Here is a 55,225-nt window from a genome sequence, read left to right as displayed (position 1 = left end):
GGATCCCATAGAACTCACTGATCCAGAAGCCGACGTAACCCAGTCCGATCATCAGCGCGATGATCAGCGGCGGCAGGAACAATTGGCGAATCAGACGAGGCTTCACGGCAAGTGATGGCGGCGCGGCGCGAAAGAGGTTGGGGTCGCATTTCATCACAGATGCCTTGGGTCAGCTATCGCTCACTTGCCAACTGTAGGAGCGAGCTTGCTCGCGAAAAACTCAAGGGCACCGCGCTCATCCAGGATGATCGCGTTATCGTTGACGTCTTTCGCGAGCAAGCTCGCTCCTCCAGAAGAGCAGCGAGCTGCGGCTTTTTAGTGCTGCAGGATTTTCTCAAGGAAGTGCTGCGCACGCTCGGAGCGGGCGCTGATGTCGCCGAAGAATTCCTCTTTCGGGCAGTCTTCGATGATCTTGCCGGCGTCCATGAAGATCACACGGTCGGCGACCTTGCGGGCGAAACCCATTTCGTGGGTCACGCACATCATGGTCATGCCTTCCTGGGCCAGCTGCACCATCACGTCGAGTACTTCGTTGACCATTTCCGGGTCGAGGGCCGAGGTCGGTTCGTCGAACAGCATGACGATCGGGTCCATCGCCAGCGCACGGGCAATCGCCACACGCTGTTGCTGGCCGCCGGAAAGCTGGCCCGGGTGCTTGTGGGCGTGAGCCGACAGACCGACGCGCTCCAGCAGTTGCAGGCCCTTCTTGGTGGCTTCTTCCTTGCTGCGACCCAATACCTTGATCTGCGCGATGGTCAGGTTTTCGGTGATGGTCAGGTGTGGAAACAGCTCGAAGTGCTGGAACACCATGCCGACGCGCGAGCGTAGTTTTGGCAGGTTGGTCTTCGGGTCGGCGATGGAGGTGCCGTCCACGACCACGTCGCCTTTCTGGAACGGTTCCAGGGCGTTGACGCACTTGATCAAGGTGGATTTACCGGAGCCGGACGGCCCGCACACCACGATCACTTCGCCTTTTTTAACCTCGGTGCTGCAATCGGTCAGCACCTGGAAGTCGCCATACCACTTGTTGATATTCTTGATAGAGATCATACGGCAAACCTTTTTTGCAGACGCTTGACCAGCAGCGAGGCGGAAAAGCTGATGATGAAGTAGACGACACCGGCGAAGATCAGGAACTCATTGGAGCGGCCGATGATGTCGCCGTTGGAGCGGGCGGAGTTGAGGAAGTCCACCAGGCCCACGGTGTAGACCAGCGAGGTGTCCTGGAACAGGATGATCGACTGTTGCAGCAGCAACGGGGTCATCTTGCGGAACGCCTGGGGCAGGATGATCAGGCGCATGGTCTGGCCGTAGGTCATGCCCATGGCCTGCGCGGCGGCCATCTGGCCCTTGGGGATCGACTGCACGCCGGCCCGCACGATTTCGCAGAAGTACGCCGCCTCGAACATCATGAAGGCCACGACGCAGGAGGTGAACGCACCGATCGGGGTGTCTTCGCCGGTGATCCAGCGCAGCACGAACGGCACCGCCAGGTAGAACCAGGTGATCACCAACAGCAGCGGGATCGAGCGGAAGTAGTTCACGTAGGCGCCGGCCAGGCGCGACATCAGCTTGTTGGACGACAAGCGCATCAGCGCCAGGATGGTGCCGATGATGATGCCACCGACCACGCCCATGACCATCAACTGCAAGGTCATGACCATGCCGTTCCACAGGCCCGGGATGGCGGGGATGATGCCACTGAAATCGAATTCCATTATTTACCCCCCACGGAGATCAGGCCGGGCACGGCAACTTTCTTCTCGACCACGCGCATCAGCAGCATCAGGCTCATGTTCAGGGTGAAGTAAATCAGCGTGGCCAGGGTGAAGGCCTCAAACAGGTTGGCCGAGAACTCGGCGGTCTGTTTGGTTTGCGCCAGCAGTTCCATCAAGCCGATCAGGGACGCCACGGAGGAGTTCTTGAAGACGTTGAGGAATTCCGAGGTAAGCGGCGGAATGATGATCCGGTAGGCCTGGGGCAGCAGCACGTTCCAGTAGATCTGTGGCAGCTTGAAGCCCATGGCGCGTGCGGCGGATTCCTGGCCGCGTGGCAACGCCTGGATGCCGGTGCGCACTTGTTCGCACACACGTGCGGCAGTGAACAGGCCCAGGCACACGACAACACTCAGGTAAGCCGAGGTGGTCGGGTTGAGGTCTTGTTTGTACCAGTCCTGCAGGTTCTGCGGCAGCATGTCAGGTATGAGGAAGTACCAGATAAACAGCTGAACCAGCAGCGGCACGTTACGAAACAGTTCCACGTAGCAGGTCGCAATGCCCGATACGATGCGGTTTGGCACGGTGCGCATGACGCCGAGTACGGAGCCCAGCAGCAAGGCGATAATCCAGGCCACGATGGCGATGGCGATGGTCCAGCCCAGTCCGGAGATGTACCAGTCGAGATAAGTCTCGCTGCCAACGCCGGTGGACTTGAAGAATACGCCCCAGTCCCAGTTGTAGTTCATTAGGGTCTCCCCTCGAGATCGATCGATGTACAAGCACCCGCTTGGGGAAGATCCTTTCCCGCCCGACGGTGAACGCCAGGCACACACGATCGGCTCGGAAACCGCCAGGTCGAGTGTTCCAAAATTAAAGCCAGCAGGTAGTAACAGACGCCTGAGGGAGGGTTGGCTCCCTCAGGAGATAAGCTTAGTCAGGTATCAGATTTTTACGTCAGGCGCTGGTTTGTCGCTTGGGTTTGCGATCAGCTCCTTCACCTTTTCGCTCATCGGGAAGTTCAGGTTCAGGCCTTTTGGTGGGATCGGGCTTTCGAACCACTTGCTGTAGATCTTGTTGATTTCGCCGGATTTGAACAGGGCAACGATGGCGTCATCGACAGCCTTCTTGAAGGCCGGGTCGTCTTTACGAACCATGCAGGCGTAGGCTTCGAAGGACTGCGGAGTACCGGTGATGACCCAGTCGTCCGGCTTCTTGGCCTTGGCTTCTTCACCGGCCAGCAGGGCGTCGTCCATCATGAAGGCTACGGCGCGGCCGCTTTCCAGCATCTGGAAGGATTCGCCGTGGTCTTTGGCGGAGATGACGTTCATGCCCATCTGCTTGTCGGCGTTCATCGCTTTGATGATGCGCTCGGACGTGGTGCCAGCGGTGGTCACGACGTTCTTGCCTTTCAGGTCAGCGAAATCGCTATAGGACGGCTTGCCATCCTTGTCTTTCTTGACCAGCAAACGGGTGCCGATTTCGAAGATGTTGACGGTGAAGTCGACTTGCTGGGCGCGTTCGGCGTTGTTGGTGGTGGAGCCGCACTCAAGGTCCGCGGTGCCGTTCTGGATCAACGGGATACGGGTTTGCGAGGTGACCAGGTTGTACTTGGCCTTCAGATCGGGTTTGTTCAGGTCTTTTTTCAGTTGCTCGACGACGGCCAACTGAATGTCGTGGGAGTAGCCCACTGGCTTGCCCGAACCATCCGCGATATAGGAAAACGGAATGGAGCTGTCGCGGTGAGCGAGAGTGATCGTGCCGGAGTCGTTGATTTTCTTCAGTGTGCCGGTGAGTTCGGCGGCGAAAACTGGAGTGCTGATCAGAGCAGCAGCGATAGCTGCGCCCAAAATATGGGGAACGATACGCATCAATACTTCCTCGACATTTGTTTTTTTTATGAGACCGGTTGGTACGGCCACGTTTTTATATAAACAGTACTGCGAATGCCCATGACGGCTCCTGAGGCGCCTCAGGCAATCGCCTACGAGTGTAGAGCATGAGTCGTGCCATACCAGTGGTAAAAGGATAAGAGCATGATTTATATAGAGATTAACTTTGTGTGACGAACGTTTGTCGCAAGGTTGATCCGGCAAACCGAATAGGCTGGGGTATAGCGTTCGGAAATCCGAATGCCTGGATACGTTTATATCGCCCATGAAAAAGCCCCGGGGCCGTGGCTCTGCGGGGCGTCTTAGTGTGGATTTTTCGTCAGAACGTGTAGTCGGCCGAGACAACCGCTGCGCGACCATCGCCGGGTACCGCCCAACCGTTGTTACGGATGCGGGTGAGGTAGTCCTTGTTGAACAGGTTGTTGACGTTCAGTTGCAGGTTCAGCTGTTTGTTGACCTTGTAGCCGAGCATCGCTCGCTGCACCGCGTAGCCAGGCGAAGTCGGTGCTCCTGCGGCGCTGGCCAAGTACTGCTTGGTTTGCGCCGTGATGCCATAGCCCACCTGGAAGTCGTGGGGCAGGTCGTACACCGTCCAAAGGCTGGCCGCATGTTTGGGGGTGAAGGTCAGCGGCTCACCTTTCTGCACGTCGAGGCCGGTGGTCGCCAGGGTGTAATCGCTGGCGCTGCGCAGCACACGGGTGTTCAGGTAGGTGTAGTTGGCGAAGACCTTCCAGCGGTCAGTAAGCTGGCCGCTCAAGCCCAGGGCCACACCATCGGCACGCGCCTTGCCGTCGAGGGTTTGCGTGCCGCTGAGGTTGCTCGGGTCGTTATCGGCGACTTTGTAGTTGGTGCGGTCATTGCGGAAGATCGCGCCCGTCAGCGACAGGGCATTGTCGAGCAGGTCCCACTTGGTGCCGATCTCATAGCTGACGGCGGTTTCAGGGTCTACGTTGCAGTTGTTGGTGGCCACGCTGGAGCTTTTGGCCGGGGTGTAGCAACTCCCATTGACGCTGGCTTGGGACGGCGTCTTGCTGTTGCCGTAGGCGATATAGAAGCTGCCGTTTTCCGCCGGTTTGTAGACCAGGGCCAGGCGGTAGGACGTCAGGTCGTCCGCTTGGCCGTAGCGCACGCCCGGCGTTTCCACACCGCTGGTGGAGTAGGCGTTGGTCACCGAACTGCCCACGTTGTGCTCGTAGCGCAGGCCGCCATTGATTTCCCATTGCGGGTTGAGTTTGAGCGTGTCGAAGGCATAGGCGGCGCGGTTGTTCAGCGCGCCATCGACGTGGGCCGCCCGGGTGAAATTGACCGGGCCGGTCCATTCGGAGTTCGGATCGCTGTAGCTGACCGGTGGCGGCACTATCGTGCTGCCGTTGCTGTTGGTCAGCCATTTTCCGGTATCCGCCTCGTATTCCTCGCGGCTGATGGCGATACCGGTCACCAGCGTGTGGTCGATGAAACCGGTGCTGAAGTGGCTGGTGACGTCGGTCTGGTTGGTGAACATTTTGTTCTGGGTGTTGCGCTCGTTACCCAGTGAGCCGCCGCTTGGCTGGAAATAGCCCGGCTTGAGGCCTGCGGCGCAAGGCGCGCCCGTGATCTGGGTGCCGCTGGCGAGGCAGCCGGCCTGCGCACCTTCGGGGCCCGAGGCGCGCAGGTCCTGGCGAACGCGCTCGACGCGGGTGAAGTTACGCACGGACACCGCGTCGTTGAAATCATGCTCAAGCTTCAGGCTGAACGCGTCCGAGGTGGTTTGTTGCTCATTGATGTTGTGGTAACCGTAGAAATCGCTCCAGCCCACGCCTGGCATCGGTTTGCCGTTGTAGATCGGAATCCCGTATTGCGGCGTGTTGTTGTCTTTCTGATGCTCGTAACTGACCGTGACGCGCGTCGGAGTGCCCAGGCCAAACGCGATAGAGGGTGCGATGCCCCAGCGTTCGTAATCTTCATAATCGCGCCCCGGCACATCGTTACCATGGGCCATCAGGTTCAGGCGGAACGCCGTGGTGTCGTTGAGCATCTGGTTGGTGTCGAGGGTGGTGCGCTTGTAGTTATCGGTGCCGATGCCTGCACTGATAGTGGTTTTGTCGCGCAACTCTGGCTGTTTACTCACCAGATTGATGGTGCCGCCGACCGCACCTGAACCGGAATACACCGAACTCGCGCCGCTGACGACTTCGACCTGTTCCAGGTTGAAGGGGTCGGTGCGGCTGTATTGCGCGCTGTCGCGCACGCCGTCCACGTAGATGTCGCCGCTGGCGGAAAACCCGCGCAGGTTGATGCTGTCGCCATACCCACTGCCGCCCTCACCGGCACCGAAGGTGATGCCTGGCACGGTGCTCAGCACATCGCGCAAGGTCAGCAGGTTTTGGTCATGGATGACTTCCTTGGGCACCACCGTGATGGTCTGCGGCGTGTCGCGCAATGGCTCGGTGTACTTGGGGGAAGAAGGAGCCACAGGGTTGTAGACGCTCTGGCTTGGGGCCTGACCTTCGATGCTGGTCGCGCCGAGTTGGATGACCCCTGTGTTGTCTTCTGGTGCGGGTTCCGCCGCGTAACTGAATCCTCCTTGCGCAGCCACTGCCAGGCCCACTGCCGACGCGAGCAAATGCCGCGATGAGAGGGGGGCAGAACTGATGCCGGTAGCCATTGAGTAATCTCTTGTTAGTGTTAGTGAGATGCGATCGTAATTGATAAGCGATCTCAAATGTAATACTTTGTAACCAAATAAATCATGAAACTTTTTGCGGTCCTTGATCGCTACTCGGGGCAGTAATGCAGAGCGCACAGCCAGGCAGCGAGCCCTCGGATATCGGTGATAACCCGCGTGCCTATGTGCGCTGGGTGATGCATGCGGCACAGCTGGGAGATGCCGACGCACAGGCGACCCTGGCCCAGCTGCTGCTCGACGGTCGCGGCGTGCAGAAGGATGAGGCGCTGGGGTTGAGCTGGTTTCGCATCGCTGCGCGGCAGCGTCACCCCATGGCGATCAACATGATCGGGCGCTGCCTGGAGAATGGGTGGGGCTGCAAGGTCGATTTGGAAGACAGTGCGCGGCATTACCGCAAGGCCGCCGATCTGGGGCTGGATTGGGGTTTGTATAACTACGGCCAGTTGCTGACCCGCGGCCGAGGTGTGGCGCATGACCTTGCTGCCGCGTATGAGCTGTTCCGCCTGGCTGCGGCCAAGGGACACGCCAAATCGATGAACCTGTTGGGGCGGTTCCACCATGAAGGCGTTGTGGTGCCCAAGGACGTTCAACTGGCGCGGCAGTGGTATCAGCGTTCAGCCGAGGCCGGGGATTTCCGTGGGCAGTACAACCACGCCTCGGAGCTGGCGGAGGATGGCGACGAGGTGCAGGCCTGTTTATGGCTGGAGCGGGCACTGGCGACGGCTACACCGGGTTTTCTGCAGGCGGCTTATCCGGTATTGATGGGCTCCACTTCTTCCGGCATTCGTGAAATGGGCCTGCTCTATCAGCGCCAGGCCCTCGACACATGAAAAAGCCCCTGGACCTTTCGGTGCAGGGGCTTTTTTACGTCGGGTCGATCAGGCTGCTTCGATCTTGCCGCGATTGTGCTCGACCTTGGACAGGTAGCGCTGCACCTTTTCCTGTTCTTCCGGCGTGGTGAACAGGCCCAGCTTGCTGCGGCGCCACAGGATGTCCTGGGGCTGTGTGGCCCATTCTTCAGCGCACAGGTAGTCGACTTCGCGGGTGTAAAGGCCGCCACCGAGGTGGTCGCCCATGTCTGCCAGCGACTGCACGCCTTCCAGCAGGCGCCAGGTGCGGCTGCCATAAGTGGTGGACCAGCGACGGGCAATCTCGCTCGGCACCCAGTCGTACTTGCTGCGAATCGCATCGGCCAGGGCTTCTGGCGTGCTCATGTTTTCGCCGCCGGGCAGGGTGGCCGTGGCCGTCCAGCTTGGGCGCATCTGCGTGAAGTACGGCGCCAGTTGCGCCATCGCCGATTCGGCCAGCTTGCGGTAGGTGGTCAGCTTCCCGCCGAACACCGACAGCAACGGCGCCTCGCCCGAGGTGCCCGACAGCGCCAGGGTGTAGTCGCGGGTCACGGCCGACGGGTTGTCGGATTCGTCATTGCACAGCGGGCGCACGCCGGAATAGGTGTGCACGATGTCATCGCGGCTCAGCTGTTTCTTGAAGTGCGCGTTGACCACGTTGAGCATGTAGTCGGTTTCACCTTCGGTAATCGCAACTTTCGCCGGGTCGCCGGTGTATTCGCGGTCGGTGGTGCCGATGATGGTCAGGTGATTCAAATACGGAATGGTGAAGACGATGCGCTGGTCTTCGTTCTGCAGGATGTGCGCGTGGGCGCCTTCATACAGCTTCGGCACGATCAGGTGGCTGCCCTGGATCAGGCGAATGCCGTACGGCGAATCCAGCTTCAAGTCATCCTTGATGAACTTGGCGACCCACGGGCCGGCTGCGTTCACCAATGCCCGTGCGCGGATCGAGAACAGGCTACCGTCGGCGCGTTCCATGTTCATTTCCCACAGGCCTTTGCTGCGGTGCGCGCTGACGCAACGGGTCTGGGTGTGAATATGCGCACCCTTTTCCCGCGCAGCCATGGCGTTGAGTACTACAAGGCGGGCGTCATCGACCCAGCAATCGGAGTATTCGAAACCTTTGGTGATTTCGCTTTTCAGCGGGCTGTCGGGGCCGAACTTGAGGCTCTTGGAGCCCTCGAGTTTTTCCCGCTTGCCGAGGTGGTCATACAGGAACAGGCCGGCGCGAATCATCCATGCCGGACGCAGGTGCGGGCGGTGGGGCAATACAAAGCGCATCTGCTTGACGATGTGCGGGGCCTTGGCCAACAGCACCTCACGTTCAGCCAGGGCTTCGCGCACCAGGCGGAATTCGTAATGCTCCAGGTAGCGCAGGCCACCGTGGATCAGCTTGCTGCTGGCGGAGGAGGTGTGGCTGGCCAGGTCGTCCTTTTCGCAAAGGAATACCGACAAACCGCGACCGGCTGCGTCTGCTGCAATCCCGACGCCATTGATCCCGCCACCGATAACGGCGACGTCATAGACTTCGGCAAGCGGTGGGGCAGGCAAGGTAGAAGGGTTCATCGGCTGGCCTCGCAATCTTTTTCGTATTGGAATTCGAACATAAATGTTCATTTGCGAAAATGGTAGCTCATAAACGTGGGCGCAGCCAGTCCGCTTCGATTGAAAATACTGATCGAAGGGCGAAGAAAGGAAAATTTGTGAACATCAGGGGGCAGGACACCCCCTGTTTTGGGTTACACGACTTCCAGCCGAATCTTGTGCTGATTCAACAGTTGCACCAGCGCCGGGACTGGCTGCTGATCGGTGACCAGGCAATCAATCAAACTGATGGGTCCCAGGCGAATCATGGCGTTACGCCCGAATTTGCTGGAGTCCGCCGCCAGGATCACCTTGCGCGCATTGGCAATGATCGCCTGGGAAACCCGCACTTCCTGGTAATCGAAGTCCAACAGGCTGCCGTCTTCATCGATACCGCTGATGCCCACCAGGGCAAAATCGACCTTGAACTGGTTGATAAAGTCGACGCTGGCCTGGCCCACCACGCCGCCGTCACGGCGCACGTTGCCGCCGGTCAGGAGTACGTCGAAGTCGTCTTTGGCACTCAGCATCATGGCGACGTTGAGGTTATTGGTGATGATTTTCAGGTGGCTGTGGTTAAGCAGCGCGCGGGCAATCGATTCGGTGGTGGTACCGATGTTGATAAACAGCGAGGCGTGATCGGGGATTTGCGCGGCAATGGCTTCGGCGATGCGCTGTTTCTCGTCGCGCATCTGGTCGGCCCGCATGGCGTAGGCGGTGTTTTCAACGCTGGAGTCATAGGCTGCGCCGCCGTGGTAGCGGCGCAACAGATTGGCTTCCGCCAGTTGATTGATATCACGGCGGATGGTTTGCGGGGTGACAACGAAGAGCTGCGCCATTTCCTCGATACTCACATAGCCGCGTTCGCGAACCAGTTCGAGGATTTGTTGCTGGCGGGGAGGCAGATTCATGGTGCGTCCTTTGGGCTGCCGTAAAAAGTGGCCCATGATGACGCAGGAATCTGCTCCCTGCCAGTTACAACCCTAAGTGGGTCCGGCGCTTGGCTTATTCAGCGCCTTCGTGGGGTTCCCAGTCGCGGGTGCGGCTGACTGCTTTTTGCCAGCCGGCGTAGAGTTTTTCCTTCGCGGCTTCTTCCAGTTGCGGTTCGAATTGGCGCTCGATCACGGCCTTGCCGCGCAATTCGTCCAGGCTGCCCCAGAAGCCGCACGCCAGGCCGGCCAGGTAAGCGGCGCCCAACGCGGTGGTTTCGCGCATTTGCGGGCGCTCAACCTGGGTACCGAGGATGTCGGCCTGGAATTGCATCAGGAAGTTGTTGGCGACTGCGCCACCGTCTACCCGCAGGGATTTGAGGCGTTCGCCGGAATCCTGCTGCATCGCGTCGAGTACGTCGCGGGTCTGGTAGGCAATCGACTCCAGGGCGGCACGAATGATGTGGTCCACGCGTACGCCGCGGGTCAGGCCGAACAGCGCGCCACGGGCATACGGGTCCCAGTAGGGAGCGCCCAGGCCGGTGAAGGCCGGTACCAGGTACACGCCGTTGCTGTCCTTGACCTTGCCGGCGAAGTATTCGGTGTCGGTGGCATCGGCGATGATCTTCAGCTCGTCACGCAGCCATTGCACGGTGGAACCGCCGTTGAACACGGCGCCTTCCAGGGCGTAGGCCACTTCGCCACGGGGGCCGCACGCGATGGTGGTGAGCATGCCGTGCTTGGATTTCACCGCTTTGTCGCCGGTGTTCATCAGCAGGAAGCAGCCGGTGCCGTAGGTGTTTTTCGCCTGGCCCGGTTCTACACACATTTGGCCAAACAGCGCTGCCTGCTGGTCACCGGCGATACCGCCGATGGCGATGCCGCTTTTGGTGCGACCGTAGATTTCCGAGGAGGACTTCACTTCCGGCAGCATTTCGCGCGGCACGTCGAGAATCTCCAGCATCTTCGAATCCCACTCCAGCGTGTGGATGTTGAAGAGCATGGTGCGCGAGGCGTTGGTGTAGTCGGTGACGTGGGTCTTGCCGCCGGTAAATTTCCAGATCAGCCAGCTGTCGATGGTGCCGAACAGCAGCTCGCCGTTACGCGCACGTTCGCGGCTGCCTTCAACGTTGTCGAGGATCCACTTGAGCTTGGTGCCGGAGAAGTACGGGTCGGTGACCAGGCCGGTGGTGTCGTTGATGTATTGTTCGTGGCCGTCGCGCTTGAGCTGCTGGCAGATCTCGGTGCTGCGGCGGCATTGCCACACGATGGCGTTATAGATCGGGCGGCCGGTGATTTTGTCCCAGACCACGGTGGTTTCACGCTGGTTGGTGATACCGATGGCGGCGACCTGGTCGTGGTGCAGGCCGGCTTGTGCCAGGGCCTCGACCATCACCGCGCTCTGGGTGGCGAAAATTTCCATCGGGTCATGTTCGACCCAGCCGGCTTGCGGGTAATGCTGTGTGAATTCACGCTGGGCGGTGCAGACCACGTTGGCGTCACGGTCAAAGATGATCGCCCGGGAACTGGTGGTGCCCTGATCGAGGGCAATGATGTAGTTCTTATTCTGAATGTCGGTCATGTCGATTGCCTTGGACGGAGAATAGGGGAGTCAAGTAAACAACCTGGGCCGCAAAAGGGCAGTGCGGCCCAGGCTATCGCGTCAGGAAGTACGGGTTTTGCCGCTGGCGGCCGCTTCGGTTGCATCAGTTGTAGCAGGTGCGGCGCTGGGCAGGTGGCGGGCAATCAGCCCGCGATACGCGGCAGCACCGAGGCAGGCACCGACAATCGGTGCAAAAATCGGAATCAGGAAGTAAGGAATGTCGCGCCCGCCGGTGAAGGCCATTTCACCCCAACCGGCGAAAAAGGTCATCAGCTTGGGACCGAAGTCACGGGCCGGGTTCATCGCAAAGCCGGTCAGCGGGCCCATGGCACTGCCGATCACGGCGATCAGCAAACCAATCAGCAGCGGTGCCAACGGGCCACGGGGCAGGCCGTTGTTGTCGTCGGTCAGGGCCATGATCACGCCCATCAGGATCGCGGTAATGACCATTTCCACCAGGAACGCCTGGGCCGTGCCCAGCAGCGGATGCGGGTAGGTGGAGAACACCGACGCCAATTCCAGGCTGGCCTGGGTGCCGCGAATCATATGGTGGGTTTGTTCGTAATCGAAAAACAGGTTGCTGTAGAGCGTGTAAACCAACGCAGCCGAGCAGAAGGCGCCGGCGACTTGGGCGATGATGTAGAACGGCAGTTTGCGCTTGTCGAAATCGGCAAAAATGCACAGGGCGATACTGACCGCCGGATTGAGGTGAGCCCCGGAAATACCGGCGCTCAGGTAGATCGCCATGCTGACGCCGATCCCCCAGATGATACTGATTTCCCACAAGCCAAAGCTGGCACCCGCGACCTTGAGCGCAGCAACACATCCGGTACCGAAGAAGATCAGCAACGCAGTGCCCAGGAACTCGGCCATGCATTGACTTGAGAGTGAAGGCTGTTGAAGAGCAGTTGTCATGGAAAACCTCTGTTTTTGTTGTTGTCTGGCGTTTTGCCGCAACGGGCAATCGGCGATTTTCACCGTGGCGAGGATCCCCATCCTCTTCGCGGCTTACTGCTGTGAATCCGCAGGTCTATTCCTACAGTATTCGTAAACGAAAAAATATAGACAAGAATGACGGCTGTCAAAGGTCGAAAGTGAACGATTGGTCATTTTGTAATTATTGGTGCGGTGAATGATCGTGGCGTGAGCGCCGGGAGTTGCAGAAAAGGAGTGCGCGAGGTCGTGGCAGAGGGCTTGGGACTAGAGCCTTTTGCCACGTGTTGGCCTAGAATTGGCTGTCTGCTTTTTCACCGTTTTGCCAAGCCTGGAGCCCGCATGACGCCCGCATTGGACCTGTTGAAAAAAGTTCGCGCCGAACATCGAATCCACAGTTACGAACATGACCCCAAGGCGGCGTCCTATGGTCTGGAGGCCGCAGAGAAATTGGGGCTTGATCCGGCGCAGGTGTTCAAGACCCTGCTGGCCAGCAGTGAAAAAGCTGAACTGCTGGTGGCCGTTGTGCCGGTCGTCGGAAGTTTGGATTTAAAAGCCTTGGCGCAGGCTGCGGGGGTGAAAAAAGTCGAGATGGCGGACCCGGCTGCGGCGCAACGGGCCACCGGTTACCTGCTGGGCGGCATCAGCCCGTTGGGACAGAAGAAGCGCCTGCGCACCTTTGTCGATGTGACGGCACAGTCGTTTCCGACAATTTTTATCAGTGCGGGAAGAAGGGGGCTTGAGGTGGAGTTGGCAGCAGCGGTGCTGGCCGAGCACACCCAGGCCAAGTTCGCGGAAATTGGCCGGGCGTGATGGTCTCTGCAGGATCGAGGGGGACGCCTGGTTCTTGCTTGCGAAAACTTGAGAACGCTGTGTTCATCCAGAATGCCAGCGTCATCGTTAACGACCTTCGCGAGCAAGCTCGCTCCTACACGGCCTGGAACAACACCAGGTGTTCTGCTGCCACGCGAATGCCCACATCGGCACCGACCAGATGATCGGCGTGGCTGGGGAAAATCGATTCCAGCTGCGCACCCGTAGGCAACTGCAAGCGATACAGGGTCGAAGCTCCGAGGAATGTCTTGCCAACAATCCGCGCTGTTAGGGCGCTGTCCGGTGCATAAACGATGTCGTCCGGGCGCAGTAATACATCCACCGCACCCCCGGTGGGCCAGGTGTAGGCACGATTACCGCGCAACTCGCCCAGTTCGGTGGTGACCGATTCCGGCGTGTTCAACTGCCCGCGAATGAAGTAACCCTGGCCAATGAAGCTGGCGACAAAGGGTGTCAGCGGTTCGTGATAGAGATTGTAGGGCGTATCCCACTGCTCCAGGCGACCTTCCTTGAACACGCCGACATGGTCACTCACTGCGAAGGCTTCCTCCTGGTCGTGGGTCACCAGAATCGCACTGGTGCCTCGGGCCTTGAGGATGTCGCGGACCTCATGGCTGAGCTTGCGCCGCAGTTCGCCATCGAGGTTGGAGAAGGGTTCGTCCAACAGCAGCAGTTGCGGTTCCGGCGCCAACGCGCGGGCCAGGGCGACGCGCTGTTGCTGGCCGCCGGAAAGCTCATGGGGGAAGCGCTTGCCGAGGTTTTTCAGGTTCACCAGTTCCAGCAATTCAGCGACCACCCGCTCTTTTTGCGGGTGCTTGCGAATGCCGAAGGCGATGTTGTCGGCCACGCTGAGGTGTGGAAACAGCGCGTAGTCCTGGAACACCATGCCGATCCGACGTTTCTCCGGGGCCAGTGTGAAACCGGAGCTGGAGATGACTTCGCCCGCCAGGCTGATCTCGCCTTCGTGCACCGGCTCAAACCCGGCAATCGCTCGCAGGGTGGTGGTCTTGCCGCAGCCCGAGGAACCCAGCAAGCAACCGATGTCACCGGCGTTGAGGTGCAGGTTGAGGTTCTGCACCACCCGTTGATCCTGATAACCGCATGCCAGATTGCGTAGGTTCAGCAGTAATGGCTGGCTCATGCAGGGCGGTACGCCGGCGCAACCAGAAATTCGAGCAGGGCTTTTTGCGCGTGCAAGCGGTTTTCTGCCTGGGCCCAGGCCACTGAACGTTGATCATCCAGCAGGTCGAGGCTGATTTCTTCGCCACGGTGGGCGGGCAGGCAGTGCATGAACAGCACGTCCGGCGCGGCCAGGTCGAGCAGGGCGCGGTTTACCTGGAATGGAGCGAACAGCTTGAGGCGCTTGGCGGTTTCCTCTTCCTGGCCCATGGAGGTCCAGACGTCAGTGCTCACAAGGTGCGCGCCGATGACCGCGTCACGCGGGTCGCGAACGATGGTCACGCGGTCGCCGGCCTGGGCCAGGAACTTGGCGTCCGGCTCATAGCCTTCAGGGCAGGCAACGCGCAATTGGAAGTCGAACTGGATCGCCGCTTCTATATAGCTGTTGCACATGTTGTTGCCGTCACCGATCCAGGCCACGGTCTTGCCCTGGATCGAACCGCGCTGTTCGAGGAAGGTTTGCATGTCGGCCAGCAGTTGGCACGGGTGCAGGTCATCGGACAGGCCGTTGATCACGGACACGCGGGAGTTGGCGGCAAATTCGGTCAGGGTGCTGTGGGCGAAGGTACGGATCATCACCGCATCCAGCATGCTCGACATCACGATCGCGCAATCGCTGATTGGTTCGCCACGGCCCAGTTGGGTATCCCGAGGCGAAAGGAAGATGGCCTGGCCGCCGAGCTGGATCATGCCTGCTTCGAAAGATACGCGGGTGCGGGTGGACGACTTCTCGAAAATCATCCCGAGCACGCGGTTTTTCAAAGGCTCGAACAGTACGCCGCGGTTACGCAGGTCTTTAAGCTCAATGCCTCGACGGAGCACGCTGACCAGCTCTTCGGGCGTGCAATCCATCAGGGAGAGAAAGTGCCTTGCGCTCATCATTAACTACCTTTTTGCAACAGACCGCAGATACTCAAAGCCTTGTTTATTTTGAAAACGGGCGAGACCTGCGGCGAAAGCCGCACGGGGCGACGAAATAGGGGAAGGCGCGATCTTATAATTAAATGTCGCGTCTTACCAATAGGGCTACAGTTTTTAGGGGAGTTCAAGGACGCGGGGAGGGCGCTTTTGAAGCCTGTTTCCTGACAGCAGCGGGTCATTTGTACACTGGCGCTGCGCCACATTGCAATGCGCGAAGGCGGGCGCGGGCCGGGCTGCGTCGGTTTCAGCGGGTTGTCGGAGGCTTCTGAAACATTTCCTGATGTTTCCTCATGGCCCGGCCTGATGCCGTTGGATTCACGCGACGAACGTTGCTGGCGCTGCTGCCGGCGGCGGGCCATAGTTTTCGTCCGAAGCGCTCAGCCCACAATAAAGAGACTGGCCATGACCAAGACTCTCCACCACCGTGCCTGCCATCTGTGCGAAGCCATCTGCGGCCTGACACTGGAAACTACCCAGGGTGAAGACGGGAGCCTGGCAATCACCTCAATCAAGGGCGACCCGCTGGACACGTTCAGCCGTGGCCATATCTGCCCCAAGGCCGTGGCCCTGCAGGACATCCAGAACGACCCGGACCGCCTGCACCAGCCCATGTTGCGGGTGGGCAGTGAATGGCAGCCTATCCCGTGGGACGACGCCTTTGCGCTTGTAGCCGAGCGCCTCGCGGGCATCCAGGCGCGTCACGGGCAGAATGCGGTGGCGGTGTATCAGGGCAACCCGAGCGTGCACAATTATGGCCTGATGACCCACAGCAATTACTTCCTGGGCCAACTCAAGACCCGCAACCGCTTTTCCGCCACATCGGTGGATCAGTTGCCCCACCACCTCACCAGCCACCTGATGTACGGCCACGGTCTGTTGCTGCCGATTCCGGACATCGACCATACCGATTTCATGCTGATCCTCGGCGGCAACCCGCTGGCGTCCAACGGCAGCATCATGACCGTGCCGGATGTGGAAAAGCGCCTGAAGGCCATCCAGGCCCGGGGCGGCAAAGTCGTGGTGGTTGACCCGCGGCGCAGCGAGACGGCAGCCATAGCCGATCAGCACTTGTTTGTACGCCCGGGCGGCGATGCCGCGTTGTTGTTCGGTTTGCTTAATACGCTGTTCGCCGAGAACCTGACCCGTGACAGTCACCTGCCGATCGACGGCCTGGATGAAGTGCGCCACGCCGTGGCCGGATTCACCGCCGAGGCCATGAGCCGTCAATGCGCGGTACCCGCCGAGCAGATCCGCCAGTTGGCGCGGGACTTCGCAGCGGCTGATACCGCTGTGTGTTATGGCCGCATGGGCGTGTCGACCCAGGCGTTCGGCACGCTGTGTCATTGGCTGGTGCAGTTGATCAACCTGGTCACTGGCAATCTGGATCGAGTGGGCGGTGCCTTATGCACCACGCCGGCAGTCGACCTGGTGGCTTCCACCTCCGGTGGGCACTTCAATCGCTGGCAGAGCCGGGTTTCCGGGCGACCGGAGTACGGTGGCGAGCTGCCGGTGTCGGCACTGGCTGAAGAAATGCTCACCGAGGGTGAAGGACAAATCCGCGCGTTGGTGACGGTGGCGGGCAATCCTGTGCTGTCCACGCCTAACGGCCGGCAGTTGGAGCAGGCGCTGGATGGCCTGGAGTTCATGGTCAGCGTCGACCTGTATATCAACGAAACCACGCGTTATGCCGACTTGATCCTGCCGTCCACCTCGGCGCTGGAAAACGATCACTACGACACCACGTTCAACATGTTCGCGGTGCGCAATGTCACCCGCTTCAATCGCGCCATCCTGCCAAAGCCTGAAGGCGCGTTGCATGACTGGGAAATCTTCGTCGGCCTGGCCCAGGCGTTTGCCGCGAAGACGGGGAATACGCTCAAACCGACCATGCCGCCGGCGCAGATGATCGATTTCGGGCTGCGGGCCGGGCCTTATGGCGATACCTTGTCCATTGCCGCGCTGGCTGATCACCCCCACGGACTGGACCTCGGGCCACTGAAGCCTAACCTGGCGGGCCGCATGAAAACCGCCAATGGTCATTTGCAGGCCGCACCGCCCGTGATCCTCGCTGACCTGGTGCGCTTTGCCGCGCAGCCAGTGCCTGAGGTGAATGAGTTGCTGCTGATCGGCCGCCGCCATGTGCGCAGCAACAACTCCTGGATGCATAACTACCACCGGTTGGTGAAGGGCAAACCCCGTCATCAATTGTTGATGCACCCGGACGACCTGGCCTATCGCCAGTTGAGTGACGGGCAACGGGTGCGGGTCAGTTCGCGGATCGGCATGATCGAAGTAGAAGTGATGGCCAGCCTCGACATGATGCCCGGCGTGGTTAGCCTGCCCCACGGTTGGGGCCACGGCCGCCCGGGCGTGCAGATGACCATCGCCAGCGGGCAGCCGGGGGCGAGCGCGAATGACCTGACGGATGAGCGGCAATTGGATGAACTGTCGGGCAACGCGGCGTTGAACGGCGTGCCCGTGCAGGTGGCGGCGGCGTAAGGATTGTCTGTCGGGGAGTCCGAGCGTCACGCTAGGCTTTGCGTTACAATGCGCCACCGTGCCGACCCATGAGTCGGAAAGTTCCAGCCGAGGTGTTCCATGGATATCATCGAAACGATCAAAGAGCAGATTGCCAACAACACTATTCTGCTTTACATGAAGGGCGCACCTAACGCGCCTCAGTGTGGCTTCTCCGCAAAGGCTTCCCAGGCAATCATGCAATGTGGCGAGAAGTTCGCCTACGTGGATATCCTGCAGAACCCGGAAATCCGCGCCAACCTGCCGAAGTACGCCAACTGGCCAACTTTCCCGCAGCTGTGGGTTGCCGGTGAGCTGGTCGGCGGTAGCGACATCATCACCGAAATGGCGGCTGATGGTTCGTTGCAGGCACTGATCAAAGACGCAGCAGAAAAAGCCGCTGCGAAGACCGAAGCCTGATTTGTTTTAGGCTGCGGCAATAAAAAGCCCCGCTTCTCGAAAGAGAGCGGGGCTTTTTAGTGGCCGGGAATTAAGGGTTATTCACCCATCTGCGATTGCAGATAATTCTCGATAGTCACTTTGTCGATCAGGCCGATCTGGGTTTCCAGCCAGTCGATGTGTTCTTCCTGGTCTTCAAGGATATCTTCCAGCAGTTCACGGCTGCCGAAGTCGCCCTTGGTTTCGCAATGAGCAATGGCGGCCTTGAGGTCGGTGTGGCTCTTGCGCTCGAAGTTCAGGTCGCAGTTGATCATTTCCTGGGAATGCTCGCCGATGCTCAGCTTGCCCAGGTCCTGCACGTTCGGCAGGCCTTCCAGGAACAGGATGCGCTTGATCAGCGCGTCGGCGTCCTTCATGGCCTTGATGGATTCTTTGTATTCACGCTTGCCGAGCTTTTCCAGGCCCCAATCGTCATACATGCGTGCATGCAGGAAGTACTGATTGATCGCGACCAGTTCATTGGCAAGGATTTTGTTGAGTTGCTGGATGACTGTGATGTCGCCTTTCATGATTGGGGTCCTGCCCTGTATTCGCTGTATATAAGGCGGAGTTTGAGCTGCACATTTACTACTGTCAAACCTAAGTTATTGAATAATAAATGAAAATTAATCGGAATAAGAATGTTTGTGTTCCGCGTCTTGGCGCTAACTGTTTGAATTTCGGGCATAAAAAAACCGGACACTAAGTCCGGTTCTTTAAAACACATCAATTAAGCGTGTGTAAATTCTGCTGAGTAGGGGATCGCAGCCTGGGCAGTTTGCAGCTGCGTCAGGGTTTCCCGTACCACTTGCTTGGCGAGGCAGGCGCATTTGCCGCATTGGCTGGCAACGCCGGTGGTTTCACGTACTTCCTTGTAGCTGCAGCAACCTTCGTAGATTGCTTCGCGGATTTGTCCGTCGGTGACGCCAGTGCAGAGGCAGACATACATAAGGGAGAACCATCGCGGGTAAGGCTTAAGTGCGATGGATCTTAATGTTAACGAGAATGATTGTCAAAGTAGTTTCATGGGTGTTTGAAACAGATTGGTTACCCACTGACGAACGGTTTTTTCCCGAGCCGTGTATGATGGTCGGTCTTCACGAAGCGTGATCCCGTCACAGGGCTGTCGTTTACCTGCGGCACACTGGAAGGGATCCTTTTACTTCAAGTCACCACCATCAGGAGATACCCTATGAGCGTACTCGTCGGCAAACAAGCCCCGGATTTCGACGTACCAGCCGTCCTCGGCAATGGCGAAATCGTAGACAGCTTCAAACTGTCTGAAGCCATCAAAGGCAAATACGGCCTGGTGTTCTTCTACCCGCTGGACTTCACCTTCGTCTGCCCATCGGAGCTGATCGCTCTGGATCACCGCATGGACGATTTCAAGGCCCGTAACGTTGAAGTGGTAGCCGTTTCCATCGACTCCCATTTCACCCACAACGCCTGGCGCAACACCGCCATCAATGATGGCGGCATCGGCAAAGTCAAATACACCATGGCTGCCGACATGAAGCACGACATCGCCAAGGCCTACGACGTTGAGTCCGAAGGCGGCGTTGCTTTCCGTGGCGCGTTCCTGATCGACGACAAGGGCGTTGTGCGCTCGCAGATCATCAACGACCTGCCGTTGGGTCGTAACATGGAAGAGCTGATCCGCCTGGTCGACGCTCTGCAATTCCACGAAGAGCACGGCGAAGTTTGCCCTGCCAACTGGAAAAAAGGCGACAAAGGCATGAACGCTTCGCCAGAAGGCGTTGCGGCTTACCTGACCGAGAACGCTGGCAAGCTGTAAGCCAGATTCGCGGGACAAAAAAACCGGCCTGAGAAGGCCGGTTTTTTTATGCGCGGGATTTGGCTTCAGTCGCCGAAGTCTTCCCAGCCGCCCATCTGTTTCCAGCGGTTGACGATGCCGCAGAACAGTTCGGCCGTCTTCTCGGTGTCGTAGCGGGCCGAGTGGGCCTCACGACCGTCGAAGTCGATACCGGCCGCCTGGCAGGCTTTCGCCAGTACGGTCTGGCCATAGGCCAAGCCGGCAAGGGTCGCGGTGTCGAAGCTGGAGAACGGGTGAAACGGGTTACGCTTCATGTCCAGGCGCGTCACGGCGGCGTTGAGGAAGCCCAGGTCGAAGCTGCTGTTGTGACCCACCAGGATCGCGCGCTTGCAGCCATTGGCCTTCAACGCCTTGCGCACGCCACGGAAGATGTCGGTCAGCGCCGCTTCTTCACTGACTGCCATGCGCAGCGGGTGATCGAGCTTGATCCCGGTGAACTCCAGGGCCGCGGCTTCGATGTTGGCGCCTTCGAACGGCTCGACGCGGAAGAAGTGGGTGTGTTCCGGGAACACAAAACCCTGTTCGTCCATGCCGATAGTCGTAGCGGCGATTTCCAGCAATGCGTCAGTGGCGCAATTGAAACCGCCGGTTTCTACGTCGATGACAACCGGCAGGTAGCCGCGAAAACGCTCGGCCATCGGGTGACGGGAACCGCCACCACCGCCGCCGTGTTCCTGATCGTCGTCGTAATGGTCTTCACTCACGGGTGTTCCTCCAGCAGGCGCCAGCGCAGTGTTTCACCGGCGCGCAGCGGGATAACGGTCAGCTCGCCAAACGGCAGGCTGGTGGGGGCGGTCCAGTCTTCACGGACCAGGGTAATGCGGTCGGTATTCGCCGGCAGGCCGTAGAAACGCGGGCCGTTGAGGCTGGCGAACCCTTCAAGCTTGTCCAGGGCGTTGCGTTGTTCGAACGCTTCGGCATACAACTCGATCGCCGCGTACGCGGTGTAGCAACCGGCACAACCACACGCGGCTTCCTTGGCGTGTTGGGCGTGGGGCGCAGAGTCGGTACCGAGGAAAAATTTCTCGCTGCCACTGGTGGCGGCATCAAGCAGCGCCACCTGATGCGTGTTGCGCTTGAGAATCGGCAGGCAATAGAAGTGCGGCCGAATCCCGCCCACCAGCATGTGGTTGCGGTTGTACAACAGGTGATGGGCGGTGATGGTCGCGCCGACGTTGGCCGAAGCCTCGGTGACGAACTGCACGGCCTCAGCGGTGGTGATGTGTTCGAACACGACCTTGAGGGTCGGGAACCGCTCGACCACGCGGCGCATGTGCTCGTCGATGAAGATCTTTTCACGATCGAATACATCGACATCGCCGCGGGTGACTTCACCGTGGATCAACAGCGGCATGCCCACTTCGGCCATGGCTTCGATGGCCGGCAGGATCTTGTCGATACTGGTGACGCCGGAATCGGAGTTGGTGGTCGCACCGGCCGGGTACAGCTTGGCGGCGTACACGAAACCGCTGGCTTTGGCCTGGCGAATTTCTTCGGGCTGGGTGCGATCGGTCAGGTACAGCACCATCAGGGGTTCGAAGCGGCTGCCGGCCGGTCGTGCAGCGAGAATGCGCTGGCGATAGGCATCGGCTTCCGCGGCGTTACGCACCGGAGGTACCAGGTTAGGCATGATGATGGCGCGGCCAAACGTGCGCGCTACATCGGCCACGGTTTGGGGCAACGCAGCACCATCGCGAAGATGAATATGCCAGTCGTCGGGACGCAGCAGGGTCAGGCGGTCGGACATTGGGGATTCCAGGCGGGTCAATCTGGTGGGAATGCTACCGGAAAAGACTCTTGCAGGCACTCGCTATCAAGTTTTGCAGGATGCGACCGATATCCCTGGGTATGCCTTAACGATGTATGACGCCTTGATGTGTTGTAGAAACCTGTGGAGCCTCCCGTGCGCCAGCATTATCTAGCCCTGCTCAGTGTGTTCGCCAGCCTGCCCGCGATGGCCCTCACGTTCCAGACACGTCTGGAGAATATTGAGTGGAAGGTGGAGGGCGATAAATTCGAGTGCCGCTTGACCCAGCCGATCACTGATTTCGGCTCGGGGGAGTTCGTGCGCCGGGCCGGCGAGCAGGCGACGTTTCGTCTGAAAGCCTTCAGCGGCTCGTTGGGTGCCGGCTCCGCAACCCTGTTGGCGGCCGCTGCGCCGTGGCAGCCGGGGCGCGGTGATATCAACCTCGGCGCGGTGCGCGTCGGCAGCGGTGATGTTCTGTTTAACAGCTCCCAGGCCCAGGCCGGGCGCTTGTTCACCGGCTTGCTCGAAGGTCGTAGCCCGACTGTGCGGCACTATGGGCGCGATGGCGGGTACTCTGAGATTCGCCTGTTGCCGGTGAAATTCAACAAGGCGTACAACGACTATCAGCTGTGCACCACCAAGCTGCTGCCGATGAATTTCGAGCAGGTCAAACAGACTGAAGTGGGTTTCCCGGGTGGTGGCATCGAACTGGATGCGGCGGCCAAGAAAAAGCTCTCGGTGATCCTCGAGTTCATGAAAGCCGACCCGACGGTCAACCACATCGAGTTGAACGGCCACTCCGACAACAGCGGCAATCGCCTGACCAATCGTGATGTTTCGCGGCGTCGAGCATTGGCGGTGATGGACTACTTCAAGGCCAATGGCATCGATGAATCGCAGATTGCCCTGCGTTTCCATGGTGAAAGCTACCCGTTGGCGCCGAACACCAATCCGGCCAACCGGGCGAAAAACCGTCGGGTGAATATTCAACTCGAACGGGTGGTAGCCCCCGAAAAACCGGCGCCCCAAGCCAAAGCGCCAGGCAACGCCGCCGCCACCTCATAAGGTGCGGCGTTTCGTCGCCCGCTCGACATAATCTGTCGCTTTATCTTCATTTGCTGTCGCGCCCCTGTAATTTCACGGTTTTGGTCGGTAGAATCGACGCCTTTCCGTACAACCCCGTGGAGTGATGGCATGGCCGACGTAAACAAGGTCGTTCTCGCGTATTCCGGCGGCCTGGACACTTCGGTGATCCTCAAGTGGCTGCAGGATACTTATAACTGTGAAGTGGTGACCTTCACCGCTGACCTGGGTCAGGGCGAAGAGGTCGAACCTGCACGTGCCAAGGCGCAAGCCATGGGCGTGAAAGAGATCTACATTGACGACCTGCGCGAAGAGTTCGTCCGCGATTTCGTTTTCCCGATGTTTCGCGCCAACACTGTCTACGAAGGCGAGTACCTGCTGGGTACTTCCATCGCACGTCCGCTGATCGCCAAGCGCTTGATCGAAATCGCCAACGAAACCGGCGCTGACGCCATTTCCCATGGCGCCACCGGCAAGGGCAACGACCAGGTACGTTTCGAGCTGGGCGCCTATGCCTTGAAGCCAGGCGTAAAAGTCATTGCTCCGTGGCGTGAATGGGACCTCCTGTCCCGTGAAAAGCTGATGGACTACGCTGAAAAGCACGCCATCCCGATCGAGCGTCACGGCAAGAAGAAGTCCCCGTACTCGATGGACGCCAACTTGCTGCACATCTCCTATGAAGGCGGCGTGCTGGAAGACACCTGGACCGAGCACGAAGAAGACATGTGGAAGTGGACCGTCTCCCCGGAGAACGCTCCTGACAAGGCCCAGTACCTGGAACTGACCTACCGCAACGGCGACATCGTCGCGCTGGACGGCGTCGAAATGACCCCGGCCACCGTATTGGCGACCCTGAACCGTATCGGCGGCGAACACGGTATCGGCCGCCTCGACATCGTCGAGAACCGTTATGTGGGCATGAAGTCCCGTGGCTGCTACGAGACCCCGGGCGGCACCATCATGCTGCGCGCTCACCGCGCCATCGAGTCCATCACCCTGGACCGTGAAGTGGCTCACCTCAAAGACGAGTTGATGCCCAAGTACGCCAGCCTGATCTACACCGGCTACTGGTGGAGCCCGGAGCGTCTGATGTTGCAACAGATGATCGACGCTTCCCAGGCCCACGTGAACGGCGTTGTGCGCCTGAAGCTGTACAAGGGCAACGTGATCGTGACCGGTCGCAAGTCCGACGAGTCGCTGTTCGATGCCAATATCGCCACCTTCGAAGAAGATGGCGGCGCGTACAACCAGGCAGACGCGGCAGGCTTCATCAAACTGAACGCTTTGCGCATGCGTATTGCGGCCAACAAAGGTCGCAAGTTGTTCTGAGTGCTTTAAGTTGCAATGAAAAATGGCCCTTCGAGGGCCATTTTTTTTGGCTGAAAATCCGGCTTAAGTCTTTGCGCAGGATGCTGCGTTTATAGTTCAGCTCAAGACCACCCTGTGCTCAAGGGCGTAATGTTTATATTTTAAGGGTGCAATGTTTATTATTTTCATCCGATAAGAGATGCATTGTTGAAAGTGGTTTTTTTCTCGTGTGTAGGAACTATGTACTACAGAAATTTCACTCAGAAATGTACGACGAATATGTCAGCTACTGACATGCCTGTAGGATTTCTGGAGCGTAATCAAGAATGTCGCATGGAACTTTTAAAACGTGGGTTTCAGCCCGGAACCACGGGCTTTCTGACAACGTACAAGGGGCATTTCCTGAAACTCGTGTGCGTTACGTTTACTCCGCACCCCGTAACCTTGGGAATTTTCACTCAAAATATGTTTGCGCTAGGAAAGGTCTGAAAGCCTCAACAAAACTGGACACCTCCACCTGGGCGTTTTTTTGTAGGTTAAATCCTATGTCGTTGTGGGTTGGGTCTCTGCTTGCTGTTGCTTGGGGGGGAGCACTATGCCAAGCGGGAAACGACTAGGCTATTGTGCTTGCTCTTAATAATTCGAACAGCGAAATTGGACTTGCCCATGAATAAAGTGCTGATCGTGGATGATCATCCCGTCATTCGTCTTGCTGTGCGTATGCTAATGGAACGTCATAGTTATGAGGTCGTTGCCGAGACCGATAACGGTGTCGATGCCTTGCAACTTGCACGGGAGCATATGCCGGACATTGTCATACTGGATATTGGAATACCTAAACTCGATGGCCTGGAAGTTATATGCCGGCTGTCCTCTACCAAACAGGCCCATCCCTTCAAGGTGCTGGTGCTGACTTCCCAGGCGCCAGGACACTTTTCCATGCGCTGCATGCAGGCGGGTGCCGCCGGCTATGTGTGCAAGCAGCAGGATCTCACCGAGCTGTTGAGCGCGGTCAAGGCGGTGCTGTGCGGGTACAGCTATTTCCCCAACCAGGCGCTGAACTCGGTGCGCTCCACAATGGGTAACGCCAGCGAAGCGGACATGGTCGAGCGCCTTTCCGGCCGGGAGATGATGGTGTTGCAGCAACTGGCCCGCGGCAAAACCAACAAGGAGATCGCCGATGGCATGTTCCTGAGCAACAAAACCGTGAGTACCTACAAGACCCGCTTGCTGCTCAAGCTCAATGCACGCTCTCTGGTGGATTTGATCGAACTGGCCCAGCGCAACGGGTTGGTATAGGTCGGCCGCGCACTTACATGCCGTCAGAAAAAAGCCTCCGTAGGGGAGGCTTCTGTTTGTCGTTGGGTCGATTAGAGATCGAAGTCGTAATCGGCCAACTGTTTCTGCAAGCGCCGCTCTTCCAGAAGGTTGTCGATGGTGCGGCGTTTGCTCAAATTGGTCTTGGCCACCTCTACCGGCGCTTCCGCTGCATCATCGTCGGATTCAGCGCCAACAACGTCGTCTTCTACATCCAGTTGTTCTTTGCCAGTGCTCATAAGGTTAACTCCAGGCTAAGACTGCCGTTGGCGCTCCTTATAGCGATAATCTTGAGCCTGGTAAAAAAGATTTTTTCAATCGACTCATCAATAAAAGCAATGATGGCTCAATCGTCGGAAGTCTTTTCCTTGTATTCACACAGGTCTTCGATGCGGCAACTGCCACAGCGCGGCTTGCGGGCCTGGCAGACATAGCGTCCGTGAAGGATCAGCCAGTGATGTGAATCCAGCAGATAGGGCTTGGGCACAAATTTCATCAATTGTTTTTCCACCTCCACCACATTCTTTCCGCGGGCAATCCCGGTGCGGTTGCTGACCCGAAAGATGTGCGTGTCCACCGCCATGGTCAGTTGGCGAAACGCCGTATTCAGCACCACGTTGGCGGTTTTGCGGCCTACGCCTGGAAGTGCTTCCAGGGCTTCACGTGTCTGCGGCACTTCGCTGCCGTGCAACTCCACCAGCAGCCGACAGGTCTCGATGACATTCTTCGCCTTGCTGTTGTACAGGCCAATGGTCTTGATGTACTCGGATAACCCTTCAACCCCAAGCGCGTAGATCGCCTCCGGAGTATTGGCTACGGGATACAACTTGGCCGTGGCCTTGTTGACGCCGACGTCTGTGGACTGGGCCGAAAGAATCACGGCGATCAGCAGCTCGAACGGCGAGGAATAGGCCAGTTCGGTTTTTGGTTCCGGGTTGTCTTCGTGAAGCCGACGGAAAATTTCCAGGCGTTTTGCGGCGTTCATGGGGCGAGCGGTTCCTTGCAGACAGTCAGTGTGGTTACGAAAAACGAGCCCAATAACCCGAGCAGGATAAACGCGGCGGTCATCCGCAGTACACGCTTCATAACGTGCGGCTGATGATCAAGGGCTTCAAGTGCGAGCATCGGCCGCCACCAGTGCCGCAAGCGCCTGCTCTGCTGTTTCGAAGTGTTGTTGCAGGATGATCAACTGCGACTGCTGTTCAAAGGTCGGCGGGTGACCAAAGGCTTTCAACGATTTGTGCAATTGGGCACGGCTCATGGCCAGGTTGATCTTGGCCTTCTTCAAGGCGGCGTCCATCGCGGCGGCTTTTTGTGCACGAACCCGCTCAATGGCGGCCTGGACCGGGTTCTCCGTCGCCGCAGCCACCGGTGCAGCGCGCTTGGTGCGTGCCAGGCGTTCGGCGAGTTTCTGTTCCTCCTCGCGTTGCAGCCGCGCGTTGCGCTGTTCAAACCGCCGCCTTGCCCGATCGCGCTTGAGGCTGCGTGCCTGGCGCTCATGATCATTGGTGGCCAGCCCGCCGACAATCGGCAACACCGTGGTCAACGGGCGCATTTCGATGCAGTCAACCGGGCAGGGCGCCACACACAGGTCACAGCCGGTGCACTCGTCGATAATCACCGTGTGCATCAATTTGGCAGCACCGACGATGGCGTCCACCGGGCAGGCCTGGATGCATTTGGTACAGCCGATGCACTCCGCCTCACGGATAAACGCGATCTGTGCGGGCGCTTCGCCTCGGGATGTGTCCAGCTCCAGCACCGGGAGCTTCAGCAGCTGCGCCAGGCCGGCAATGGTTTCCTGGCCGCCCGGTGGGCACTTGTTGATCGCCTCGCCTTGGGCAATGCCTTCTGCATAGGGCTTGCAGCCAGGATGCCCACATTTACCACATTGGGTTTGCGGCAGCAGGGCGTCGATACGTTGAATCAGGCTCATGGTTTGATCATTGCGTTGGAACCCGGAAAAGCCACGGCCAGCAAAGGGCCAACAGCAAACAGAATCCGATTATCCGGCAAGCGAGGAGGGGGTACTAGCTGAAACCGTCCCATGGCCGAGACCATGGGGCGGTTCGCAGTTTTTACTTGATGCGCTGACCCGGCTTGGCGCCGCTGTCCGGGCTCAACAGGTAGATCTCTTCACCGCCAGGGCCCGCCGCCATCACCATGCCTTCGGAGATGCCGAATTTCATTTTCCGTGGCTTGAGGTTGGCAATCATCATGGTCAGGCGACCATCGAGCTTGGACGGATCCGGATAGGCGCTCTTGATCCCGGAGAACACGTTGCGTTGCTCGTCACCGATGTCCAGGGTGAGGCGCAGCAGCTTGTCGGCGCCTTCCACAGCTTCGGCCTTGATGATCAGCGCGACCCGCAGGTCCACTGCGGCAAATGCGTCGAAGTCGATTTCTGGCGACAGCGGATCTTTCGCCAGTTCGCCATTGCCGGCAGGCGCCGTTTCTCCGGTATCGGTCTTGCTGGCCTCGAGGTCTTCTTTGGACGCGTCGCTCATGGCCTGGACTTTTACCGGGTCGATACGGGTCATCAGCGGCTTGAACTCATTCAACTGATGGTTGCTGAGCAAGGTCGCGTGGTCGTTCCAGGTCAGTGGCGGCACGTTGAGGAACGCCTCGGCGTCGGCCGCCAGCAGTGGCAGTACCGGCTTGAGGAAGATCACCAACTGGCGGAACAGGTTGACGCCCGTGGCGCAGATGGCCTGGACTTCAGCCTGCTTGCCTTCCTGCTTGTTCAGCGACCACGGCGCCTTGTCGGCGATCCAGGCGTTGGCACGGTCGGCGAGGCCCATGATCTCGCGCATGGCGCGGGCAAAGTCGCGGGCTTCATAGGCGTCGGCGATGCTTGGTGCTGCAGCCAGGAACGCGTCGGTCAGTTCTGGCGCGGCGTTTTCAGCCACCAGCACACCGGCGTTGCCCTTGTGGATAAACCCGGCGCAACGGCTGGCGATGTTGACGACTTTGCCCACCAGGTCCGAGTTGACCTTTTGTACGAAGTCTTCCAGGTTCAGGTCCAGGTCGTCGACGCCACGTCCCAGTTTGGATGCGTAGTAGTAGCGCAGGTATTCCGGCGACAGGTGGTCCAGGTAGGTGCGCGCCTTGATAAAGGTGCCACGGGACTTGGACATCTTCTGGCCATTCACCGTCAGATAGCCGTGTACCGCGATGCCGGTCGGCTTGCGGTAGCCCGAACCTTCGAGCATCGCCGGCCAGAACAGCGCGTGGAAGTTGACGATGTCCTTGCCGATGAAGTGATACAGCTCGGCAGTGGAGTCCTTGGCCCAGAACGCGTCGAAGTCCAGCTCCGGCGTACGGTCGCACAGGTTCTTGAAGCTGGCCATGTAGCCAATCGGCGCGTCCAGCCACACATAGAAGTACTTGCCTGGCTCGCCCGGGATCTCAAAACCGAAGTACGGCGCATCGCGGGAGATGTCCCACTGCTGCAGGCCGGCGTCCAGCCATTCGGCGATCTTGTTCGCCACGGCGTCCTGCAGGGTGCCGCTGCGGGTCCAGGTTTGCAGCATTTGCTGGAAATCCGGGAGCTTGAAGAAGAAGTGCTGGGAATCCTTGAGCACCGGGGTGGCGCCAGAGATGGCCGACTTCGGATCCTTCAGGTCGGTAGGCGCGTAAGTGGCGCCGCATTTTTCGCAGTTGTCGCCGTACTGGTCCTCAGTGCCGCATTTAGGGCAAGTGCCCTTGATGAAACGGTCGGCCAGGAACATTTTCTTTTCCGGGTCGAAATACTGGGTGATCGAACGCGTGGCAATGTGCCCGGCGTCCTTCAGACGCAGGTAGATCTGGCTCGACAGCTCGCGGTTTTCTTCGGAGTGGGTCGAGTGGAAGTTGTCGAAATCTACCAGGAACTCGGCAAAGTCGGCGCTGTGTTCAGCCTGGACATTGGCGATCAGTTGTTCCGGGGTGATGCCTTCCTTCTCGGCGCGCAACATGATGGCCGAACCGTGGGCGTCGTCCGCGCAGACATAAATGCATTGATTGCCGCGATGCTTCTGGAAGCGCACCCACATATCGGTCTGGATGTACTCAAGCATATGGCCAAGGTGGATAGAACCATTGGCATAGGGCAGGGCGCTGGTGACGAGGATCTTGCGTGGCTCGGACATGGGGCTCGGCTACTTGATGAAACGGAGGTCGGCCACTATAAAGCGCCGGGAAATTTATTTCACCCCGTGCGGCTGTTTCAGGATTTTCCCGACGGCCGAAAGCGTGCCGCTAAGACGCTGGAACGGTTAGGATAGCCGCCTGTTTTAGTCAGTCTTTTTCGGGAGTAGCCCATGAGCGCCGTCAATCGCGCAGCGGTGGAAGCCGTTCTTCGCCAATACACCGACCCCTACCTGAACCAGGACCCGGTCAGCGCCGGGTGCGTACGCGCCATCGACGTGCAGGGTGACAAGGTTTCGGTCCAGCTTGAGTTGGGTTATGCCGCCGGGCTGTTCAAGAGCGGCTGGGCGCAGATGCTGCAAATGGCCATTGAAGGCCTGGACGGCGTCAGCTCGGCCAAGGTCGACATCCAGTGCGTGATCGCCCCGCACAAGGCCCAGGCGCAGATCCCGGGCCTGGCCAACGTCAAGAACGTGGTGGCCGTGGCCTCCGGCAAGGGCGGCGTGGGCAAGTCCACCACCGCCGCCAACTTGGCCCTGGCCCTGGCACGTGAAGGCGCGCGCGTCGGCATTCTCGACGCCGACATCTATGGCCCGAGCCAAGGCGTGATGTTCGGCATTGCCGAAGGTACCCGGCCTAAGATCAAAGACCAGAAATGGTTTGTGCCGATCGAGTCCCATGGCGTGGAAGTGATGTCCATGGCCTTCCTGACCGATGACAATACGCCGATGGTCTGGCGTGGCCCGATGGTTTCCGGTGCATTGCTGCAACTGGTCACCCAGACCGATTGGGGCAATCTGGACTATCTGGTGATCGATATGCCACCAGGCACCGGCGATATCCAGTTGACCCTGGCGCAGAAAGTCCCGGTGGCCGGCGCGGTGATCGTCACTACGCCGCAGGACCTGGCGCTGCTGGATGCTCGCAAGGGCGTGGAGATGTTCCGCAAGGTCAACATTCCGGTACTGGGCGTCGTGGAGAACATGGCGGTGCACATCTGCTCCAACTGCGGCCATGCCGAGCATCTGTTCGGTGAAGGCGGCGGCGAGAAGCTGGCGACCCAGTACGGGGTTGAACTGCTGGCGTCGTTGCCACTGTCCATGGGGATTCGTGAGCAGGCTGATGGTGGCAAGCCGACCGTGGCTGCTGAACCGGATGGCCAGATTGCCATGGTCTACCAGGAACTGGCCCGCCACGTAGGGGCGCGGATCGTACTCCAGGAAGCTGAGGGCCAGGCGATGCCGACGATCACTGTCAGCGACGACTGATCCACCTGATGGGAAAGAAGCCTCGACGGTGTCGGGGCTTTTTCTTGCCTGGCGAACTTTCAGGGCCCGCTCGTTACCCTTTTACGTAATTGCTGGTGTAAGCATTCACTTACTTTCTCGTAAGTGTTTGGGTTTTTTCGCCGGTGCGGACGTCTTGAATTGATTGCCTGTATTTATATCTTGTTGAAATATAACAATTATTTATTATTGATCGAACGCGCAAATATATAGTTCCGCGATTTGGATCCCGTTGAACTTCCCCGGGAACTCTCTAAGATCAGCCCTGTGTCCACGGATTGACACAGTCATCACGGAATGATGACTCAGGGAACCTCGCAGGATGCGATTCATCAGGATGATGAAAAGGAACACAGGGACTAGGGAAAAAATGTGGGCGGGTCATACCGCCCCTTTTTTTTTTGCCTGTAGAAAAGTGAAACCCGCCCCGCAGAAATGCAAAAAGGCCCGCAAGGGGCCTTTTAGAGGGCTTCGACGCTATCAGCGCTCGAGGTCTGCAATCTTGCCTTTCTTGCCATCCCATTCCGCCGCATCCGGCATCGGGTCTTTGCGCTCAGTGATATTCGGCCAGATTTCCGCCAGCTCAACGTTCAACTGAATAAATTCCTGCATTTCTGCCGGGACTTCGTCCTCGGAGAAAATCGCGACGGCCGGGCATTCTGGCTCACACAGGGCGCAGTCAATGCACTCGTCCGGGTGGATGACCAGGAAGTTCGGGCCTTCGTAGAAGCAGTCCACCGGACACACTTCTACGCAGTCGGTGTACTTGCACTTGATGCAGTTGTCGGTGACGACGAAGGTCATTTCTAATTCTCTCCTCAGGCGGCGGCAGCGAAACCCCTTGTGGCAGGGCTCGCGAGGTTCGGGAGCGATAGTCTGCAGGCCAGGCTAAAAGCCCGCAGCATCCCAAACCGCGCGAGAGTCTACCAGCTTGCACGCGTCTGCGTTATATCCGAGTCTTCAGTGCATATAACATTTCGAGCGCTTTTCGCGGGGTCAAGTCGTCCAAGTCAAGCTTAGCCAACTCATCCAGTACCGGATGAGGCAGGCTGGCGAACATGTCGCTCTGGTGTGGCGCACTGGGTTTGTTGCTGGCTTTGGCCGGGCTGGCCACGGGAACTTCGTGGGGCAGGGCGGTTTCTTCCAGGCGGCTCAGGTGTTCGCGGGCGCGAGTGATCACCTCACTTGGCACGCCCGCCAGTTGCGCCACGGCCAGGCCGTAACTCTGGCTCGCTGGCCCGGGCAGCACATGGTGCAGGAACACGATGCGCTCGTTGTGCTCGGTGGCATTGAGGTGCACGTTGGCCACCAGCGGCTCGTTTTCCGGCAGCACGGTCAGCTCGAAGTAGTGCGTCGCGAACAGCGTATACGCCCGCAGGTGCGCCAATCGCTCGGCCGCCGCCCAGGCCAGGGACAGGCCGTCAAAGGTGCTGGTGCCGCGGCCCACTTCGTCCATCAGCACCAGGCTGCGTTCGGTAGCGTTGTGCAGGATGTTGGCGGTTTCGCTCATTTCCACCATAAAGGTCGAACGGCCACCGGCCAGGTCATCGCTGGAGCCGATCCGGGTGAAGATGCGGTCCACCAGGGACAGCTCGCAACTGGCCGCTGGCACGAAGCTGCCGATATGCGCCAGCAGCACAATCAATGCGGTCTGACGCATGTAGGTGGATTTACCGCCCATGTTCGGACCGGTGATCACCAGCATGCGGGTATCGTCATCCAGCGACAGGTCGTTGGCGACGAACGGCGTGGTCAGAACCTGCTCCACCACCGGGTGGCGACCTTGCACGATGCGCATGCACGGCTCGCTGACAAATCGCGGGCAGTTCAGGTCAAGGTTCAGGGCTCGCTCGGCCAGGTTGCTCAGTACATCCAGCTCGGCCAGGGCGGCGGCGGTGTCCTGCAACGGCGCCAGCTTGCCGATCAAGCTTTCGAGCAAGGCTTCGTAGAGCATCTTCTCCCGAGCCAGGGCGCGGCTTTTGGCCGACAGCGCCTTGTCTTCGAACTCTTTAAGCTCCGGGGTGATAAAGCGCTCGGCGCCCTTGAGGGTCTGGCGACGCTGGTAATCGATCGGCGCCTGCTCGGCCTGCTTGCTTGGCAATTCGATGAAGTAGCCGTGCACGCGGTTGTAGCCGACTTTCAGGTTGGCCAAGCCGGTGCGGGCTTTTTCGCGGGCTTCCAGGTCGATCAGGAACTGCCCGGCGTTCTCGCTCAGAGATTGCAGTTCGTCCAGCTCGGTGTCGTAACCGGTTTTCAACACGCCACCGTCACGGATGATCGCGGGCGGGTTGTCGATGATGGCTTTTTCCAGCAGCGCCGCCAGTTCCGGGTAGGTGCTGGTGGTGACGGCAAGCTGCTGCAGGTGCGGCGCTTCCAGTTCGGTCATCGCCGCTTGCAGTTGCGGCAGGGCGCCGAGGGCATCCCGCAGGCGTGCCAGGTCGCGGGGCCGTGCATTACGCAGACCGATCCGCGCCAGGATCCGCTCGATATCCCCGATTTCCTTGAGTTGCGGTTGCAGCTTTTCAAACCGGTATTGATCCAGCAGGCACGTAATAGAGGTTTGACGGGCTTGCAGCACGGTCAAATCCCGCAGCGGACGGTTCAGCCAGCGGGTCAGCAAGCGGCTGCCCATGGCGGTCTGGCAACGGTCGACCACCGATTGCAAGGTGTTGTCGCGCCCGCCGGCCAGGTTGGTATCCAGTTCCAGGTTGCGACGGCTGGCGCCATCCAGCACCACGGTGTCGTCGAGGCGTTCATGACGCAGGCTGCGCAAATGCGGCAGGGCCGTGCGCTGGGTTTCCTTGGCATAGCTGAGCAGGCAACCGGCGGCGCCGATAGCGAGGGTCAGGGTTTCGCAGCCAAAACCCTTGAGGTCTTGCACGGAGAATTGCTGGCATAGGCTTTTCAGCGCCGAATCACGCTCGAAATCCCACGGTGCGCGACGCTTGGTCCCACGACGACGTTCCGCAGGCAGATCCTTTGGCCAGTCATCCGGAATCATCAGCTCCACCGGGTTGACGCGCTCCAGTTCCGCCAGCAGGTTCTCCCAGCCCTTGATCTCCAGCACCGTAAAGTTGCCGCTGGTGATATCCAGCACCGCCAGGCCGAACAGCCGCTCATCCCCAAGCACCGCCGCGATCAAGTTATCGCGACGCTCATCCAGCAGCGCCTCATCACTCACCGTACCCGGCGTAATAATGCGCACTACCTGACGTTCAACCGGGCCCTTGCTGGTGGCCGGGTCGCCGATCTGCTCACAGATCACCACCGACTCGCCCAGCTTCACCAGCTTGACCAGGTAACCTTCCAACGAATGATAAGGAATCCCGCACATCGGAATCGCCTGCCCGGCCGACTGCCCGCGCGCGGTCAGGGTGATGTCCAGCAACTTGGCGGCCTTCTTCGCGTCTTCATAGAAGATCTCGTAGAAGTCGCCCATGCGGTAGAACATCAACTGATCAGGGTGCTGGTTTTTCAGGCGCCAGTACTGCTGCATCATCGGGGTGTGGGAGGACAGATCGGAAGTGTTTTTACTCATTGGATAGTTAGCAAATTCGTTGAAAGTGATGGGGCAAAGGGGGCGCTTGGCCCAGCATTTTTTGCAATGGGCGCAAGGTTAACACGCGAGGTCGGGGCTTCGCAGTGCACAAACGGTCAGGTAAAAATCTGCAATCAATGCATTAAATATGCAAATTAGCATTTGCCAAGCATGAAAACTGCCTGCACTATCCGCGTTATGCAAAAACGCAACGTTTCTATCGTCTTAAGAGAACTGCTGGACCGCGACCGGATCTCCCCCACGGAGCTTCACCGGCGTACCGGCGTGCCTCAATCCACGCTCTCCCGGATCCTCAGCGGCAAGATCGTTGATCCGTCGGACAAGCATATCTCGCGCATCGCCGATTACTTCCAGGTCAGCACTGATCAGCTGCGCGGGCGCGTGGCGCTGGTGTCGGCGCGGTCTGAGGAACGTGACCCGATGCATTCGGAACTCAAGGACATAAGCCTGTGGGACGACGACACGCCCGTTAATGATGACGAGGTGTCGATCCCCTTTCTGCGCGAGGTTGAATTGGCTGCTGGATCAGGAAGATTCGTCATCGAGGAAAGCGAGAAGGCCAGCCTGCGATTCGGCAAGCGCAGCCTGCGGCATAACGGTGTGCAGTTCGACCAGGCCAAGTGCGTCACGGTGCGTGGCAACAGTATGTTGCCGGTGCTGCGTGACGGCGCGACCGTCGGCGTCAACGCCGGCAAGTGCGGGATTGGTGACATCGTCGACGGCGACCTGTATGCCATCAATCACAACGGCCAACTGCGGGTGAAACAGCTCTACCGCCTGCCTTCGGGGATTCGCCTGCGCAGTTTCAACCGCGATGAACACCCGGATGAGGACTACAGCTTCCAGGACATCCAGGAAGAGCAGATCAGCATCCTCGGTCACGTCTTCTGGTGGGGCATGTACGCCCGCTAACCCTTCTGCGTAAGAAAAACCCGCCAATGAGCGGGTTTTTTTTCGCCCGTGCAAAACCACCAAACCCTTTGCCCATAAGGCCGTGAATGCATCTATGCATATGTGGCGCAAAAATAAATGCACTTGTGCATTGACTGTATATGCATACATGCATATTCTTCATCTCAAGCCAGCCAAGAAGGCCTGGTGGAGGCGGCAAGGATGCTGCCAAGGAAGACAAGGATGTTACGCAACACCGGCAAGGACGCCATCGAAGCGATGGCACGGATGCCAGGCAACACCGGCAAGGATGCCGACGCTCTTTAGTTTCAAACCGCTTCAAGAACAGGCAGCGATGAACCGGCCTTAACGGTTCAGAGGGTTGGCAACTGACCCGGGTGTGCAGCGTAAAGCACCAGAAGCAGTTATCCGGCAGACAGGGATCGTGGTCGGAAAAACATTGAAGAAAGAACCGTACCGCGCCAGTAGCGCCGAAAGTTCGAGGACAGCATTACTGAAAAGCCCGGGCAACCGGGCTTTTTGGAATGCCTACCTATAAATGGAATTACCCAACACCCGGCACTGCGCCGGTAATGCTCAGCCAGGAGGCGTGACATGACAAACGAGCAGCAAGCGTTAGCGGAAATGCCTATCTGGTTAGTGATCGCGCTGGCCCTGATCGGCGGTATCTCCGGAGAAATGTGGCGCGCCGACAAGGAGGGCGCCCGCGGTTGGTCGCTGGTGCGACGCCTGGCCCTGCGTTCCGGGGCCTGCATGGTGTGCGGGGTGTCAGCCCTGATGCTGTGCTACGCCGCCGGCATGTCGATCTGGACAGCCGGCGCCATTGGTTGCCTGACCGCCATGGCCGGTGCCGACGTGGCCATCGGCCTTTATGAACGCTGGGCGGCCAAGCGCATCGGCGTCAACGAAGGCCCAGGCCGGGACCCGCAGTAACCGTTGCAAGGACGCGACTTAAATGACACTCATCGAAAAACCCTCCCAACTGCCCCAGGCCATCAACGAGGCGCTGCGCGTTGCCTTTCCGGATCTGAAGGTCGGCAATTATCAGGACTTCCAGGGCGCCGCGAATAACACCGGTGTGTTGATCACCGTCGAAGGCAATGGCCCGGGCATTCGCTCCCGCGAAGGGCGCAAAGCCCACTCCCTGGGGATTTCACTCAAGGCCATGGTTGCCCCGGGTGCCTTGCCCTTTGATGCCTGCGACCTGGCCAGCCAACTGATGGACCTGGTGTTGGATAACCGCTGGAACCTGCCGCAGGAGCAGTGCGATCTGCCGACCAACATTGTCGCTGCGCCATCCATACGCACCACCGCGGAAACGGACTACGACACCTGGACCGTCAGCTTCACCCAAACCCTCTATATCGGACCGCCGCTGCTCAACGATCCCACAGGCAAACCGCTGTTCGCCTGCACTTGGGAAGTCTCGAACATCGACGACCCCGACCAATACAAGCCGCTGGCGGAGTAGCCCATGTTCGACGCGCTGTTACGCATGCAACTGGGGCCGATCGTCGAGCGACTGGCGGAAATGGAAAGCCAGTTCGAAGACCTGTATCGACGCGCCGAAAGTTTCTGCCGCATCGGCGTATGCCAGGAGGTCGACGCGGCCAGCAATACCTGCAAGGTCAGCCACGGCGAACTGCTCACCCCGGCCATTCGCTTTTTCAACCCCAGCGCCGGTGCGCAGACGGAAACTCGCATCCCGTCCGTGGGCGAGCAATGCTTGCTGCTCAACTACGGCGGCGGGGAGGGCGGAGCGCAATCGGTAGCCTTGTTCGGCTTGAACAGCGACCGTTTTCCGCCGGTTTCCAGCGTCCCGACCCTGACCCGACGCCGCCATCAGGACGGCACCCAAAGCGACTACGACGACGCCAGCCACACCTTCAACTGGGTCAACGGCCCGACTACGTTCATCGGTTCCCGCGAGCAGGTCAACGTCAAGGTCGGCGCCGCCAGCCTGACGATGAATGCCCAGAGCATCACGCTGCAAGTTGGTGGTACCAGTCTGTTGCTGGATGCCGGCGGCGCGCACTTCAGCGGCCCGGTGGTGGACCACCAAGGCCGAGTCATCAGCCCCTGATAAGGACATCCCATGATCGGAATCGATCGGAACACCGGGGCAGCCGTCGATGACTGGCTGCAGTTCGTCCAGCGCGCCACCCGAGCGCTGACCACTCCCTTGGGCACTCGCCAGAAGCGCCCGCTGTACGGCTCGATGATCCCGCAACTGCTCGGGCAAAACCTCGGCGATGACCTGCTGATTCTCGCCCAGAGCCATGCCGCCCAGGCGTTCTACAACCCACAGAACGGCATCGCCGATTTCGAGCCGCAAGTCATCGTCGCCAACCGTCAGGGCGCCGGCCTGTTGCTGCGCTTCGCCGGCACCTGGAAAAACCGCAAACAAACCTTCGAGGTGGTGACATGAGCATGTTGATACCCGGCCAGAACCAGTTGGCTGAGCCAGCGATCATTGCCGTCGATGAATTCGAGCCACTGTTGGCGGAGTTCAAGGCGTTTGTCGTTGATTACGTCGCGACTCGTGCGCCGGAAAACGCCGCCAAGCTCAAGGTGAGCCTGGAGAACGAAAGCGAGCTGCTGACGTTGGCGCTGGAAGCGTTTTGCGTTCGGTTGCAAACCCACGAGCGCAAATACAACGCCCGCATCAAGCAGATGCTGGCGTGGTGGGCCACCGGCAGCAACCTCGATGCACGCTTGGCGGACATGGGCCTGGAGCGCCAGGTGCTTGATCCCGGTGATCCAGCGGCTTTCCCGCCCGTGCCGCCGACGTTGGAGAGCGACGACGACGCCCGGTTGCGTTATTACCTCGCGCCCCACGCTCCGGCTGCGGGCTCACGCATGCAGTATCGCCGGGAGGTTTTCACCCTCGGTGAGCGTCCATCGGTGAAAGTGCAAAGTGCTACGCCGGGTGTGGTGACGGTCACTTATACCTTCGACCCCGACGGCTACGCGGCGCGGGTCAAGGATGGCAACGGCCGTCGCACCGCGCCTGGCGAAGTGATGGTCACGGTCCTGTCCCGAGACGGGGATGGCACACCTTCTGCGGACCTACTCGACGGTGTACGCCGGCACTTCGCCCGGCCTGATGTGCGACCGGAAACGGATCTCGTCTCGGTGCAGGGCGCACAAATCCTGCGTTACAAAATCCGCGTGGTGGCAAAGATCAACGCCGGCCCGGACTCCGGGCTCACTCAAGTCGCCGCCCAGAAACTGCTGCAAGACTACGCAGAGTCTTGCCATCGCCTGGAAGGGCGGGTGGACCCAAGCTGGATCGACTACGCCATCCACTCGGCTGGCGCTGCGCAACTGCAAATCCTTGAGCCGCTGGAGCCGATCGTCACCACGGCGTTCCAGGCCCCGTATTGCACGGGTGTCGAGGTGGAGGTGCGCACGTTATGAACGAACCAAAAGGCAGCTTGCTGCCCGCCAACAGTTCGCCGTTGGAGAAGGCACTGGACCTGGGTTTTGGACAGTTACTCGACCGGGTCACGCCGCCATTTCCCGCTTTGATGAACCCGCTGCAAACCCCGGTTGAATTCCTTCCCTACCTTGCCGCTGATCGCGGCGTCAGTGAATGGGATGCCGCTGCCAGCGAGTCGGAGAAGCGCCTCACCGTGGCCTTGTCCTGGCAGATCCAGCGTCAGGCCGGTACGCCCAAGGCGCTGAGCTACGCGGTTGAATCACTGGGTTTCACCCCGAACATCAGCGCCTGGTATCAACAGCGGCCAACAGGTCTGCCCTACACCTTTGATGTGCAGGCAATCATCGGTCGCAGTTGGTCCAGTGGTGATCACAACCGTTTGATCCGCCGCATCAACGCGGCCAAGAGCGAGCGGGATTTAGCCACCATCACCATCGTGCACGAGACCTCCCAGGGTTTGCGTGTTGCCGCAGCTGCTGATCCAGGGTTGAGCATCGGCGATGAGAGCCAGCCTGGGGCGTTGCCCGAGGTGAAGCTGTACGCGGCACTCGCTTGCAGCAGCGTGGCGCACACACCGCTCAGCGATGGCGAGTTAGAGCTGTGCGGCGTACTGCCAGAACTCGGGCTGGCGGCCCGGCTTAACAGTGCCGGGGTAGCCCGGCACTACACCATTAACGACTACGACCTCAGGGCGCAGCCATGACAGATGAAATTACACGCCTGGTGCGCTTCACCTCCAAGGGATTGGATGAAGTGCTGCAGGCAACGAACCAGGGCTTGAAAGGCGAAATTACCCACATCGGCGCCGGTACTGGCCGCTACAACCCCGACGGCACCGAAGTTGCCCTGCGTGACGAGCGCCAGCGGGTCGCCATTGTGGACTACGAGGACCTGGGCGACCGGCAACTCCGGATGGCCGCGCTGTTTGATGGCGAGGCTGAGTATGAAATTGGCGAGTTCGGTTTTTATCTCGCCAGTGGGACCTTATTGGCGGTGTATTCCGTTGCAGGAAAGTTGCTGACGTATAAAGCGGCGGCGGCTCGGGTGCTGCAGAAGTTCACGTTGGACATTTCGCCATTGCCGGCGGACAGCGTGACGATTGTGGTGGGGAGCGAGAATTTGAATGTATTGATGGCTGAAGAAATCGCGATCATGGCGGCGGCTTCGGTTGGCAATATGTCCCGCCACGTTGATCTGATGTTGCGGGTTATGCATCTCGAAGCGAAGTAGTTGCACTGACAAAAGTGCTGGAAAGACTAATTGACAGGGAGTTGATGATGGGAATTGAAACGACTATCACGAAAGTGGTTGATGCGTGTAATAAGCTGACGGAAACGGTGACTAACCAGATTGGAAAAATTGATGCGCGGGTAGAGGCGGCGTCGAGTCAGTTCACTGCGTGGCGTAACGGTGTACAAGCGAAAGACATTAATGGCCGCGCGCTTTATAAGCAGGATATTGACCTTACCGGCTTGTCCACGGACGTGCTTTACCCAGTGTGGTGGAGCATGCCCGGTAACGATGGGGGAGAAACCGAACTTACTATCTCTCGAATTTTTGCTCGAGACAGCGAAAAGGCGCCCTTTGGTGAGGGTATCTATCATATCGCTGGCTTGAACCTGCAATTGGAAGGTGTTGGTTTTCCATGGAATGGTGATGCCAACTTCCTGTCGATCAAACGAATATCGCAAACCTATCGCGAAACGGTTCGGGGCATCTCGTTTGGCATGATTTGCACGGCTCGTGCCGTTACAGGGCTTAAACCCATGTATGTCGGTTTGGTCGCTGGTCAGCTGACCACGTCCCCACAATTCTCCGGGATGTACCTAAGAGGTGGATTGAGTTACACGATCACCAAAACGTTTGATTACCCTGTGAGCTTCAGCAAGGTGGATACCGAAGTGATCATGAAAGATGACGTTACGGCTGATTGGGAGGTGCGTTGGGTAGTGAAGCCTTATGCGCTGGCTCAAGCAGATGCCGTACTTGGGAAGACCTATGAAGAGAAGCGCTTGGCTTATTCCTACGACAACGACACTCGGTATACCGCCAAGGTTTAAGGACTGATCAAATGACTTTGTTTATTGAAAAACTGGAAACCCCCGCTGGCGACTCGCTGATCAACGTACCTGCCAGCGTGCAGACACTTAAAGGTCTTGGCTTTAGTGATATGGCCGCTCAAGCGCTGATCGAGAACGCTTCTGTCGCTGCCGCGCTCGCTAGCGCTATTGCCGCTCGCCGCTCTGCCTATGTCAGCGAAGCTGACCCGATGTACCTCGAGTGGCAATTCGACGGTACGGCTGAAAAGGAGAAAGAATGGCGAGCCAAAGTAGCCGAAATCAAGGCGCGTTTCCCATTGCCGGAAGATAAGTAACCACTCACCGCGAAAGCGGTTTTTTTTCGCCCGCTCAAAGCCCCTCTCGCAGGGGCTTTGGCATTTTCCACCCGGAGAATTCCACTCATGTTCAACCGCCAAACCTACACCGTCCTCATCCCGTTCCCCACCGGCAATGGCCATTGGTCCACCGCAGGCGAAGAACTCGACCTGCTGGACGTCGAAGCATCCGCCCTGCGCACCGCCGGCCGCCTGGAACTCACCAGCGTCCTCAACTCCACCCCCAAGAAGGCTGACTAACCATGGCTGAGGTTTTGAACTTCGAGCACAACGGCATCACTGTGAATGCCACTGAATCCCCCGAGGCCATGGGTGGCCTTGGCGACAACGTCATCGGCCTGGTCGGCACCGCCCCCAATGCCCATGCATCGATCCCGAAAAACGCCCCGTTCCGCATCAACAGCTTCACCACCCAGGCGCTGCTGGACCCTACCGGCGCTGAAACCGGCACGCTGTTCCACGCCGTGTACCAGATCCTCAAAGTGGTCAAGGTGCCGGTCTACGTAGTGATCGTCGACGAGGGCACCACCCCGGCCGACACCATCAATAACGTAATCGGCGGTGAAGAGCCGGTCACCGGCCGCAAACTGGGCCTCGCCGCCCTGGCCAGCGTCCCTGAAGACCTGACCATCATCGGTGCTCCAGGCTTCACCGGCACCAAGGCCGTGGCCGGCGAATTCGCCTCCTTCGGCAAACGCATCAAGGCCCGTGTGGTGCTGGATGGCAAGGACGCAACCGTCGCTGACCAAGTGACCTACAGCGGCGAACTGGGCGGTGCCGACCTCGGTTTCGACCGTTGCCTGCTGGTGCACAACATGCCGTCGGTGTACTCCAAGGCTGCGAAGAAAAACGTGTTCCTGGCGCCGTCGTCCCTGGCCATCGCTGCACTGGCCAAGGTCAAGCAGTGGGAAAGCCCGGGCAATCAGGTGACCTTCGCCGAAGACGTTTCCCGCGTGGTTGAGTACAACATCCTCGACACCTCCACCGAAGGCGACCTGCTTAACCGCTACGGCGTGAGCTACTACGCCCGCACCATCCTCGGCGGTTTCTCGCTGCTGGGTAACCGCTCCATTACCGGCAAGTTCATCAGCTACGTGGGCCTGGAAGATGCGATCAGCCGCAAGCTGGTCAAGGCCGGCCAGAAAGCCATGGCCAAGAACCTCACCAAGTCGTTCATGGATCAGGAGGTCAAGCGCATCAACGACTGGCTGCAAACCCTGGTAGCCGACGAAACCATCCCCGGCGGCAGCGTGTACCTGCACCCGGAATTGAACAGTGTCGAGAAGTACAAGAACGGCACCTGGTTCATCGTCATCGACTACGGCCGCTACGCGCCGAACGAACACATGATTTATCAACTCAACGCCCGCGATGAAATCATCGAGCAGTTCCTGGAGGACGTTCTCTAATGTTTACCAACCGAATCAGACAGGCCATGGCTGCCACCCTCCAAGGCCTGCCGTTGTCGGCGACGGTCACCTCGTTCGCACCGCCGAAGATTGAGTTCGATATGGAGCTCATGACCGGCGGGCGCTTCATCGCCGAAGAAATGGCCAAGGGCGCCAAAGCGCTCAACGCCACATTGGAGCTGCAAGGCGCAGGTCCGGAAATCATGCTTGCCCTGGGCGTGCGTCTGGGCGACGACATTTTGCTGAACGTGCGTGAAGCCGGCCAGGACCAGGATGGCAAGACTTACTTCACCTACCACACCATCGGCGGCAAGCTGAAAACGCTGACCGAGACAACGCTGAAGATGGGCGAAAAACCCGCCATCACCCTGGAGTTCTCCTGCCGCACCTACAACCGCCTGGAAAACGGCATTCCGGTAATCGACATCGACGTACGCACCCAGAAGTTCGTGCTCAACGGTGTCGACATTCTCGGTGATGCCCGCCGCGCGGTGCTGATGCCGTAAGCCCCCGGGAGCGGGTTTTCCCGCTCCCATACTTCATCAAGGAATTGATTCATGGCCTGGATGCCTCCGCTGCACGTCCTGCTGTCGCCGATCACCGCCGATACCGGCGCGACGATCGAGCAGGTTCAACTCAAGCCGCTGTTCTATGCCGCGCAAAAAGACGCGCTGGCCCGGGCCGGTGACGATGAGGACGACCAGTTTTTCGAACTGGCGAAACTCGCCACCGGCCTGTCGGAAAAAGAGCTCGACCAGCTCAAGCGGCCGGACTACGTGAGCATCGCGCAATACGTGCATGACATGTCGACCCGCCCGGCTTCGTTCTTCCTGGACGAGTCCCGCACGCCTGGTCACTCAACCATCACCGAACAGGTGAAGCTGCTGCTGCCGCTGAACGCAGCGGGCCGAACCCTGACCGATGTGACCCTGGAAATGCCCGCGCTGCGTGCCACCAAAGTGATGAAAAAACTCACCACGGCCAAGGAGCGCGCTGAGTTCATCACTGCCCATTGTTCGGGGCTGATGATCCCCGACTTGGCGGGCCTGACCGTGCCCGACTGGACCGAACTGCAGGGGCGAATCGACGATTTTTTAAATCAACCGGCGGCCTTCTTTCAGAGCGCGACATCGAAGTAATCCTCGATGTTGTGCCGCTGGTTTACTCGGTAAACGAAGCGGAAATCCTGGACTGGGACGCCGGAAAAGCATTGCGCCGCTACGACATCGCGATCACTCGCCTTGGCGTCAAACAGGAGTAGAGCGGGATGCAGATTAACTATGCGCTGGCATTTGCCGGGCAAACGTATGACCGAGGGCTTTCGGGGGACTTGTCACCGGCGGCCGAGGATTTGACCGGGCCTGCCTCCCTGGATGCGGTGCCTGCCGCACTGACGGATCTTAGCCTGGCGCTGGCCAGTGCCAGCCTCGAAATCAACGGCCTGACCCTGGAGCAGGTGCGGCTGCGCGAGGCCCTTGAATCGCTCAACAGCACGTTGTTCATTAACGGCAACTCGCTGGAGACCAAGACGGTCGATGTCGCCGCTGGTGCGCCGAAGAACGAGCAAAAGGACCCAGCAACAGCCTCCGATTCCTGGGTGGACAAGGGCCTCAAGGCCGGGGCCGATATCGGGAAGGATTTGGGTTCGAGCCTGTTGGATACGGTCAAGACCCGAGTGATCGGCAATCTGGTCGATGTGACGTTCGGCAAGATTCCCGGAGTAGGGAAACTGTTCAAGGACGGGGGGCTTGATAAAGACAAGGACAAGGGTGGCGACAAGCAATGTTGCCTTGGCACCACCGGCCCACTTGAAACGGCGGCCGCACAGTTACCCGAAAGCGTTGGAGAGACGGTCCGCAAGAAAGACAAAGCTCACACCCCCGGGAATTTGAAGAAGCGGCGCGTCAAGCTTCCCAAGCCTGGCCAAACGATTCCGCGTGAATCGAAGGCAACCGTCGATGGCAAAGCCGCGGATCTCAAACCTCTTCATCTTCCCGCCTCGGCAAATGCCGCGCCCCAGCTCAATGCGATGGGCCAGCCGCTTGTTCCGTTCTCTGCCAAACAGGCCGCCCAGGCGTCGACCAACCTACCTGGTAATTCGTTTGCCTCCTACGCGGCGCCGTCGGCAAACCGCCGTGTGGCGCGCGGTGCAGGCAAAGGCCTGGCCGCGAGTTTATCGGGAGCGTTTGCCAGACTGGAATCGGTAGGCACCCGCCGCCTCGGCCCGTTGAAGTACGTCGACACCGCCATGGATGTGGTGCAGGGCGTGCGCAATGGCGACGCAAAAGCGGTCGCCTCCGGCCTCAGCACCGCGGGCGGCGCCTGGGCGGGAGCCTCCGCCGGCGCCGCTATCGGCACCCTGATTTTTCCCGGTGTCGGCACTGCTGTCGGCGGCGCCATCGGTGGTTTGTTGGGCAGCGAGGCGGGAACCTGGCTCGGTGACAAGTTGTTCGGCCCAAGTGACCGTCTGCCATCACCCAACACGGTAAGCAAGGAACTCAGTAGCGCCAGCACCGACAACCTGCAGATCACCATCGCGCCAAGCATTCAGATCAGCGGTGTAAGTCTTGCCGATGCCCAACCCATCATCGATGGCGTGATTCAGGCGCTGCAATACCAAACCTTACCGATACTGACCGACGCCTTGAGCGTGCGGCGTAACGCATCGCTGACTGATTTAAGGGGATATGCCTGATGCGACAGCAAATGGTACTGGGGGATTTTATTTTCGGGTTGTCGCGCGGGTTTGCCTATTCCGGTCTCAACCGCCTCACGGACGGTGGCTGGGCAAATCTGGAGATTATTGCCAGCAAGCCGCAGTCGCGGCAGAAGGGGCAAAACCTGGAAAAGCTTACGTTCACAGGTAAAGCCGCGTACGCCGTGGGCATGCAACGACTGGACGAACTGCGTGCCCTGCAGAACGGTCGGGCGCCGCTGCCATTGGTGGACGGTATCGGTCGTAACTGGGGACTGTGGCGCATCACTTCGGTCACGGAAGATCAGTCCTGTGTGATCGATGACGGCACCGCTCTGGTGATCGGCTGGACACTGGTGCTGGAGGAGTTCGTCAATGCGTAGAGTGCGAAGTATTGCCGGTGACGCGGTCAACCTGCTGCTCTACCGCGAGCTTGGCCGCTGCGATGACAAGGCTGAAGAAAACCTCTGGCGCTTGAACCCCGATCTTGCCGAGCAAGGTCCGGTCTTGCCGGCGGGTGTTTGGGTAATCGTGCCCGAAGTGGAGTCGCGACCGGCAGCGGTGCGTCCGGTGTCGGCCTGGGATTAAGGAGGTTTCATGGCAATGGGATTTACCCCGATCGTCGAGTTCTACGGCGCCAACGCGGCCCTGCTCAACGAGCGAATCATGCAGTGGAGCCATACGGATACCACAGGTATTGAATCTGACCAATTGGAACTCACCCTCAACATCGAAGGCCTGGAAGGCTTGCCGAGCCTGAGCGGGAAGATCGGTTTTCGGGCGGGCTACCTGGAGACGGGGCTGGTGGAAAAGGGCGAGTTTGTGGTTACCCATCTAACGCCGTTCCTGTTTCCCATGCGTCTGGTGGTGGGAGCCACCGCAGCTCCGTTCAGTGTGCAGGATCAAACCGGCTATCGGCAGCGTCGTTCCGCCAGTTACGGGCCGACTACCCTGGGGACGCTGTTCCGCCAACTGGTGACCCGCCACGGCTTTTCACCCCGTGTTGCGCCGAGCCTGGAGGGTATTTTCATTCCCCATATCGATCAGTCCAATGAAAGCGACATGGCCTTTATCACCCGGCTTGCCGGGAAGTACGGCGGGGTCAGCAAGCCCTTCAACGAGCTGTATGTACTGGCTGACAGCGGGCAGGTCAAAACGCTTTCTGGCCAGATGCTGCCAGAGGTAAAACTCTCCGTGACCCAGAACAACCGCCCCGGGGAGCAGGCATTTATCAGCGCCAAGTTTGAGGAAAAAGCCCGCGCTAAATACGCAGGTTGCCAAACCAGTTGGTGGGATGCCGCGGCAGGCAAGCTGCGGGTGGTTCAGGTTGGGATTGCCCCGTTTACCGTCCTGCGCCAGCGCTATCAGAGCGAAAATGAAGCCCGGGTGGTGGCGCAGCGCGAGTTGGGCCGGGCCAGCCTTAAAGGACGAACGCTAACCATTGATTGCCCAGGTAACCCGTTGCTGGCGGCCGAAGGTCTTTTGCTGCTAGACGAAACCTGGCCGGCGTACATGCAAGGGCGATGGTCGATCAAAACGGTGACGCATACCGGGGTGCCGAAGGCGGGCTATCGCAGTTCGATTGTCGCCAGTGGCTTGACGGTCTAGCCGCGCCCCCTTTAACCAAGCCCGCTCCCGAGCGGGTTTTTTATTGCCCGGTGACCCCCATGAAGATCACCCCGTTACTGACTCACCTGCGTGATCACTGCCCCGGTTTCAACCAACAGGTGCACGCTGGCCTCGATCTCGATGCCCTGCAAACCCTGCCCGGTGCACCCGCTGCGGTCGTTACGCCGATCACTGACGCAGCCACCGCGAACAGTTCGCAAAACACCACCCGGCAAACTATCCGCGAGCATTTTGGCGTGGTGCTGGTACTCGACCTGGTGGACGGCCAACAAGCGCTAGCCATGGACCAACTCCACGCCCTGCGCGCCGAAATCTGGCGCGCCCTGGTGGGATTCAAGCCCGAGCGCTTCTACGAGCCCATTCAGTACGAAGGCGGCGACTGGCTGCTGCTGACGAAGAACCGCGGGCTCTACCGGCTGCGATTTTTCGCCGAGTTCCAACTGGGACGCAACCTCAGCACACAGCCAGCGGAAACCTGGCTCGAGCTTGAGCTGGACGCTCTGCCGTCCTTCAACGGGGTGACGGTGCGGGTCGATGCCATCGACCCGGCCGACCCCAATCTGCAACGCCCAGGCCCCGACGGGCGCCTGGAAATGACGTTTTCTGCCGAGGTAAAACCATGAGCAAACGCATCACCGTACTGCCGGTTTCCGGCCGTGCCGTACCTGACCCGGAGGCGGGCGATCTGTTGCCGGCCGAAGGCCGCGAAGTCCCGGACAACGCCTGGTGGCGTCGACGTCTGGCCGATGGCGACATCACAACCAAAGCCGTCAAGGCGGCAAAACCACAGGGAGCCAAATAATGGCGATTGGATTCAGTCATATTCCGGCGGACATTCGTGTGCCGCTGTTCTACGCCGAGATGGACAATTCGGCAGCCAATAGTGCGTCGTCGGCCCTGCGTCGGCTGATCGTGGCCCAGGTCAACGACAACGTCACCAGCCCGGAAGTCGGCAGCCTGGTGCTGGTATCGAGCGCGGCCATGGCCAAGCGTATCGGTGGCCAGGGTTCGATGCTGGCATCGATGTACGAGACGTTCCGCAAGAGTGACCCGGTGGGCGAGATCTGGTGCCTGCCGCTGCACAGTACCGAAGGCAGCGCGGCCAAGGCCGAGCTCAAGCTGACCGGCACCGCGACCCAAGGTGGCATTCTCAACCTGTACGTCGGCGGCACCCGCGTTCAAGCGACCGTGATCAATGGCGCGACCGCTGCCGTTGCCGCCACCGCCCTGGCGTTGAAAATCAACGCCAGTGCCGACCTGCCGGTCAGTGCGGTAGCCGCCGATGGCACCGTCACCCTGACTGCCAAATGGACCGGTGACAGTGGCAACGACATCAGCCTGCAGCTCAACCGCCTGGGCCAGAGCAACGGTGAACAAATCCCCGACGGCCTGACCGCCGTGCTCGGCAAAATGGCGGCGGGTGCCGGTGTACCGGACCAACTCGCGGCGCTGGCTGCGCTGGGCGATGAGCCGTTCGAGTTCATCTGCATGCCCTGGGCCGACACTACCAGCCTCAACGCCTGGCAAGCGGTGATGGATGACAACAGCGGTCGCTGGTCCTGGGCCAAGCAACTGTTTGGTCACGTCTACACCGCCAAGCGCGGCACCATCGGCACCCTGGTGGCTGCCGGGCAAGGGCGTAACGACCAGCACGTGACCATCCAGGCCATGGAGCCGGGCGTGCCGCAACCGTTCTGGGTCCAGGCAGCGGCCTTGGCTGCACGCACGGCAGTATTTATCTCCGCCGATGCCAGCCGTCCGACCCAAAGCGGCAGCCTGCCAGGCCTCGACCCGGCCGACGCCAGCGACCGCTTCACCCTGACCGAGCGCCAATCGCTGCTCAACTACGGCATCGCCACCGCTTACTACGAAGGCGGTTACGTGCGCATTCAGCGGGCGATCACCACCTACCAGAAGAACGCTTTCGGCCAGGCGGACAACTCCTACCTGGACAGCGAAACCCTGCACCAGTCGGCCTTTATCGTGCGCCGTCTGCAAAGCGTGATCACCAGCAAGTACGGGCGCCACAAGCTCGCTGCTGACGGTACGCGTTTTGGCGCCGGCCAGCCGATCGTCACCCCGAGCACTATTCGCGGTGAGCTGATCGCCCAGTACGCCAAGCTGGAACTGGAAGGCCATGTGGAGAACGCCGAGCTGTTCGCCGAGCACCTGATCGTCGAGCGCGATAGCCAGGACCCGAGCCGGGTCAACGTGCTATTCCCGCCGGATTACGTCAACGGGCTGCGGGTGTTTGCGCTGCTCAACCAGTTCCGTTTGCAGTACGACGCGGCGGTGTAACCCCGCGCTTTTCGCAACTGATTCCAGCCCGCCGAGTGCGGGCTTATTTTTGGGAGAAACATCATGGGTCAACTGATTGCGGGCACCTGCTACGTCAAAGTGGACGGCGCTCAACTGACCATCAACGGCGGCTGCGAAGCACCGTTGATGGCCGTCAAGCGGGAAACCGTGGTGCCGGGTTTCTACAAGGAAACCGACATCACTCCATCGTTCAAAGTTACCGCACTGCACACGCCGGACTTTCCATTGAAGCAACTGATCGCCGGCACCGACATGACCGTCACCTGCGAATTCAACAACGGCAAGGTCTACGTGCTGGCCGGTGCCTACCTGGTGGAAGAGCCAGTGGCCAAGGGCGACGACGCCGTGATCGAGCTGAAATTCGAAGGCATCAAGGGGACCTGGCAATGACCGATACGGTGAAGCTGCAAGTGGCCATCGAGGCCCACGGCGAGCCACTGACCGAACTCACCCTGCGCCGCCCGACGGTGCAGGAGGTGCGGGCGATCAAGGCACTGCCGTACAAGATCGACAAGGGCGAAGACGTGAGTCTCGACCTCGACGTTGCCGCCAAGTACATCGCGGTGTGCGCGGGCATTCCGCCGTCGTCGGTCAACCAGCTCGACCTGGTGGACTTCAACGCGCTGAGCTGGGCCGTCGCCGGTTTTTTCATGAGTGCGGCGCAGGCTCCGTCGCCGAGCTGATTGCGGTGGCCTACGACCTGGCCTGGTTCTGGAAGGTTGACCCCGAACAGATGCTGGCCAGGCCTTTGGATACGCTCCGGGAATCCCTGGAGCATGCGCAACGGATCAATGCGATGCAGCAGGTGCAGTGATGGCAGAAGCTCAGAAAGTAGAAAGTACCGCCGTGCGCCTGACCGGGATCGACCAGCTGTCGCCCAAGCTCGCCGCGCTGCAGGCCACGGTCGGACGCTTCAGGCAGAACCTGGAACACACCGGCCTCGGCAAGTTGGATATTTCCGGTTTGGTGAAGGGTGGTGGGCTGGCAGCACCGTTTGTCAGCGGTATCAAATCGGCGTTGGCATTCAAGGGGCAGGTTGGCGAGGTCAATGCTGCTGTGGGTCAAGGGGTTGCTGAATCGGCAGCGCAAGGGCTGGAGAGTTTCAACGCCTCGTTGGACAAGGTATCAGTGGCTTTCGGTACGGCGCTGTTGCCAGCCGTCACGGCAGTGGTGGTCGGGCTGGAGCCGTTGCTGACCTCGGTGGCCCAAGTGCTTACCGAGAATCCGCAACTGGTGCAGGGCCTCGCAGCGGGTGCGGTGGCGTTTACCGCTATTCAAGCGGCTGTCACCGGCGTGTCCCAAGCGCTGGGGCTGATGCAACTGGTGCTCAGCGCCAACCCGATAGTGTTGGTGGCCGTGGGCATTGCCGTGGCGGCGGGATTGATCGTCGCCAACTGGAAGCCGATTTCGGCGTTTTTTGTCGGGCTGGGCGAGCGGGTGATGGCGGCGATTGGAACCCTGGGCGCTTTTTTTCAGACGGTCTTTGCGTTTCGTCCTCTGGAACAAGTGATGCGCCTGTGGGGGCCGATCACAGGTTTTTTTGCGGGGCTGTGGACGTCGCTTAAGGTGATGGCGCAGCCGCTGATCGGCTTTTTCACCACACTGTTTTCCTGGTCGCCAATCGGTTTGATCGTCAACAACTGGGCGCCTTTGAGCAGTTTTTTTGCGGCCTTCTGGGACTTGCTCAAGGCACTGAGTGTGCCGGTGGTCGAGTTCATGAAAAGCCTGTTCAGTTGGTCACCCCAAGGGCAAATCATTGCCAACTGGGGCGTGATCAGTGAGATGTTTGCGGCGATCTGGAGTGACTTCAAACTCACCGCGCTGGCGGCTTTTACCATCGTCAGCAGTTACTTCGATTGGTCGCCCCTAAACAAGATCTCTGCCGTTTGGGGCTCCGTCACCGGTGCGTTCGTCTCGATCTGGAGCGATATCAAGTTGCAGGCCCAGGACGCCTTTGTGGTGTTGAGTGGCCTGTTCGACGACTGGCATCCGATGGAGCAACTTGAAGCCATGTGGGCACCGGTACTGAGCTGGTTCACGGCGCTGTCGGAGAAGCTTGCGGTGATCACCGCGCCGATTCGCAAGCTGTTCAATGGTGGGCTGGGTGAAGTGATCAACCAGGCGACCGGCAGTGTGCTGGAGTTGACCACCGAGCAACAGGAACGCAATGCCGAAAGCGCGCGTAACCCATCCTGGTTCCGCAAGGGTCCTGGCTTGGTATCACCGCTGGCGTCCAGCTCCAGTTCGTTGCTGCAACAAACCGCTGCCAACAACCGCACGCAACTCAATGGCGACTTGCGGGTGAGCTTTGACAACGCACCGGCCGGCCTGCGGGTCGACCAGCCCAGAACCAACCAGCCCGGCCTGAGCGTCACCCCACGTGTCGGCTACCGTTCCCTGTCCCTTGGAGGCTCCAATGAGCTGGCGTGATCGTTTGTTGCCGGCGTCGTTTCGTGGCGTCGGGTTTTGGGTTGACCAGGCGAAAGTCCCGGTCGGCAAGAAGGGCCAGTTGCACGAATACCCTCAGCGCGACCTGCCTTTTTTTGAAGGGCTGGGCCAACAGTCCCGGGTGCATGAGCTGACGGCATTTGTAGTGGGCGAGGATTGCCTGGAGCAACGCGACAAGTTGCTCAAGGCCCTGGAGGAGGGCGCTGGCGAGCTGGTGCACCCTTGGCTTGGACGGTTGCAGGTCAAGGTCGGCGAATGTGAGATGACCCAGACTCGCCAGGACGGCGGGCTGGTGACATTTGCCCTGAAGTTCTATCCCGACGAACCCTTGAAGTTTCCCACTGCGGCGGTCAATACCCGCCAGCTGTTGCTGGTGTCAGCCGACAGTTTGCTGGGGTCGGCGGTGCTGCGTTTTGAGCAGGCCGTCGCACTGGTGAAACAGGCACGGGTGGGTATCCAGGCGCTGCGCAATGGGCTGGCTGAGGTTTACCAGGTGATTGAGCAGCAGTTTGCCCCGCTGATTCAGTTGTATGGCGACCTGAACGCCTTGGTCAAAGCCATCAAGGAAGTTCCCAAGGAATTGAGCGCCGAATTCAAGGGCTTGCTCGGCGATGTGAAGGACCTCAAGGCGTTCGCCCGCAGCGGCTATCGTGGCATGTTGGCCAACCTCTCGCAGCAGGTGGAAGCGGCTCGCACTATCGACGTGCCAAAGCTGACCACCGGCAAGGACAGCGTGGCCGCCGTGCAGGCCACTGCCAACCTGGTACAGGACGCGTTGTGGGTGAAGATCGCCCATTGGCTGGCGGACGTACCGGTGGCGACCAAGGCGGTGACCCTAAGCACCACGCCGTCCCTGGCGCAACAGGCGGCACAGCCGGTGCAGCGCCGTGAAGTACCGGTGGCTGATGATGTGCTGGTGCTGCGTGACCTTCTGAACGAAGCCATGTGGCAAGCCGCATTGAAGGCCGACGCCGGGCACTACGTTGCGCTGAATGACTTGCGCCAACAGATGTTCACGCATCTGACGGCGGTGGCTTCGTCCGGTGTGCGACTGGTCAACCTGACGCCAATGCGCAGCATGCCCGCCTTGCTGCTGGCGTATCAGCGCTTCGGCGACGCGACGCGAGTGGGCGAGGTGGTGCAGCGCAATCGGGTGGCCCATCCGGGCTTTCTGCCACCGGCGGATCTGCAAGTGGTCAGGGAGTAACCCATGAACGAGTTGGACAATGCCGTCACTCTGACCGTGGACGGCCTGGATTATGGCGGCTGGAAAAGCGTGGAAATCAGCGCCGACCTGGAGCGTCAATTTCGCACCTTCACCCTTGACATCACCTGGCAATGGCCCGGGCAAACCCTGGCAGTGCCGATCAAGCCTGGAGTCCGTTGCCAGGTGCGCATTGGTTGCGATCTGGTGCTCACCGGCTTTGTGTTCAAGGCGCCCATCAGTTACGACGGCCAGCAGATCAGCCTGAGTATTCAAGGCGGTTCAGTGACGCAGGACCTGGTGGACTGCGCAGCGATAAACCAGCCCGGCCAGTGGCGCGGGCAAAGTGTGCTGAGCATCGTCCGTGCGCTGACGGCCACCTATGGCGTCGAGGTGCACAGCGAGATTGCCGAGACCACACGTTTGCAGACCCACAGCATCGTGCCCGGGGAGACGGTATTCCAATCCATCGACCGCTTGCTGACGCTGTATCGGGTGTTCTCTACCGACGATGCGGACGGACGCCTGGTGCTGGCATTGCCCGGTAGTGCAGGGCGTGCGAATGACCGCCTGGAACTGGGTAAGAACATCCTTTCGGCTAACGCACCGATGGACTTCGGCACGGTGTTTTCCGAGTACCGCGTCATCGGCCAGCACAAGGGCGATGATCAAAAAAACGCAGCGGCGGTCAGTGAGGTTTCAGGGAATTCCCGGGATGAAAAAGCCGCGCGAAAACGCGTCACGGTGATCAGCGAGCCGACCCAGTTGACGCCCGAACTGGCCCAGCAACGTGCCGACTGGGAACGCGCTACCCGTACTGGGAAAGCCCTGACCACCACTTACACCGTGCAAGGCTGGCGGCAGTCCAACGGCGATTTGTGGCGCCACAACCTGTTGGTGCGGGTGATCGATCCGGTGCTGGAATTTGACCAGGACATGCTGATCTCCAAGATTACTTATTCGCTCTCCGACCAAGGTTCGATCACTACGCTACAGGTGGCGCCGCCGTCCACCTTTGATGCCAATCCGTTGCCATCCGCTTAACCATCAAGGAATTTCCATGAGCCTACTGACTCGCCTGCTGGCGCGCGGCACTGTCGTGCTCGCCAACTCGGCCACCAAGCTGCAATCGCTGCAAATGCGCCTGACCGCAGGCGAAGTGAACGACGACATGGAGCACTTCGAACCCTACGGTTTCACCAGCAACCCGCTGGCCGGTGCGGAAGGCATCGCCACGTTCCTGGGCGGCGACCGCTCCCACGCCATCGTGCTGGTGGTGGCTGACCGTCGCTATCGCTTGCAGTCCCTGGCGCCGGGTGAAGTGGCGATCTACACCGACGAAGGCGACAAGGTTCACTTCAAGCGCGGGCGGGTGATCGATATCGAAACCGGCACCCTGAATATCCGCGCCAGCCACGCGGTGAACATTGATACGCCGACCCTGACCCAGAGCGGGAAGATCATCTCCCAGGGCGATCAGATTGCCGGTGGCATCAGCCAGATCCGGCACGTGCATGTGGGCGTACAGCCCGGCAACGGCCAGTCCGGTGTGCCGGCGGGAGGCCAGTGATGTTTGTCTCCGACAACCTGAAAAATGCCCTGACCCGATCGGTGCTGATCAGCCTGTTCACCTGGCGCCGTGCCGCGCCCGACGATGCCGTGGACGATGACGAGCGTTTCGGCTGGTGGGGCGACAGTTTTCCCAGCGTGGCCGACGACCGTATCGGCTCAAGGCTGTGGCTGCTGCGCCGGGTCAAGCTGACCCGCCAGACGCAACTGGACGCCGAATTCTATGCCCGCGAAGCCTTGCAATGGCTGATCGACGACGGGCATTGCAGCGCCATCGAAGTCCTCAGTGAACGCCTCGACGCCCAGCGGCTCAACCTGCGCACGCAGCTGACCCTGGCCGATGGCGAGCGCCTGGACATCAACCCTGATAACAGTTGGCAGGTGATCTATGCCGTTTGAAACCCCTTCGCTGCCGGTGCTGATCAAACGCACCCAAAGCGACCTGGCCAGCGATTCGCTGCGCCAGTCCGATGCCCAGGTCCTGGCGCGCACACTCAGTGGTGCGGCGTTCGGCCTGTACGGTTATCTCGATTGGATCGCTGAGCAGATCCTGCCGGATACCGCGGATGAATCCACCTTGGAGCGCATCGCCGCGTTGCGGTTGAACCAGGCGCGCAAGGCTGCAGTGGCCGCCAGTGGCAGCATGAGTTTCACCGCGGCGGCGGGCGCGGTACTGGATGTGGATACGGTGCTGCAAAGCAGTGATGGGCGCAGCTTCAAAGTCACTGCTGCCGGCACGACCCATGCAGGCCTCAACACTGCCACCGTGCAGGCGATTGATGCCGGCACGCTGGGCAACGCTGATGCCGGGCTGAGCCTGATCGCGGTCCAGCCGCTGCAAGGTATTGGTTCGACCTTTACCGTGCTGGCGCCGGGGCTG

The 55,225-nt window shown here is 59.6% G+C and carries 60 protein-coding genes and 1 pseudogene (2 of these 61 only partly in view); 39 read left to right on the top strand and 22 right to left on the bottom strand.

The annotated features are described in order from the left end of the window. The 6 genes from AU074_RS15450 to AU074_RS15425 all read right to left on the bottom strand — a co-directional run. Positions 1-154, bottom strand: the 5' portion of a protein-coding gene (locus AU074_RS15450) for a sensor histidine kinase (RefSeq protein ID WP_076015430.1). The gene continues 1,748 nt to the left of window position 1, outside the view; the window shows 154 of its 1,902 coding nt (coding positions 1-154); its start codon is at positions 152-154; the stop codon falls past the left edge of the window. Positions 155-315: 161 nt separating this feature from the next. Further along, complete coding sequence (locus AU074_RS15445) at positions 316-1,050, bottom strand: amino acid ABC transporter ATP-binding protein (RefSeq protein WP_003208734.1); 735 nt, start codon at positions 1,048-1,050, stop codon at positions 316-318. Next, positions 1,047-1,718 carry an amino acid ABC transporter permease gene (locus AU074_RS15440; RefSeq protein WP_076015429.1) on the bottom strand — a complete coding sequence of 224 codons (672 nt, stop codon included), beginning with the start codon at positions 1,716-1,718 and terminating at the stop codon, positions 1,047-1,049. The genes AU074_RS15445 and AU074_RS15440 overlap by 4 nt, the downstream gene beginning before the upstream one ends. Then, positions 1,718-2,464 carry an amino acid ABC transporter permease gene (locus AU074_RS15435; RefSeq protein ID WP_076015428.1) on the bottom strand — a complete coding sequence of 249 codons (747 nt, stop codon included), beginning with the start codon at positions 2,462-2,464 and terminating at the stop codon, positions 1,718-1,720. Before AU074_RS15435 ends, AU074_RS15440 begins: the two co-directional genes overlap by 1 nt. Positions 2,465-2,659: 195 nt before the next feature. Beyond that, entirely contained in the window at positions 2,660-3,586 is a 927-nt protein-coding gene (locus tag AU074_RS15430) for a glutamate/aspartate ABC transporter substrate-binding protein (protein ID WP_076015427.1), read from the bottom strand. 340 nt (positions 3,587-3,926) lie between these two features. Further along, on the bottom strand, positions 3,927-6,251 hold the full coding sequence (locus AU074_RS15425) for a TonB-dependent siderophore receptor (RefSeq protein WP_076015426.1): 2,325 nt from the start codon (positions 6,249-6,251) through the stop codon (positions 3,927-3,929). A 125-nt stretch (positions 6,252-6,376) separates the two neighbouring features. Between AU074_RS15425 and AU074_RS15420 the strand changes: the two genes are divergently transcribed. Further along, on the top strand, positions 6,377-7,102 hold the full coding sequence (locus tag AU074_RS15420) for a tetratricopeptide repeat protein (RefSeq protein WP_076015425.1): 726 nt from the start codon (positions 6,377-6,379) through the stop codon (positions 7,100-7,102). Positions 7,103-7,150: 48 nt separating this feature from the next. On the opposite strand, the gene glpD is transcribed toward AU074_RS15420, so the two are convergent. The 4 genes from glpD to AU074_RS15400 all read right to left on the bottom strand — a co-directional run bounded on the left by glpD (position 7,151) and on the right by AU074_RS15400 (position 12,154). Beyond that, on the bottom strand, positions 7,151-8,689 hold the full coding sequence (gene glpD / locus AU074_RS15415) for a glycerol-3-phosphate dehydrogenase (protein WP_076015424.1): 1,539 nt from the start codon (positions 8,687-8,689) through the stop codon (positions 7,151-7,153). 173 nt (positions 8,690-8,862) lie between these two features. Continuing rightward, positions 8,863-9,618: a DeoR/GlpR family transcriptional regulator gene (locus tag AU074_RS15410; RefSeq protein WP_076015423.1), complete on the bottom strand. Its 756-nt coding sequence runs from the start codon at positions 9,616-9,618 to the stop codon at positions 8,863-8,865. Between the two features lie 94 nt (positions 9,619-9,712). Next, on the bottom strand, positions 9,713-11,218 hold the full coding sequence (gene glpK, locus AU074_RS15405; RefSeq protein WP_063027424.1) for a glycerol kinase GlpK: 1,506 nt from the start codon (positions 11,216-11,218) through the stop codon (positions 9,713-9,715). Positions 11,219-11,299: 81 nt separating this feature from the next. Beyond that, positions 11,300-12,154 (bottom strand): MIP/aquaporin family protein, encoded by an 855-nt coding sequence (locus tag AU074_RS15400; protein ID WP_076015422.1) that lies wholly within the window; start codon positions 12,152-12,154, stop codon positions 11,300-11,302. Positions 12,155-12,514: 360 nt separating this feature from the next. Here AU074_RS15400 and ybaK point away from each other — a divergent pair, with 360 nt between their 5' ends. Beyond that, positions 12,515-12,985 (top strand): Cys-tRNA(Pro) deacylase, encoded by a 471-nt coding sequence (gene ybaK / locus AU074_RS15395; protein ID WP_010170166.1) that lies wholly within the window; start codon positions 12,515-12,517, stop codon positions 12,983-12,985. A 115-nt stretch (positions 12,986-13,100) separates the two neighbouring features. Here the strand turns inward: ybaK and AU074_RS15390 are convergent, their stop codons facing one another. Then, the gene (locus AU074_RS15390) at positions 13,101-14,147 is read right to left on the bottom strand and encodes an ABC transporter ATP-binding protein (RefSeq protein WP_076015421.1); all 1,047 of its coding nucleotides are present in this window, start codon (positions 14,145-14,147) and stop codon (positions 13,101-13,103) included. Then, on the bottom strand, positions 14,144-15,064 hold the full coding sequence (gene argF / locus AU074_RS15385; RefSeq protein ID WP_076015420.1) for an ornithine carbamoyltransferase: 921 nt from the start codon (positions 15,062-15,064) through the stop codon (positions 14,144-14,146). Before argF ends, AU074_RS15390 begins: the two co-directional genes overlap by 4 nt. Before the next feature lie 444 nt (positions 15,065-15,508). Between argF and AU074_RS15375 the strand changes: the two genes are divergently transcribed. Both AU074_RS15375 and grxD read left to right on the top strand, forming a co-directional pair. Then, positions 15,509-17,605, top strand: coding sequence for a molybdopterin oxidoreductase family protein (locus AU074_RS15375; protein ID WP_076015419.1), 2,097 nt, complete (start codon positions 15,509-15,511; stop codon positions 17,603-17,605). Positions 17,606-17,704: 99 nt separating this feature from the next. Beyond that, complete coding sequence (gene grxD, locus AU074_RS15370; protein ID WP_034118308.1) at positions 17,705-18,043, top strand: Grx4 family monothiol glutaredoxin; 339 nt, start codon at positions 17,705-17,707, stop codon at positions 18,041-18,043. A gap of 77 nt (positions 18,044-18,120) precedes the next feature. On the opposite strand, the gene bfr is transcribed toward grxD, so the two are convergent. Together bfr and AU074_RS15360 are read right to left on the bottom strand one after the other, a co-directional pair. After that, a complete protein-coding gene (gene bfr / locus AU074_RS15365) occupies positions 18,121-18,591 on the bottom strand; it encodes a bacterioferritin (protein ID WP_076015418.1) in 471 nt (156 codons plus the stop codon). Positions 18,592-18,791: 200 nt separating this feature from the next. Next, on the bottom strand, positions 18,792-19,010 hold the full coding sequence (locus AU074_RS15360; protein ID WP_003208706.1) for a bacterioferritin-associated ferredoxin: 219 nt from the start codon (positions 19,008-19,010) through the stop codon (positions 18,792-18,794). 243 nt (positions 19,011-19,253) lie between these two features. Here AU074_RS15360 and AU074_RS15355 point away from each other — a divergent pair, with 243 nt between their 5' ends. Continuing rightward, positions 19,254-19,856 carry a peroxiredoxin gene (locus AU074_RS15355; protein ID WP_003172097.1) on the top strand — a complete coding sequence of 201 codons (603 nt, stop codon included), beginning with the start codon at positions 19,254-19,256 and terminating at the stop codon, positions 19,854-19,856. 65 nt (positions 19,857-19,921) lie between these two features. On the opposite strand, the gene rnt is transcribed toward AU074_RS15355, so the two are convergent. Then, positions 19,922-20,599 carry a ribonuclease T gene (rnt, locus tag AU074_RS15350; protein ID WP_076015417.1) on the bottom strand — a complete coding sequence of 226 codons (678 nt, stop codon included), beginning with the start codon at positions 20,597-20,599 and terminating at the stop codon, positions 19,922-19,924. Continuing rightward, positions 20,596-21,642: a dihydroorotase gene (gene pyrC / locus AU074_RS15345; protein ID WP_076015416.1), complete on the bottom strand. Its 1,047-nt coding sequence runs from the start codon at positions 21,640-21,642 to the stop codon at positions 20,596-20,598. Before pyrC ends, rnt begins: the two co-directional genes overlap by 4 nt. Positions 21,643-21,798: 156 nt before the next feature. Between pyrC and AU074_RS15340 the strand changes: the two genes are divergently transcribed. The 3 genes from AU074_RS15340 (at position 21,799) to AU074_RS15330 (ending at position 25,332) form a co-directional block, all read left to right on the top strand. After that, entirely contained in the window at positions 21,799-22,707 is a 909-nt protein-coding gene (locus tag AU074_RS15340; protein ID WP_076015415.1) for an OmpA family protein, read from the top strand. 129 nt (positions 22,708-22,836) lie between these two features. Then, positions 22,837-24,054, top strand: a complete 1,218-nt coding sequence (locus AU074_RS15335) for an argininosuccinate synthase (protein WP_048720141.1) — start codon at positions 22,837-22,839, stop codon at positions 24,052-24,054. A gap of 645 nt (positions 24,055-24,699) precedes the next feature. Continuing rightward, entirely contained in the window at positions 24,700-25,332 is a 633-nt protein-coding gene (locus tag AU074_RS15330; RefSeq protein ID WP_003208698.1) for a response regulator transcription factor, read from the top strand. A 71-nt stretch (positions 25,333-25,403) separates the two neighbouring features. Here AU074_RS15330 and AU074_RS15325 read toward each other — a convergent pair whose 3' ends face one another. The 4 genes and pseudogenes from AU074_RS15325 to metG all read right to left on the bottom strand — a co-directional run bounded on the left by AU074_RS15325 (position 25,404) and on the right by metG (position 29,480). After that, on the bottom strand, positions 25,404-25,589 hold the full coding sequence (locus AU074_RS15325) for a PA3496 family putative envelope integrity protein (RefSeq protein ID WP_003208696.1): 186 nt from the start codon (positions 25,587-25,589) through the stop codon (positions 25,404-25,406). Positions 25,590-25,696: 107 nt separating this feature from the next. Next, positions 25,697-26,335: an endonuclease III gene (nth, locus tag AU074_RS15320; protein WP_010170146.1), complete on the bottom strand. Its 639-nt coding sequence runs from the start codon at positions 26,333-26,335 to the stop codon at positions 25,697-25,699. Between the two features lie 141 nt (positions 26,336-26,476). Beyond that, positions 26,477-27,304 (bottom strand): annotated as a pseudogene (gene rsxB / locus AU074_RS15315) (electron transport complex subunit RsxB); the annotation flags it as partial. Positions 27,305-27,428: 124 nt separating this feature from the next. Continuing rightward, the gene (gene metG / locus AU074_RS15310) at positions 27,429-29,480 is read right to left on the bottom strand and encodes a methionine--tRNA ligase (RefSeq protein WP_076015413.1); all 2,052 of its coding nucleotides are present in this window, start codon (positions 29,478-29,480) and stop codon (positions 27,429-27,431) included. 171 nt (positions 29,481-29,651) lie between these two features. Between metG and apbC the strand changes: the two genes are divergently transcribed. After that, positions 29,652-30,746: an iron-sulfur cluster carrier protein ApbC gene (apbC, locus tag AU074_RS15305; RefSeq protein WP_076015412.1), complete on the top strand. Its 1,095-nt coding sequence runs from the start codon at positions 29,652-29,654 to the stop codon at positions 30,744-30,746. A gap of 498 nt (positions 30,747-31,244) precedes the next feature. Here the strand turns inward: apbC and fdxA are convergent, their stop codons facing one another. Together fdxA and mutS are read right to left on the bottom strand one after the other, a co-directional pair. Further along, positions 31,245-31,568, bottom strand: a complete 324-nt coding sequence (gene fdxA / locus AU074_RS15300) for a ferredoxin FdxA (protein ID WP_003208688.1) — start codon at positions 31,566-31,568, stop codon at positions 31,245-31,247. A 142-nt stretch (positions 31,569-31,710) separates the two neighbouring features. Beyond that, the gene (gene mutS, locus AU074_RS15295) at positions 31,711-34,302 is read right to left on the bottom strand and encodes a DNA mismatch repair protein MutS (RefSeq protein WP_076015411.1); all 2,592 of its coding nucleotides are present in this window, start codon (positions 34,300-34,302) and stop codon (positions 31,711-31,713) included. A gap of 198 nt (positions 34,303-34,500) precedes the next feature. Between mutS and AU074_RS15290 the strand changes: the two genes are divergently transcribed. The 30 genes from AU074_RS15290 to AU074_RS15155 all read left to right on the top strand — a co-directional run. Next, positions 34,501-35,235, top strand: coding sequence for an XRE family transcriptional regulator (locus tag AU074_RS15290; RefSeq protein WP_076015410.1), 735 nt, complete (start codon positions 34,501-34,503; stop codon positions 35,233-35,235). Positions 35,236-35,829: 594 nt separating this feature from the next. Then, positions 35,830-36,168, top strand: coding sequence for a phage holin family protein (locus tag AU074_RS15285; RefSeq protein ID WP_076015409.1), 339 nt, complete (start codon positions 35,830-35,832; stop codon positions 36,166-36,168). 22 nt (positions 36,169-36,190) lie between these two features. Next, positions 36,191-36,706, top strand: a complete 516-nt coding sequence (locus AU074_RS15280; RefSeq protein ID WP_076015408.1) for a hypothetical protein — start codon at positions 36,191-36,193, stop codon at positions 36,704-36,706. A 3-nt stretch (positions 36,707-36,709) separates the two neighbouring features. Continuing rightward, positions 36,710-37,318 carry a phage baseplate assembly protein V gene (locus tag AU074_RS15275; protein WP_076015407.1) on the top strand — a complete coding sequence of 203 codons (609 nt, stop codon included), beginning with the start codon at positions 36,710-36,712 and terminating at the stop codon, positions 37,316-37,318. A 12-nt stretch (positions 37,319-37,330) separates the two neighbouring features. Continuing rightward, positions 37,331-37,663, top strand: coding sequence for a phage baseplate protein (locus AU074_RS15270; protein ID WP_010170122.1), 333 nt, complete (start codon positions 37,331-37,333; stop codon positions 37,661-37,663). After that, entirely contained in the window at positions 37,660-38,655 is a 996-nt protein-coding gene (locus tag AU074_RS15265; protein ID WP_017480139.1) for a baseplate J/gp47 family protein, read from the top strand. Before AU074_RS15270 ends, AU074_RS15265 begins: the two co-directional genes overlap by 4 nt. After that, positions 38,652-39,380 (top strand): phage tail protein I, encoded by a 729-nt coding sequence (locus AU074_RS15260; RefSeq protein ID WP_076015406.1) that lies wholly within the window; start codon positions 38,652-38,654, stop codon positions 39,378-39,380. The genes AU074_RS15265 and AU074_RS15260 overlap by 4 nt, the downstream gene beginning before the upstream one ends. Further along, positions 39,377-39,907 carry a phage tail protein gene (locus AU074_RS15255; RefSeq protein ID WP_076015405.1) on the top strand — a complete coding sequence of 177 codons (531 nt, stop codon included), beginning with the start codon at positions 39,377-39,379 and terminating at the stop codon, positions 39,905-39,907. The genes AU074_RS15260 and AU074_RS15255 overlap by 4 nt, the downstream gene beginning before the upstream one ends. A 47-nt stretch (positions 39,908-39,954) precedes the next feature. Then, positions 39,955-40,737: a phage tail protein gene (locus AU074_RS15250; RefSeq protein WP_076015404.1), complete on the top strand. Its 783-nt coding sequence runs from the start codon at positions 39,955-39,957 to the stop codon at positions 40,735-40,737. Between the two features lie 11 nt (positions 40,738-40,748). After that, complete coding sequence (locus AU074_RS15245; RefSeq protein WP_076015403.1) at positions 40,749-41,051, top strand: hypothetical protein; 303 nt, start codon at positions 40,749-40,751, stop codon at positions 41,049-41,051. Positions 41,052-41,138: 87 nt separating this feature from the next. Then, entirely contained in the window at positions 41,139-41,312 is a 174-nt protein-coding gene (locus AU074_RS34165) for a hypothetical protein (RefSeq protein WP_173860382.1), read from the top strand. Positions 41,313-41,314: 2 nt separating this feature from the next. Then, a complete protein-coding gene (locus tag AU074_RS15240; protein ID WP_003208663.1) occupies positions 41,315-42,481 on the top strand; it encodes a tail protein in 1,167 nt (388 codons plus the stop codon). Further along, a complete protein-coding gene (locus tag AU074_RS15235; protein WP_017480145.1) occupies positions 42,481-42,987 on the top strand; it encodes a phage major tail tube protein in 507 nt (168 codons plus the stop codon). The genes AU074_RS15240 and AU074_RS15235 overlap by 1 nt, the downstream gene beginning before the upstream one ends. A 51-nt stretch (positions 42,988-43,038) precedes the next feature. Continuing rightward, positions 43,039-43,620 carry a phage tail assembly protein gene (locus tag AU074_RS15230; protein ID WP_076015402.1) on the top strand — a complete coding sequence of 194 codons (582 nt, stop codon included), beginning with the start codon at positions 43,039-43,041 and terminating at the stop codon, positions 43,618-43,620. Positions 43,621-43,748: 128 nt separating this feature from the next. Beyond that, a complete protein-coding gene (locus AU074_RS15225) occupies positions 43,749-45,176 on the top strand; it encodes a tail tape measure protein (protein WP_076015401.1) in 1,428 nt (475 codons plus the stop codon). Further along, the gene (locus tag AU074_RS15220) at positions 45,176-45,559 is read left to right on the top strand and encodes a phage tail protein (RefSeq protein ID WP_017480149.1); all 384 of its coding nucleotides are present in this window, start codon (positions 45,176-45,178) and stop codon (positions 45,557-45,559) included. Before AU074_RS15225 ends, AU074_RS15220 begins: the two co-directional genes overlap by 1 nt. Continuing rightward, positions 45,552-45,764, top strand: coding sequence for a tail protein X (locus AU074_RS15215; protein WP_076015400.1), 213 nt, complete (start codon positions 45,552-45,554; stop codon positions 45,762-45,764). The genes AU074_RS15220 and AU074_RS15215 overlap by 8 nt, the downstream gene beginning before the upstream one ends. Before the next feature lie 9 nt (positions 45,765-45,773). After that, a complete protein-coding gene (locus tag AU074_RS15210; protein ID WP_076015399.1) occupies positions 45,774-46,784 on the top strand; it encodes a contractile injection system protein, VgrG/Pvc8 family in 1,011 nt (336 codons plus the stop codon). Positions 46,785-46,843: 59 nt separating this feature from the next. Next, positions 46,844-47,428, top strand: coding sequence for a hypothetical protein (locus tag AU074_RS15205; protein ID WP_076015398.1), 585 nt, complete (start codon positions 46,844-46,846; stop codon positions 47,426-47,428). Next, complete coding sequence (locus tag AU074_RS15200; RefSeq protein ID WP_010170093.1) at positions 47,425-47,607, top strand: DUF2635 domain-containing protein; 183 nt, start codon at positions 47,425-47,427, stop codon at positions 47,605-47,607. Before AU074_RS15205 ends, AU074_RS15200 begins: the two co-directional genes overlap by 4 nt. Further along, positions 47,607-49,103 carry a phage tail sheath subtilisin-like domain-containing protein gene (locus tag AU074_RS15195; RefSeq protein ID WP_076015397.1) on the top strand — a complete coding sequence of 499 codons (1,497 nt, stop codon included), beginning with the start codon at positions 47,607-47,609 and terminating at the stop codon, positions 49,101-49,103. Before AU074_RS15200 ends, AU074_RS15195 begins: the two co-directional genes overlap by 1 nt. Positions 49,104-49,166: 63 nt before the next feature. Next, on the top strand, positions 49,167-49,514 hold the full coding sequence (locus tag AU074_RS15190) for a phage tail tube protein (RefSeq protein ID WP_010170089.1): 348 nt from the start codon (positions 49,167-49,169) through the stop codon (positions 49,512-49,514). After that, the gene (locus AU074_RS15185) at positions 49,511-49,807 is read left to right on the top strand and encodes a phage tail assembly protein (protein ID WP_017480155.1); all 297 of its coding nucleotides are present in this window, start codon (positions 49,511-49,513) and stop codon (positions 49,805-49,807) included. Before AU074_RS15190 ends, AU074_RS15185 begins: the two co-directional genes overlap by 4 nt. 5 nt (positions 49,808-49,812) lie before the next feature. Further along, on the top strand, positions 49,813-49,938 hold the full coding sequence (locus AU074_RS34520; protein WP_010170085.1) for a hypothetical protein: 126 nt from the start codon (positions 49,813-49,815) through the stop codon (positions 49,936-49,938). Then, positions 49,938-51,554 (top strand): hypothetical protein, encoded by a 1,617-nt coding sequence (locus AU074_RS15180; protein ID WP_076015396.1) that lies wholly within the window; start codon positions 49,938-49,940, stop codon positions 51,552-51,554. Before AU074_RS34520 ends, AU074_RS15180 begins: the two co-directional genes overlap by 1 nt. Next, positions 51,541-52,779 carry a DNA circularization protein gene (locus AU074_RS15175; protein WP_076015395.1) on the top strand — a complete coding sequence of 413 codons (1,239 nt, stop codon included), beginning with the start codon at positions 51,541-51,543 and terminating at the stop codon, positions 52,777-52,779. Before AU074_RS15180 ends, AU074_RS15175 begins: the two co-directional genes overlap by 14 nt. A 3-nt stretch (positions 52,780-52,782) precedes the next feature. Beyond that, entirely contained in the window at positions 52,783-53,820 is a 1,038-nt protein-coding gene (locus AU074_RS15170) for a phage baseplate assembly protein (RefSeq protein WP_076015394.1), read from the top strand. A gap of 16 nt (positions 53,821-53,836) precedes the next feature. Continuing rightward, positions 53,837-54,346: a phage baseplate assembly protein V gene (locus AU074_RS15165; protein ID WP_076015393.1), complete on the top strand. Its 510-nt coding sequence runs from the start codon at positions 53,837-53,839 to the stop codon at positions 54,344-54,346. Further along, positions 54,346-54,744 carry a phage GP46 family protein gene (locus AU074_RS15160; RefSeq protein WP_010170074.1) on the top strand — a complete coding sequence of 133 codons (399 nt, stop codon included), beginning with the start codon at positions 54,346-54,348 and terminating at the stop codon, positions 54,742-54,744. Before AU074_RS15165 ends, AU074_RS15160 begins: the two co-directional genes overlap by 1 nt. Next, positions 54,734-55,225: the 5' portion of a baseplate J/gp47 family protein gene (locus AU074_RS15155; protein WP_076015392.1), read on the top strand. The gene runs 549 nt beyond the window's last position; only the first 492 of its 1,041 coding nucleotides appear in the window; the start codon lies at positions 54,734-54,736; its stop codon lies off the right edge, out of view. Before AU074_RS15160 ends, AU074_RS15155 begins: the two co-directional genes overlap by 11 nt.

The organism is Pseudomonas sp. ATCC PTA-122608, from assembly GCF_001952855.1.
Taxonomy (GTDB): domain Bacteria; phylum Pseudomonadota; class Gammaproteobacteria; order Pseudomonadales; family Pseudomonadaceae; genus Aquipseudomonas.
Note: the sequence above shows the minus strand (reverse complement) of the source record. Positions and strands in the feature narration are given on the sequence as shown.

What these genes read in the sequence shown, in the direction of transcription:
- AU074_RS15445 (WP_003208734.1), bottom strand. Translation starts at nt 1,050, where the DNA reads ATGATCTCTATCAAGAATATCAACAAGTGGTATGGCGACTTCCAGGTG.
- AU074_RS15440 (WP_076015429.1), bottom strand. Translation starts at nt 1,718, where the DNA reads ATGGAATTCGATTTCAGTGGCATCATCCCCGCCATCCCGGGCCTGTGG.
- AU074_RS15435 (WP_076015428.1), bottom strand. Translation starts at nt 2,464, where the DNA reads ATGAACTACAACTGGGACTGGGGCGTATTCTTCAAGTCCACCGGCGTT.
- AU074_RS15430 (WP_076015427.1), bottom strand. Translation starts at nt 3,586, where the DNA reads ATGCGTATCGTTCCCCATATTTTGGGCGCAGCTATCGCTGCTGCTCTG.
- AU074_RS15425 (WP_076015426.1), bottom strand. Translation starts at nt 6,251, where the DNA reads ATGGCTACCGGCATCAGTTCTGCCCCCCTCTCATCGCGGCATTTGCTC.
- AU074_RS15420 (WP_076015425.1), top strand. Translation starts at nt 6,377, where the DNA reads ATGCAGAGCGCACAGCCAGGCAGCGAGCCCTCGGATATCGGTGATAAC.
- glpD (WP_076015424.1), bottom strand. Translation starts at nt 8,689, where the DNA reads ATGAACCCTTCTACCTTGCCTGCCCCACCGCTTGCCGAAGTCTATGAC.
- AU074_RS15410 (WP_076015423.1), bottom strand. Translation starts at nt 9,618, where the DNA reads ATGAATCTGCCTCCCCGCCAGCAACAAATCCTCGAACTGGTTCGCGAA.
- glpK (WP_063027424.1), bottom strand. Translation starts at nt 11,218, where the DNA reads ATGACCGACATTCAGAATAAGAACTACATCATTGCCCTCGATCAGGGC.
- AU074_RS15400 (WP_076015422.1), bottom strand. Translation starts at nt 12,154, where the DNA reads ATGACAACTGCTCTTCAACAGCCTTCACTCTCAAGTCAATGCATGGCC.
- ybaK (WP_010170166.1), top strand. Translation starts at nt 12,515, where the DNA reads ATGACGCCCGCATTGGACCTGTTGAAAAAAGTTCGCGCCGAACATCGA.
- AU074_RS15390 (WP_076015421.1), bottom strand. Translation starts at nt 14,147, where the DNA reads ATGAGCCAGCCATTACTGCTGAACCTACGCAATCTGGCATGCGGTTAT.
- argF (WP_076015420.1), bottom strand. Translation starts at nt 15,064, where the DNA reads ATGAGCGCAAGGCACTTTCTCTCCCTGATGGATTGCACGCCCGAAGAG.
- AU074_RS15375 (WP_076015419.1), top strand. Translation starts at nt 15,509, where the DNA reads ATGACCAAGACTCTCCACCACCGTGCCTGCCATCTGTGCGAAGCCATC.
- grxD (WP_034118308.1), top strand. Translation starts at nt 17,705, where the DNA reads ATGGATATCATCGAAACGATCAAAGAGCAGATTGCCAACAACACTATT.
- bfr (WP_076015418.1), bottom strand. Translation starts at nt 18,591, where the DNA reads ATGAAAGGCGACATCACAGTCATCCAGCAACTCAACAAAATCCTTGCC.
- AU074_RS15360 (WP_003208706.1), bottom strand. Translation starts at nt 19,010, where the DNA reads ATGTATGTCTGCCTCTGCACTGGCGTCACCGACGGACAAATCCGCGAA.
- AU074_RS15355 (WP_003172097.1), top strand. Translation starts at nt 19,254, where the DNA reads ATGAGCGTACTCGTCGGCAAACAAGCCCCGGATTTCGACGTACCAGCC.
- pyrC (WP_076015416.1), bottom strand. Translation starts at nt 21,642, where the DNA reads ATGTCCGACCGCCTGACCCTGCTGCGTCCCGACGACTGGCATATTCAT.
- AU074_RS15335 (WP_048720141.1), top strand. Translation starts at nt 22,837, where the DNA reads ATGGCCGACGTAAACAAGGTCGTTCTCGCGTATTCCGGCGGCCTGGAC.
- AU074_RS15330 (WP_003208698.1), top strand. Translation starts at nt 24,700, where the DNA reads ATGAATAAAGTGCTGATCGTGGATGATCATCCCGTCATTCGTCTTGCT.
- AU074_RS15325 (WP_003208696.1), bottom strand. Translation starts at nt 25,589, where the DNA reads ATGAGCACTGGCAAAGAACAACTGGATGTAGAAGACGACGTTGTTGGC.
- nth (WP_010170146.1), bottom strand. Translation starts at nt 26,335, where the DNA reads ATGAACGCCGCAAAACGCCTGGAAATTTTCCGTCGGCTTCACGAAGAC.
- metG (WP_076015413.1), bottom strand. Translation starts at nt 29,480, where the DNA reads ATGTCCGAGCCACGCAAGATCCTCGTCACCAGCGCCCTGCCCTATGCC.
- apbC (WP_076015412.1), top strand. Translation starts at nt 29,652, where the DNA reads ATGAGCGCCGTCAATCGCGCAGCGGTGGAAGCCGTTCTTCGCCAATAC.
- fdxA (WP_003208688.1), bottom strand. Translation starts at nt 31,568, where the DNA reads ATGACCTTCGTCGTCACCGACAACTGCATCAAGTGCAAGTACACCGAC.
- mutS (WP_076015411.1), bottom strand. Translation starts at nt 34,302, where the DNA reads ATGAGTAAAAACACTTCCGATCTGTCCTCCCACACCCCGATGATGCAG.
- AU074_RS15290 (WP_076015410.1), top strand. Translation starts at nt 34,501, where the DNA reads ATGCAAAAACGCAACGTTTCTATCGTCTTAAGAGAACTGCTGGACCGC.
- AU074_RS15285 (WP_076015409.1), top strand. Translation starts at nt 35,830, where the DNA reads ATGACAAACGAGCAGCAAGCGTTAGCGGAAATGCCTATCTGGTTAGTG.
- AU074_RS15280 (WP_076015408.1), top strand. Translation starts at nt 36,191, where the DNA reads ATGACACTCATCGAAAAACCCTCCCAACTGCCCCAGGCCATCAACGAG.
- AU074_RS15275 (WP_076015407.1), top strand. Translation starts at nt 36,710, where the DNA reads ATGTTCGACGCGCTGTTACGCATGCAACTGGGGCCGATCGTCGAGCGA.
- AU074_RS15270 (WP_010170122.1), top strand. Translation starts at nt 37,331, where the DNA reads ATGATCGGAATCGATCGGAACACCGGGGCAGCCGTCGATGACTGGCTG.
- AU074_RS15265 (WP_017480139.1), top strand. Translation starts at nt 37,660, where the DNA reads ATGAGCATGTTGATACCCGGCCAGAACCAGTTGGCTGAGCCAGCGATC.
- AU074_RS15260 (WP_076015406.1), top strand. Translation starts at nt 38,652, where the DNA reads ATGAACGAACCAAAAGGCAGCTTGCTGCCCGCCAACAGTTCGCCGTTG.
- AU074_RS15255 (WP_076015405.1), top strand. Translation starts at nt 39,377, where the DNA reads ATGACAGATGAAATTACACGCCTGGTGCGCTTCACCTCCAAGGGATTG.
- AU074_RS15250 (WP_076015404.1), top strand. Translation starts at nt 39,955, where the DNA reads ATGGGAATTGAAACGACTATCACGAAAGTGGTTGATGCGTGTAATAAG.
- AU074_RS15245 (WP_076015403.1), top strand. Translation starts at nt 40,749, where the DNA reads ATGACTTTGTTTATTGAAAAACTGGAAACCCCCGCTGGCGACTCGCTG.
- AU074_RS34165 (WP_173860382.1), top strand. Translation starts at nt 41,139, where the DNA reads ATGTTCAACCGCCAAACCTACACCGTCCTCATCCCGTTCCCCACCGGC.
- AU074_RS15240 (WP_003208663.1), top strand. Translation starts at nt 41,315, where the DNA reads ATGGCTGAGGTTTTGAACTTCGAGCACAACGGCATCACTGTGAATGCC.
- AU074_RS15235 (WP_017480145.1), top strand. Translation starts at nt 42,481, where the DNA reads ATGTTTACCAACCGAATCAGACAGGCCATGGCTGCCACCCTCCAAGGC.
- AU074_RS15230 (WP_076015402.1), top strand. Translation starts at nt 43,039, where the DNA reads ATGGCCTGGATGCCTCCGCTGCACGTCCTGCTGTCGCCGATCACCGCC.
- AU074_RS15225 (WP_076015401.1), top strand. Translation starts at nt 43,749, where the DNA reads ATGCAGATTAACTATGCGCTGGCATTTGCCGGGCAAACGTATGACCGA.
- AU074_RS15220 (WP_017480149.1), top strand. Translation starts at nt 45,176, where the DNA reads ATGCGACAGCAAATGGTACTGGGGGATTTTATTTTCGGGTTGTCGCGC.
- AU074_RS15215 (WP_076015400.1), top strand. Translation starts at nt 45,552, where the DNA reads ATGCGTAGAGTGCGAAGTATTGCCGGTGACGCGGTCAACCTGCTGCTC.
- AU074_RS15210 (WP_076015399.1), top strand. Translation starts at nt 45,774, where the DNA reads ATGGCAATGGGATTTACCCCGATCGTCGAGTTCTACGGCGCCAACGCG.
- AU074_RS15205 (WP_076015398.1), top strand. Translation starts at nt 46,844, where the DNA reads ATGAAGATCACCCCGTTACTGACTCACCTGCGTGATCACTGCCCCGGT.
- AU074_RS15200 (WP_010170093.1), top strand. Translation starts at nt 47,425, where the DNA reads ATGAGCAAACGCATCACCGTACTGCCGGTTTCCGGCCGTGCCGTACCT.
- AU074_RS15195 (WP_076015397.1), top strand. Translation starts at nt 47,607, where the DNA reads ATGGCGATTGGATTCAGTCATATTCCGGCGGACATTCGTGTGCCGCTG.
- AU074_RS15190 (WP_010170089.1), top strand. Translation starts at nt 49,167, where the DNA reads ATGGGTCAACTGATTGCGGGCACCTGCTACGTCAAAGTGGACGGCGCT.
- AU074_RS15185 (WP_017480155.1), top strand. Translation starts at nt 49,511, where the DNA reads ATGACCGATACGGTGAAGCTGCAAGTGGCCATCGAGGCCCACGGCGAG.
- AU074_RS15180 (WP_076015396.1), top strand. Translation starts at nt 49,938, where the DNA reads ATGGCAGAAGCTCAGAAAGTAGAAAGTACCGCCGTGCGCCTGACCGGG.
- AU074_RS15175 (WP_076015395.1), top strand. Translation starts at nt 51,541, where the DNA reads ATGAGCTGGCGTGATCGTTTGTTGCCGGCGTCGTTTCGTGGCGTCGGG.
- AU074_RS15170 (WP_076015394.1), top strand. Translation starts at nt 52,783, where the DNA reads ATGAACGAGTTGGACAATGCCGTCACTCTGACCGTGGACGGCCTGGAT.
- AU074_RS15165 (WP_076015393.1), top strand. Translation starts at nt 53,837, where the DNA reads ATGAGCCTACTGACTCGCCTGCTGGCGCGCGGCACTGTCGTGCTCGCC.
- AU074_RS15160 (WP_010170074.1), top strand. Translation starts at nt 54,346, where the DNA reads ATGTTTGTCTCCGACAACCTGAAAAATGCCCTGACCCGATCGGTGCTG.